Source organism: Aquamicrobium sp. (assembly GCF_023954335.1).
In the GTDB taxonomy this organism is placed as follows: domain Bacteria; phylum Pseudomonadota; class Alphaproteobacteria; order Rhizobiales; family Rhizobiaceae; genus Aerobium.
Genome location: NZ_JAMLIE010000007.1, coordinates 1 through 57523, shown reverse-complemented (window position 1 = coordinate 57523; position 57523 = coordinate 1). Strand labels below are relative to the sequence as shown.

50 protein-coding genes, 1 tRNA gene and 1 pseudogene (1 of these 52 cut by a window edge) are annotated in these 57523 nt (G+C 66.0%); 39 read left to right on the top strand and 13 right to left on the bottom strand.

Annotated elements, in window-relative coordinates; all coding sequences use genetic code 11:
• The 12 genes and pseudogenes from M9945_RS22230 to M9945_RS22175 form a co-directional block, all read left to right on the top strand.
• A protein-coding gene (locus tag M9945_RS22230; RefSeq protein ID WP_367946280.1) for an NADH-quinone oxidoreductase subunit J crosses the window boundary here: on the top strand, positions 1-37 show its final stretch. It extends 584 nt beyond the left edge of the window; 37 of the gene's 621 nt are visible here — the last part of the coding sequence; its start codon lies beyond the left edge, outside the window; the stop codon is at positions 35-37.
• 2 nt (positions 38-39) lie between these two features.
• The gene (gene nuoK / locus M9945_RS22225; protein ID WP_367946279.1) at positions 40-348 is read left to right on the top strand and encodes an NADH-quinone oxidoreductase subunit NuoK; all 309 of its coding nucleotides are present in this window, start codon (positions 40-42) and stop codon (positions 346-348) included.
• 7 nt (positions 349-355) lie between these two features.
• Positions 356-2338, top strand: a complete 1983-nt coding sequence (nuoL, locus tag M9945_RS22220) for an NADH-quinone oxidoreductase subunit L (RefSeq protein ID WP_367946278.1) — start codon at positions 356-358, stop codon at positions 2336-2338.
• 3 nt (positions 2339-2341) lie between these two features.
• A complete protein-coding gene (locus M9945_RS22215; protein WP_367946277.1) occupies positions 2342-3850 on the top strand; it encodes an NADH-quinone oxidoreductase subunit M in 1509 nt (502 codons plus the stop codon).
• 10 nt (positions 3851-3860) lie between these two features.
• Positions 3861-5297, top strand: a pseudogene (gene nuoN, locus M9945_RS22210) (NADH-quinone oxidoreductase subunit NuoN).
• 153 nt (positions 5298-5450) lie between these two features.
• Positions 5451-6272 (top strand): biotin--[acetyl-CoA-carboxylase] ligase, encoded by an 822-nt coding sequence (locus M9945_RS22205; protein WP_367946276.1) that lies wholly within the window; start codon positions 5451-5453, stop codon positions 6270-6272.
• Positions 6273-6304: 32 nt separating this feature from the next.
• Positions 6305-7972: a ribonuclease J gene (locus M9945_RS22200; protein WP_367946275.1), complete on the top strand. Its 1668-nt coding sequence runs from the start codon at positions 6305-6307 to the stop codon at positions 7970-7972.
• A gap of 153 nt (positions 7973-8125) precedes the next feature.
• Positions 8126-8530 carry a methylmalonyl-CoA epimerase gene (gene mce, locus M9945_RS22195; RefSeq protein WP_367946274.1) on the top strand — a complete coding sequence of 135 codons (405 nt, stop codon included), beginning with the start codon at positions 8126-8128 and terminating at the stop codon, positions 8528-8530.
• A 6-nt stretch (positions 8531-8536) separates the two neighbouring features.
• Positions 8537-8806 (top strand): DUF1467 family protein, encoded by a 270-nt coding sequence (locus M9945_RS22190; protein ID WP_367946273.1) that lies wholly within the window; start codon positions 8537-8539, stop codon positions 8804-8806.
• Between the two features lie 512 nt (positions 8807-9318).
• Positions 9319-10662 (top strand): proline--tRNA ligase, encoded by a 1344-nt coding sequence (proS, locus tag M9945_RS22185; protein WP_367946272.1) that lies wholly within the window; start codon positions 9319-9321, stop codon positions 10660-10662.
• Complete coding sequence (locus M9945_RS22180; protein ID WP_367946271.1) at positions 10659-11969, top strand: lipoprotein-releasing ABC transporter permease subunit; 1311 nt, start codon at positions 10659-10661, stop codon at positions 11967-11969. The genes proS and M9945_RS22180 overlap by 4 nt, the downstream gene beginning before the upstream one ends.
• Positions 11969-12652, top strand: coding sequence for an ABC transporter ATP-binding protein (locus tag M9945_RS22175; RefSeq protein WP_367931723.1), 684 nt, complete (start codon positions 11969-11971; stop codon positions 12650-12652). The genes M9945_RS22180 and M9945_RS22175 overlap by 1 nt, the downstream gene beginning before the upstream one ends.
• Before the next feature lie 174 nt (positions 12653-12826).
• On the opposite strand, the gene M9945_RS22170 is transcribed toward M9945_RS22175, so the two are convergent.
• The 4 genes from M9945_RS22170 to M9945_RS22155 form a co-directional block, all read right to left on the bottom strand.
• Positions 12827-13372, bottom strand: a complete 546-nt coding sequence (locus tag M9945_RS22170; RefSeq protein ID WP_367946324.1) for a transglutaminase-like cysteine peptidase — start codon at positions 13370-13372, stop codon at positions 12827-12829.
• A gap of 373 nt (positions 13373-13745) precedes the next feature.
• Positions 13746-14357, bottom strand: a complete 612-nt coding sequence (locus tag M9945_RS22165) for a PilZ domain-containing protein (protein ID WP_367946270.1) — start codon at positions 14355-14357, stop codon at positions 13746-13748.
• A gap of 173 nt (positions 14358-14530) precedes the next feature.
• Positions 14531-15940, bottom strand: a complete 1410-nt coding sequence (gene glnA / locus M9945_RS22160; RefSeq protein WP_367946269.1) for a type I glutamate--ammonia ligase — start codon at positions 15938-15940, stop codon at positions 14531-14533.
• A gap of 62 nt (positions 15941-16002) precedes the next feature.
• Positions 16003-16341 carry a P-II family nitrogen regulator gene (locus M9945_RS22155; protein ID WP_367931718.1) on the bottom strand — a complete coding sequence of 113 codons (339 nt, stop codon included), beginning with the start codon at positions 16339-16341 and terminating at the stop codon, positions 16003-16005.
• Between the two features lie 189 nt (positions 16342-16530).
• On the opposite strand from M9945_RS22155, the gene M9945_RS22150 reads away from it, so the two are divergent.
• Positions 16531-18045, top strand: a complete 1515-nt coding sequence (locus tag M9945_RS22150; RefSeq protein WP_367946268.1) for an NAD(P)H-hydrate dehydratase — start codon at positions 16531-16533, stop codon at positions 18043-18045.
• On the opposite strand, the gene M9945_RS22145 is transcribed toward M9945_RS22150, so the two are convergent.
• The 5 genes from M9945_RS22145 to M9945_RS22125 form a co-directional block, all read right to left on the bottom strand.
• Entirely contained in the window at positions 18040-18846 is an 807-nt protein-coding gene (locus M9945_RS22145) for a DUF72 domain-containing protein (RefSeq protein ID WP_367946267.1), read from the bottom strand. The genes M9945_RS22150 and M9945_RS22145 overlap by 6 nt on opposite strands.
• A 64-nt stretch (positions 18847-18910) precedes the next feature.
• Positions 18911-19537: a glutathione S-transferase family protein gene (locus M9945_RS22140; RefSeq protein WP_367946266.1), complete on the bottom strand. Its 627-nt coding sequence runs from the start codon at positions 19535-19537 to the stop codon at positions 18911-18913.
• Between the two features lie 44 nt (positions 19538-19581).
• Positions 19582-22506, bottom strand: coding sequence for an excinuclease ABC subunit UvrA (uvrA, locus tag M9945_RS22135; protein ID WP_367946265.1), 2925 nt, complete (start codon positions 22504-22506; stop codon positions 19582-19584).
• A 265-nt stretch (positions 22507-22771) separates the two neighbouring features.
• Entirely contained in the window at positions 22772-23254 is a 483-nt protein-coding gene (locus M9945_RS22130; RefSeq protein WP_367946264.1) for a hypothetical protein, read from the bottom strand.
• Entirely contained in the window at positions 23251-23913 is a 663-nt protein-coding gene (locus tag M9945_RS22125) for an outer membrane protein (protein ID WP_367946263.1), read from the bottom strand. The genes M9945_RS22130 and M9945_RS22125 overlap by 4 nt, the downstream gene beginning before the upstream one ends.
• Positions 23914-24213: 300 nt before the next feature.
• Between M9945_RS22125 and ssb the strand changes: the two genes are divergently transcribed.
• On the top strand, positions 24214-24750 hold the full coding sequence (ssb, locus tag M9945_RS22120) for a single-stranded DNA-binding protein (RefSeq protein WP_367946262.1): 537 nt from the start codon (positions 24214-24216) through the stop codon (positions 24748-24750).
• A gap of 110 nt (positions 24751-24860) precedes the next feature.
• Here ssb and M9945_RS22115 read toward each other — a convergent pair whose 3' ends face one another.
• The gene (locus M9945_RS22115) at positions 24861-25490 is read right to left on the bottom strand and encodes a MarC family protein (RefSeq protein ID WP_367931454.1); all 630 of its coding nucleotides are present in this window, start codon (positions 25488-25490) and stop codon (positions 24861-24863) included.
• 426 nt (positions 25491-25916) lie between these two features.
• Between M9945_RS22115 and gyrA the strand changes: the two genes are divergently transcribed.
• The gene (gyrA, locus tag M9945_RS22110; protein ID WP_367931461.1) at positions 25917-28670 is read left to right on the top strand and encodes a DNA gyrase subunit A; all 2754 of its coding nucleotides are present in this window, start codon (positions 25917-25919) and stop codon (positions 28668-28670) included.
• On the opposite strand, the gene M9945_RS22105 is transcribed toward gyrA, so the two are convergent.
• Entirely contained in the window at positions 28671-28805 is a 135-nt protein-coding gene (locus tag M9945_RS22105; protein WP_367931453.1) for a hypothetical protein, read from the bottom strand. It lies immediately after the preceding gene.
• 312 nt (positions 28806-29117) lie between these two features.
• Between M9945_RS22105 and coaD the strand changes: the two genes are divergently transcribed.
• The 6 genes from coaD to tgt are packed head-to-tail and all read left to right on the top strand — an operon-like array spanning position 29118 to position 33395.
• Positions 29118-29618, top strand: a complete 501-nt coding sequence (gene coaD / locus M9945_RS22100) for a pantetheine-phosphate adenylyltransferase (RefSeq protein WP_367931452.1) — start codon at positions 29118-29120, stop codon at positions 29616-29618.
• A 17-nt stretch (positions 29619-29635) separates the two neighbouring features.
• Positions 29636-30229: a peptidylprolyl isomerase gene (locus M9945_RS22095; protein ID WP_367946261.1), complete on the top strand. Its 594-nt coding sequence runs from the start codon at positions 29636-29638 to the stop codon at positions 30227-30229.
• 17 nt (positions 30230-30246) lie between these two features.
• A complete protein-coding gene (locus tag M9945_RS22090; RefSeq protein ID WP_367946260.1) occupies positions 30247-30720 on the top strand; it encodes a peptidylprolyl isomerase in 474 nt (157 codons plus the stop codon).
• Between the two features lie 22 nt (positions 30721-30742).
• On the top strand, positions 30743-31192 hold the full coding sequence (locus tag M9945_RS22085; RefSeq protein ID WP_367946259.1) for a DMT family transporter: 450 nt from the start codon (positions 30743-30745) through the stop codon (positions 31190-31192).
• The gene (gene queA / locus M9945_RS22080) at positions 31192-32268 is read left to right on the top strand and encodes a tRNA preQ1(34) S-adenosylmethionine ribosyltransferase-isomerase QueA (protein ID WP_367946258.1); all 1077 of its coding nucleotides are present in this window, start codon (positions 31192-31194) and stop codon (positions 32266-32268) included. Before M9945_RS22085 ends, queA begins: the two co-directional genes overlap by 1 nt.
• Positions 32265-33395 (top strand): tRNA guanosine(34) transglycosylase Tgt, encoded by a 1131-nt coding sequence (tgt, locus tag M9945_RS22075; protein ID WP_367946257.1) that lies wholly within the window; start codon positions 32265-32267, stop codon positions 33393-33395. Before queA ends, tgt begins: the two co-directional genes overlap by 4 nt.
• 55 nt (positions 33396-33450) lie before the next feature.
• Here the strand turns inward: tgt and M9945_RS22070 are convergent, their stop codons facing one another.
• Entirely contained in the window at positions 33451-33768 is a 318-nt protein-coding gene (locus tag M9945_RS22070) for an antibiotic biosynthesis monooxygenase (protein WP_367931446.1), read from the bottom strand.
• 45 nt (positions 33769-33813) lie between these two features.
• Complete coding sequence (locus tag M9945_RS22065) at positions 33814-34260, bottom strand: hypothetical protein (protein ID WP_367946256.1); 447 nt, start codon at positions 34258-34260, stop codon at positions 33814-33816.
• Positions 34261-34684: 424 nt separating this feature from the next.
• Between M9945_RS22065 and hemP the strand changes: the two genes are divergently transcribed.
• The 18 genes from hemP (at position 34685) to alaS (ending at position 57422) form a co-directional block, all read left to right on the top strand.
• Positions 34685-34840, top strand: coding sequence for a hemin uptake protein HemP (gene hemP, locus M9945_RS22060; protein ID WP_367931460.1), 156 nt, complete (start codon positions 34685-34687; stop codon positions 34838-34840).
• Positions 34841-34866: 26 nt separating this feature from the next.
• Positions 34867-35763, top strand: a complete 897-nt coding sequence (locus M9945_RS22055) for a hemin ABC transporter substrate-binding protein (protein WP_367946255.1) — start codon at positions 34867-34869, stop codon at positions 35761-35763.
• 14 nt (positions 35764-35777) lie between these two features.
• Positions 35778-36869, top strand: coding sequence for a FecCD family ABC transporter permease (locus M9945_RS22050; protein WP_367946323.1), 1092 nt, complete (start codon positions 35778-35780; stop codon positions 36867-36869).
• 12 nt (positions 36870-36881) lie between these two features.
• Complete coding sequence (locus M9945_RS22045; protein ID WP_367946254.1) at positions 36882-37670, top strand: heme ABC transporter ATP-binding protein; 789 nt, start codon at positions 36882-36884, stop codon at positions 37668-37670.
• A gap of 111 nt (positions 37671-37781) precedes the next feature.
• The gene (gene tuf / locus M9945_RS22040) at positions 37782-38957 is read left to right on the top strand and encodes an elongation factor Tu (protein ID WP_367946253.1); all 1176 of its coding nucleotides are present in this window, start codon (positions 37782-37784) and stop codon (positions 38955-38957) included.
• Positions 38958-39061: 104 nt separating this feature from the next.
• The gene (locus tag M9945_RS22035) at positions 39062-39352 is read left to right on the top strand and encodes a hypothetical protein (protein WP_367946252.1); all 291 of its coding nucleotides are present in this window, start codon (positions 39062-39064) and stop codon (positions 39350-39352) included.
• 22 nt (positions 39353-39374) lie between these two features.
• A tRNA-Trp gene (locus M9945_RS22030) sits at positions 39375-39450 on the top strand.
• A 277-nt stretch (positions 39451-39727) separates the two neighbouring features.
• A complete protein-coding gene (secE, locus tag M9945_RS22025) occupies positions 39728-39931 on the top strand; it encodes a preprotein translocase subunit SecE (RefSeq protein WP_367931379.1) in 204 nt (67 codons plus the stop codon).
• A 26-nt stretch (positions 39932-39957) separates the two neighbouring features.
• Entirely contained in the window at positions 39958-40497 is a 540-nt protein-coding gene (gene nusG / locus M9945_RS22020; protein ID WP_367946251.1) for a transcription termination/antitermination protein NusG, read from the top strand.
• Positions 40498-40684: 187 nt separating this feature from the next.
• Positions 40685-41113: a 50S ribosomal protein L11 gene (gene rplK / locus M9945_RS22015; protein ID WP_367931381.1), complete on the top strand. Its 429-nt coding sequence runs from the start codon at positions 40685-40687 to the stop codon at positions 41111-41113.
• A gap of 5 nt (positions 41114-41118) precedes the next feature.
• A complete protein-coding gene (gene rplA, locus M9945_RS22010; protein ID WP_367931382.1) occupies positions 41119-41820 on the top strand; it encodes a 50S ribosomal protein L1 in 702 nt (233 codons plus the stop codon).
• 351 nt (positions 41821-42171) lie between these two features.
• Positions 42172-42690: a 50S ribosomal protein L10 gene (gene rplJ, locus M9945_RS22005; RefSeq protein WP_367931383.1), complete on the top strand. Its 519-nt coding sequence runs from the start codon at positions 42172-42174 to the stop codon at positions 42688-42690.
• A gap of 66 nt (positions 42691-42756) precedes the next feature.
• Positions 42757-43137, top strand: coding sequence for a 50S ribosomal protein L7/L12 (rplL, locus tag M9945_RS22000; protein ID WP_367931384.1), 381 nt, complete (start codon positions 42757-42759; stop codon positions 43135-43137).
• Positions 43138-43424: 287 nt separating this feature from the next.
• Entirely contained in the window at positions 43425-47561 is a 4137-nt protein-coding gene (rpoB, locus tag M9945_RS21995) for a DNA-directed RNA polymerase subunit beta (protein ID WP_367946250.1), read from the top strand.
• A 203-nt stretch (positions 47562-47764) separates the two neighbouring features.
• Positions 47765-51967: a DNA-directed RNA polymerase subunit beta' gene (gene rpoC, locus M9945_RS21990; protein ID WP_367946249.1), complete on the top strand. Its 4203-nt coding sequence runs from the start codon at positions 47765-47767 to the stop codon at positions 51965-51967.
• A gap of 271 nt (positions 51968-52238) precedes the next feature.
• A complete protein-coding gene (locus M9945_RS21985) occupies positions 52239-53231 on the top strand; it encodes a helix-turn-helix transcriptional regulator (protein ID WP_367946248.1) in 993 nt (330 codons plus the stop codon).
• 188 nt (positions 53232-53419) lie between these two features.
• Positions 53420-54517: a recombinase RecA gene (recA, locus tag M9945_RS21980; RefSeq protein ID WP_367931388.1), complete on the top strand. Its 1098-nt coding sequence runs from the start codon at positions 53420-53422 to the stop codon at positions 54515-54517.
• 232 nt (positions 54518-54749) lie between these two features.
• Positions 54750-57422 (top strand): alanine--tRNA ligase, encoded by a 2673-nt coding sequence (gene alaS, locus M9945_RS21975; protein ID WP_367946247.1) that lies wholly within the window; start codon positions 54750-54752, stop codon positions 57420-57422.
• Positions 57423-57523 lie beyond the last annotated feature (101 nt).

Genomic DNA, 57523 nt, shown 5'->3' with positions numbered 1-57523 from the left:
CGAGGTCCGCAAGGTCGAGACGGGCAAGGGGCTTTGATCATGGAAGTCGGTATCGGACACTACCTGACCGTTTCTGCGGTTCTGTTCACGCTCGGCGTGTTCGGCATCTTCCTGAACAGGAAGAACATCATCGTCATCCTGATGTCGGTCGAACTGATCCTGCTCGCGGTCAACATCAATTTCGTGGCCTTCTCGGCCGCTCTGGGCGATCTCGTCGGCCAGGTCTTCGCGCTGTTCGTGCTGACGGTCGCGGCGGCCGAGGCCGCCATCGGGCTCGCCATCCTCGTCGTGTTCTTCCGCAACCGCGGCTCGATCGACGTGGAAGACGTCAACATGATGAAGGGTTGATCCGGCCATGTATCACGCGATCGTCTTCCTTCCGCTGCTCGGTTTCCTGATCGCCGGCCTGTTCGGCCGCTCGATCGGCGCCAAGGCGTCGGAATACGTCACAACCGGCTTCCTCATCGTCGCGGCGGCGCTGTCGTGGGTCGCCTTCTTCACCGTCGCCTTCGGCGAAGGCGAGGCGTTCACCGTGCCGGTGCTGACCTTCATCCAGGCCGGCGGGCTCGACGTGTCGTGGGCGCTCAGGATCGACACGCTGACCGTCGTCATGCTCATCGTCGTCAACACCGTCTCGGCGCTCGTGCATGTCTACTCCATCGGCTACATGCACCACGACCCGCACCGGCCGCGCTTCTTCGCGTACCTGTCGCTGTTCACCTTCGCCATGCTGATGCTGGTGACCTCCGACAACCTCGTGCAGATGTTCTTCGGCTGGGAGGGCGTCGGCCTCGCCTCCTATCTCCTGATCGGCTTCTGGTACCAGAAGCCGTCGGCGAGCGCGGCCGCCATCAAGGCCTTCGTCGTCAACCGCGTCGGCGATTTCGGCTTCCTGCTCGGCCTGTTCGGCGTCTTCGTCCTGTTCGGCTCGGTCAATTTCGACACCATCTTCGCCAATGCCGCGACCATCGCCGAAAGCCCCGACCAGGCGGGCGAGGCGGTGTTCACCTTCCTCAACTGGTCGCTGACCCAGTCCGGCGCGCTGACCGCGATCTGCCTGCTGCTGTTCATGGGCGCGATGGGCAAGTCGGCGCAGGTGCCGCTGCACACCTGGCTGCCCGACGCCATGGAAGGCCCGACGCCCGTCTCGGCGCTGATCCACGCCGCCACCATGGTCACGGCCGGCGTGTTCATGCTGGCGCGCCTGTCGCCGATCTTCGAACTGTCGCATGTCGCGCTGATGGTGGTCGTCTTCATCGGCGCGATCACCGCCTTCTTCGCCGCCACCGTCGGCCTGGTGCAGAACGACATCAAGCGCGTCATCGCCTATTCGACCTGCTCGCAGCTCGGCTACATGTTCGTCGCGCTCGGCATGGGCTTCTATTCGGCGGCGATCTTCCACCTGTTCACGCACGCCTTCTTCAAGGCGCTGCTGTTCCTCGGCTCGGGCTCGGTCATCCATGCCGTCTCCGACGAGCAGGACATGCGCAAGATGGGCGGCCTCTACAAGCTGATCCCCGTCACCTACTGGATGATGATCATCGGCACCATCGCGCTGACCGGCGTCGGCATCCCGACGACGATCATCGGCACCGCCGGCTTCTTCTCCAAGGACGCGATCATCGAAGGCGCGTTCGCCGGCCACAGCCCGCTCGCCGGCTTCGCCTTCACGCTGCTCGTCGTCGCAGCCGCCTTCACCAGCTTCTATTCCTGGCGTCTGATCTTCATGACCTTCCACGGCAAGCCGCGCGCCAGCCACGAGGTCATGCACCACGTCCATGAATCGCCGCCGGTGATGCTGGTTCCGCTGTTCATCCTCGCCACGGGCGCGCTGTTCGCCGGCGTCATCTTCCACGACTTCTTCATCGGCCACGGCTATGACGGCTTCTGGAAGGGCGCGCTGTTCACGCTGCCGGACAACCACATCCTGCACGATTTCCACGGCGTGCCGCTGTGGGTGAAGCTGGCGCCGCTGGTGTCGATGGTGCTCGGCTTCGTCGTCGCCTGGCATTTCTACATCCGCTCGCCGCAGACGCCGGTCCAGCTCGCCGCGCAGCACAGGGGGCTCTACCTCTTCCTGCTCAACAAGTGGTATTTCGACGAGCTCTACGACTTCCTGTTCGTCCGTCCCGCCAAGCGCATCGGCCACTTCCTGTGGAAGACCGGCGACGGCAAGGTGATCGACGGCTTCGGGCCGGACGGCATCTCCGCCCGCGTCACGGACGTCACCCAGCGGGTGGTCAAGCTCCAGACCGGCTATCTCTACCACTACGCATTCGCAATGCTCATCGGCGTGGCGGCTCTCGTCACCTGGATGATGCTCGGGGGCTCGTTCTAGACCATGACCGACTGGCCAATTCTCTCCACGGTCACGTTCCTGCCGCTGGTCGGCGCGTTCCTGATCCTGCTGATCCGGGACGAGGGGACGGCCGCGCGCCGCAACATCCGCAACGTCGCGCTGCTGACCACGGTGTTCACCTTCGTCCTGTCGCTGTTCATCTGGGCGGGGTTCGACACCGGCTATCCCGGCTTCCAGATGGTCGAGAAGGCGGAGTGGCTGGGCGCGGGCATCTCCTACCACATGGGTGTCGACGGCATCTCGATGCTGTTCGTCATCCTGACGACCTTCCTGATGCCGTTGTGCATCCTCGCTTCGTGGGAGTCGGTGGAGAACCGGGTCAAGGAATACATGATCGCGTTCCTGATCCTGGAAACGCTGATGATCGGCGTGTTCTGCGCCCTCGACCTCGTGCTGTTCTACGTCTTCTTCGAGGCGGGCCTGATCCCGATGTTCATCATCATCGGCGTCTGGGGCGGCAAGAGGCGCGTCTACGCCTCGTTCAAGTTCTTCCTCTATACGCTCCTCGGCTCGGTGCTGATGCTGCTCGCCATCATGGCGATGTACTGGCAGGCCGGAACCACCGACATCCCGACGCTGCTGGCGCACGATTTCCCGGCCTCGATGCAGACATGGCTATGGCTCGCCTTCTTCGCCTCCTTCGCGGTGAAGATGCCGATGTGGCCGGTCCACACCTGGCTGCCCGACGCCCACGTCGAGGCGCCGACGGCCGGATCGGTCATCCTGGCCGGCATTCTGCTCAAGATGGGCGGCTACGGCTTCCTGCGCTTCTCGCTGCCGATGTTCCCGGACGCCTCGCTCTACTTCCAGCCCTTCGTCTTCACCCTGTCGGTGGTCGCCATCGTCTACACCTCGCTGGTGGCGCTGATGCAGGAGGACATGAAGAAGCTGATCGCCTATTCCTCGGTCGCCCACATGGGCTACGTGACGATGGGCATCTTCGCGCTCAACGTCGAGGGCGTTCAGGGCGCGATCTTCCAGATGCTCAGCCACGGCCTCGTCTCGGGCGCGCTGTTCCTGTGCGTCGGCGTCGTCTACGACCGCATGCACACCCGCGAGATCGACGCCTATGGCGGCCTCGTCAACAACATGCCGAAATACGCCGTCGTCTTCCTGATCTTCACCATGGCCAATGTCGGCCTGCCGGGCACCTCCGGCTTCGTCGGCGAGTTCCTGACGCTGCTCGGCGTGTTCAGGGTCAACACCTGGGTCGCGCTGTTCGCGGCGACCGGCGTCATCCTCTCGGCCGCCTACGCGCTCTGGCTCTACCGGCGCGTCGTCTTCGGCGCGCTGACGAAGGAAAGCCTCAAGGGCCTGCTCGACCTGTCGGCGCGCGAGAAGGCGATCATCTATCCGCTGGTGTTCTTCGTCATCCTCTTCGGCGTCTACCCCATGCCGATCTTCGACGTGACGACGGCCTCGGTCGACGCCCTCGTCAACAACATCACGCTTTCCATCGAGGCCTCCGAGGCCGCCATGGCGATCCAATAAGGCCAGCACAATGACGGCAGACTTTTCCCAGAGCCTGATCCTTGCCGCTCCCGAGCTGATCCTCGCCGTCGGCGCGCTGGCGCTGCTGATGATCGGCGCCTTCTCCGGCGAGCGGGCGAACACGACCGTCACCGGCCTCGCCATCGCGCTGCTCCTCGGCGCGGGCGGCTGGATGATCGTCTTCGTCGGCGACGGCGCGGCCTTCGGCAACGCCTTCATCAACGATCCGTTCGCGCGGCTGATGAAGCTGCTCACCCTCGGCGGCTCGGTGGTGACGCTGATCATGTCGGTCGGCTTCGCGCGGCAGGAGAAGTTCGACAAGTTCGAATATCCCGGTGCTCGTCGTCCTCTCGACGCTGGGCATGCTGCTGATGGTCTCGGCCAACGACATGCTGGCGCTCTATCTCGGCCTCGAGCTCCAGTCGCTGGCGCTCTACGTCATCGCCGCGATCAACCGCGATTCCGTGCGCTCGACCGAGGCGGGCCTGAAATATTTCGTCCTCGGCGCGCTGTCCTCGGGCATGCTGCTCTACGGCATGTCGCTGGTCTACGGCTACACCGGCTCGACCGGCTTCGAGGCCATCGCCACGGCCCTGACCGCCGAGGGCAGATCGGCCTCGTCTTCGGCCTGGTGTTCATCCTTGCCGGCCTCGCATTCAAGATTTCGGCCGTGCCGTTCCATATGTGGACGCCGGACGTCTATGAAGGTGCGCCGACCCCAGTCACGGCCTTCTTCGCCGCTGCGCCGAAAGTCGCCGCTATGGCCATGCTCGTGCGCATCGTCATCGAAGCCTTCGAGCCCGTCGTTGCCGACTGGCAGCAGGTCATCGTCTTCATTTCGATCGCCTCCATGCTGCTCGGTGCCTTCGCGGCCATCGGCCAGCGCAACATCAAGCGCCTGATGGCCTATTCCTCGATCGGCCACATGGGCTATGCGCTGGTTGGCCTTGCCGCCGGCTCCATGGCGGGCGTGCGCGGCGTTGCGCTCTATATGCTGATCTACATGGTCATGACGCTCGGCACCTTCGCGATCATCCTCGCCATGCGCCGCAAGGAAGGCGGCAATGTCGAGGACATCAACGACCTGGCGGGCCTTGCCTCGACCAACCCGTTCATGGCGACCGTTCTGACGATCCTGATGTTCTCGCTCGCCGGCATCCCGCCGATGGCAGGCTTCTTCGCCAAGTACTTCGTCTTCATGGCGGCCATCGAGGCGCATCTCTATGCGCTCGCCATCATCGGCGTGCTCGCCTCGGTCGTCGGCGCCTACTACTACCTGCGCATCATCAAGGTGATGTGGTTCGACGAGTCGGCCGGCGGCTTCGAGCCGATGGCGACCGAGCTGAAGCTCGTGCTCGGCGTCTCCACCGCCTTCGTCTTCCTCTATCCGCTGATCGGCGGCGTGGTCGGGCGCATGGCGGAAGCCGCCGCCAAGACTTTCTTCTGATGGGCGCGCCCTTTCTTCCTTCTCCCCGTTCACGGGGAGAAGGTGGCCCGAAGGGCCGGATGAGGGGCAGCAGCCATCCTGCGCGGTTTGCGCAGCCCCTCATCTGCCTGCCGGCATCTTCTCCCCGTGAACGGGGAGAAGAAAGCTAGTCGCATGGGCTTCTCGCTTGCTTCAACGGCCATCGCCGCCGGATACCGTCTGGAAGCGTTCGATGCGGTCGGCTCCACCAACGCGCTGGCGCTGGAGCGCGGGCAGGCGGGCGACGCCGGCCGGCTCTGGCTGGTGACCAAGCGCCAGGAAGCGGGCAGGGGGCGGCGCGGCCGCGCCTGGGCGACGCAGGAGGGCAACCTTGCCGCGACGCTCCTTCTCGTACCCGATGTCGACCTGAAGCACGCGGCCACGCTCGGCTTCGTCGCCGGGCTTTCCCTTGCCGACGCGCTCGCCGCCGCCGCGCCCGACATCCGGTTCGGGATCGGCGTCGACGGCGGCGACCTTGCCGGCGGGCGCGGGCGCTTCGAGCTGAAATGGCCCAACGACGTTCTGGCCGGCGGCGCCAAGCTGTCGGGCATCCTGCTCGAATCGGCGATGCTGGACGATGGCCGCTTCGCCCTCGCCATCGGCATCGGCGTCAACGTCGTCGCGCATCCCGACGACACGCCCTATCCGGCAACGTCGCTGGCCGAGCTCGGCAGCCGGTGCGACGCCGAGCGGCTGTTCCTTGCCTTGTCCGACGCCTGGGTGGAAAATGAACGCCTGTGGGCCGGCGGCGCCGGGCTTGCCGCCGTCCGCTCCCGCTGGCTGGCCAGCGCGGCGGGGCTGGGCAGCGCGGTCGCTGTGCGCATCGACGGCGAGGTGGTGCGGGGCGTGTTCGACACCATCGACGACGAGTGCCGGTTCGTCATCCGCAGGGATGACGGATCACAGGTGACGGTCGCCGCCGGCGACGTGCATTTCGGGGCGGTCGCTTCAGCCTGAATCGGCCGGCCACGACCTTGAAAGGAAGAAAGATGACGAGGACGGAAGCAGACCAGCTTGTCTTCTGCCCGCTCGGCGGCGTCGGCGAGATCGGCATGAACTTCGCGCTCTACGGCTTCGGCCCGGCGCGGGCGCGCAAGTGGCTGGTGGTCGATGTCGGCGTCTCCTTTCCCGACGCGCACCTGCCCGGCGTCGATCTCGTCCTGCCCGACACCCGCTTCGTCGAGAGCGTGGTCAACGATATCGTCGGCATCGTCATCACCCACGCCCATGAGGACCATTACGGCGCGCTGCTCGACCTGTGGCCGCGGCTGCGCAAGACCGTCTGGATGACGCCGTTCACCGCCGGCCTGCTCGAGGCCAAGCGCGGCTTCGACGGCGGCGCGGAGATCCCGATCGAGATCTACCGCCCCGGCGAGCGCTTCACCGTCGGCCCGTTCGACATCGAGACCATTGCCGTCACCCACTCGATCCCAGAGCCGGTCTCGCTCGCCATCCGCACGCCGCTCGGCATGGTCGTCCACACCGGCGACTGGAAGATCGACACCGCGCCCGCCATCGGCCCGCTGACCGACGAGGCGAGTTTCCGCGAACTCGGCGACGAGGGCGTGCTGGCGCTGGTCTGCGATTCGACCAATGCCTTGCGCGAGGGCGATTCACCGTCCGAGAAGGACGTCGCCGTCGGCCTGCGCCAAGTGATCGAGGAAGCGCGCGGCCGCGTCGCCGTCACTACCTTTTCCTCGAATGTCGGCCGCATCCGCTCCATCGCCGAGGCCGCGCGCGACGCCGGGCGGCAGGTGCTGGTCCTCGGCTCCTCGCTGAAGCGCGTCATCGACGTGGCGAGCGAGCTCGGCTATCTCGACGGCCTGCCGGAGTTCGTCTCCGAGGAGGGCTACGCCTTCATCCCGCGCGAAAACCTCGTCATCCTGTGCACTGGCAGCCAGGGCGAGCCGCGCGCCGCGCTCGCCAAGCTCGCCCGCGACGAGATGAAGAACGTCGCGCTCTCGGCCGGCGACACGGTGGTCTATTCCTCGCGCGTCATCCCCGGCAACGAGAAGGCGATCCTCGAGACCAAGAACCTCCTGATCGAGCAGGGCATCCGGATCATCGAGGACGGCGACGCGCTGGTCCACGTCTCCGGCCATCCGCGCCGCAACGAACTGAGGCAGATGTACAAATGGGTGCGCCCGCGCATCCTCGTGCCCGTCCATGGCGAGGCCGCGCATCTGGTGGCGCAGGGGCTGCTGGGACAGGCGGAAGGCATCCCCGAGATCGGCCATGTCCGCAACGGCGACGTGCTGCGCCTTGCGCCGGGCGCGGCCGAGATCGTCGACCAGGTGCCGTTCGGCCGCATCTGCAAGGACGGCAAGCTGGTCGGCAGCGACGAGGCCATGGGCGTGCGCGACCGGCGCAAGCTCAGCTATGTCGGCCATGTCGCGGTCAATGTCGTGCTCGACGAGCGCCACGAGCTCGCCGGCGACCCGGACCTCGTCGCCATCGGCACGGCCAGGGCCGATGCGCGCGGCGCGCTGCTCGAAGACCTGATGCTCGACGCCGCCATCGGCGCGGTCGAGAGCATCCCCCGGGTGCGCCGCCGCGACCTCGACCTCGTCGCCGAAGCCGTGCGCCGCGCCGTGCGCGCCGCCGCCAACGAAGCCTGGGGCAAGAAGCCGCTCGTCACCGTGTTCGTGACGCGATAGATGGAGTGAGTAGTGAGTAGTGAGTAGTGAGTAGTGAGTAGTGAGTAGTGAAAACGGAAAGTGATGGAGAGTCATGGCGTCAACCGTCATGACAGGTGCCATCCACTATTCACTACTCACTATTCCCTACTCACTTCCAAAAAGGATATCCCCATGCTCGGACGTCTCAACCATGTCGCGCTCGCCGTGCCGGACCTCGCCGCGGCCAGCGCGCTCTATCGCGGCACGCTCGGGGCGCGGGTGTCGGAGCCGCAGGCGCTGCCCGAGCACGGCGTCACCATCGTCTTCATCGATGTCGGCAACACCAAGATCGAGCTGCTGGAGCCGCTGGGCGAGAACTCGACGATCCGACCTTTCCTCGACAAGAACCCGTCGGGCGGCATGCACCATGTCTGCTACGAGGTCGACGACATCATCGCCGCGCGCGACCGGCTGAAGGCCGAGGGCGCGCGCGTGCTCGGCGACGGCGAGCCGAAGATCGGCGCCCACGGCAAGCCGGTGCTGTTCCTGCACCCGAAGGACTTTTTCGGCACGCTCGTCGAGCTGGAACAGGCCTGAGCCGCGATGAGCTGGATTTCGATCGCCGCGATCTACTTCATCCTGTGGTGGGTGGTGCTGTTCGCCATGCTGCCCTTCGGGGTCAGGACGCAGGACGACGAGGGCGACGTGACGCTCGGCACCGTGGCAAGCGCGCCGCACGGGCCGCACATGCTGCGCGCGGTCATCCGCACCACCATCGTCGCCAGCGTCATCTTCGCGGGGTTCTACATCGCCACCGTCTATTACGGCTTTTCCTTCGACGACATTCCCCGCATCGGGCCTTCGGCACGCTGACCGTTCTGCCGCCGGGCGAACCGTCCGGCATTGGCAAATGCAGCCAAGAAACGGGATGGAGCGGTGCGCTCCTGCGCGCCGGAAAAGCGTTTGCAGGTCCGAAAGGCAGGGGCTCGGCCCAAAGGCAGTGTGCACAAAAAAAAAGCAAGGCCGAAGCCTTGCAATTTGAACGCGTCCGATCTGTGTTCCGTCATAGCGGCGGCTGCGGATAATCGCGCCTAGATCGCATCCTCCCAAGACTTTTGACCGCGCAGGAGAGCGGATTTTTTCTCCACTCTCTCGGTTATGTGACGAACACTAGACCAGATAAGATGGAATTGTCACGAAAAATTTCGCTTGAAGACCTGACGAGATGTGCTGCATTGCACAATACAAGGGCAGCACTGCCCACTCCGGCGGCAGTCCGAAGCTCTTGCGCGCTCGGGTTTCCAAGCCGCCACGAAATCGCTATGAAGCGCCTGATATTGAACATCGGGCCTGTTGATTCCGCCCGTTTCTGATGGAAATCCCCCATGCGTCTGTCGCGTTACTTTCTGCCCATCCTCAAGGAGAATCCGCGCGAGGCCGAAATCGTCTCGCACCGGCTGATGCTGCGCGCCGGCATGATCCGCCAGCAGGCGCAGGGCTCATTCTCGTGGCTGCCGCTGGGCAAGCGCGTGCTCGACAAGGTCTGCCGCATCATCCGCGAGGAGCAGGACCGCGCCGGGGCGCAGGAAATCCTGATGCCGACCATCCAGTCGGCCGAGCTGTGGCGCGAAAGCGGCCGCTACGACGATTACGGCAAGGAGATGCTGCGCATCAAGGACCGCCACGAGCGCGACATGCTCTACGGCCCGACCAACGAGGAGATGGTCACGGACATCTTCCGTTCCTATGTCCGCTCCTATAAGGACCTGCCGCTGAACCTTTACCACATCCAGTGGAAGTATCGCGACGAGGTGCGCCCGCGCTTCGGCGTCATGCGCTCGAGGGAGTTCCTGATGAAGGACGCCTATTCCTTCGACATCGACTTTGAAGGGGCGAGGGCGGCCTACAACCGCATGTTCGTGTCCTACCTGCGCACCTTCGAGCGGGTCGGCATGAAGTCGATCCCGATGCGCGCCGACACCGGCCCGATCGGCGGCGACCTTTCCCACGAGTTCATCATCCTCGCCGACACCGGCGAGAGCGCGGTGTTCTGCCATCGCGACTTCCTCGGCCTCGCGGTGCCGGGCGCGGATGTCGACTATGCGAACGACGAGGCCATCGCCGGCATCGTCCGCGACTGGACGACCCCTTACGCCGCGACCGACGAGATGCACGACGAGGACGCGTGGGAGAAGGTGCCGGAAGGCGAACAGCTTGCGGCGCGCGGCATCGAGGTCGGCCACATCTTCCATTTCGGCGAGAAATACTCGAAGCCGATGGGCGCCAGCGTGACAGGGCCGGACGGCAAGGAGCATTTTGTCTCGATGGGCTCCTACGGCATCGGGCCCTCACGCCTGATCGCGGCGATCATCGAGGCGAGCCACGACGAGAACGGCATCATCTGGCCGGCCGCTGTCGCGCCGTTCGACGTCGCCCTGATCAACATGAAGGCGGGCGACGCCGCCTGCGAGGCCGCGGCCGGGACGCTGTACGAGGCGCTCGGCAAGGCCGGCCTCGACGTCCTTTATGACGACACCGACCAGCGCGCTGGCGCGAAATTCGCCACCGCCGACCTGATCGGCCTGCCTTGGCAGGTGATCGTCGGCCCGCGCGGCGTCGAGGCCGGCGAGGCCGAGCTCAAGAACCGCAAGAGCGGCGAGCGCGTGACCGTGCCGCTCGGCGAGGTCGTCGCGCGCCTCGTCGCGGCGAAGGACGGGAAGGCGGCATGAGCGAGACGACGGCGACGGGCGAGGCGACGACTGCGGCCGGCGGCCCGCGCGGGGCGGGTCCGTTCTCGCCGTTCGAGCGCATGGTCGCCTGGCGCTACCTGCGCTCGCGCCGCAAGGACACGGTGATCTCGGTCATCTCGATGATCTCCTTCACCGGCATCATGCTCGGCGTCGCGACGCTGATCATCGTCATGGCGGTGATGAACGGCTTCCGCGCCGAGCTGCTGTCGCGCATCCTCGGCGTCAACGGCCATCTGATCGTCCAGCCGGTCGATCGCTCCTTCGACGACTACGCCGAGGTGGCGGCGCGCATCAACGGCGTGCCGGGCGTGCGCTACGCCATCCCCCTGGTCGACGGCCAGGTACTGGCGACCGGCCATGCCATCAACGGCACCGGCGCGCTGGTTCGCGGCATCCGCGAGGACGACATCACCCGGCTCGATTTCGTCGCCCAGAACATCAGGCAGGGCTCGCTGGTCGGCTTCGCCACCGGCGAGGGCGTCGCCATCGGCAAGCGCATGGCCGACGCGCTGGCGCTTTCGGTCGGCGACGGCATCCAGCTCGTCGCGCCCGAGGGCGACGTCACGCCCTTCGGCGTCACGCCGCGGCAGAAGATCTATCCCGTCACCGCCATCTTCGAGATCGGCATGTCGGAGATCGACGGCGCGATCATCTACATGCCGCTGGAGGAGGCGCAGCTCTTCTTCAACTCGGAAGGCATCGTCCAGAAGCTCGAGGTGTTCGTCGACGATCCCGACGCCGTCGACACGCTGCGCGGGCCGGTCGAGGCGGCGGCGGCGCGGCAGGTCTATCTGACCGACTGGCGCCAGAGCAACCGCACCTTCTTCGCCACGCTCCAGGTCGAGCGCAACGTCATGTTCATGATCCTGACCATGATCGTGCTGGTGGCGGCGCTCAACATCATCTCCGGCCTCATCATGCTGGTGAAGGACAAGGGCCGCGACATCGCCATCCTGCGCACCATGGGCGCGACGAGCGGCGCGGTAATGCGCATCTTCATGATGACCGGGGCGGCGATCGGCATCACCGGCACCATCGCCGGCGTCGTCCTCGGCGTCGTCGTGTGCCTCAACGTCGAGAGCATCCGCCAGTTCTTCTCGTGGCTTTCGGGAACGACGCTGTTCGACCCCGAATTCTACTTCCTGAGCCAGCTTCCGGCCAAGATGGACGCGAGCGAGACGATCTCGGTCGTCCTGATGGCGCTGACGCTGTCCTTCCTCGCCACGCTGTTCCCGGCATGGCGGGCGGCGAGGCTCGATCCGGTCGAGGCGCTGCGCTACGAATGATGACGCAACCGGCAACACTCGAACTCAGGACCGTCGAGCGCGCCTATGGCGAGGGCGAGCACCGGCTCGTCATTCTCGACGGCGCGGATTTCCGGCTGGCGCGCGGCGAGATGGTGGCGCTGGTCGCCCCGTCCGGCGCCGGCAAGTCGACGCTCCTGCACACGGCGGGCCTGCTCGAGCATCCCGACGGCGGCGAGGTGCTGGTGGCGGGGCGGCAGTGCTCCGGCCTTTCCGACGACGAGCGCACCGCCATCCGGCGCAACGAGATCGGCTTCGTCTACCAGTTCCATCACCTCCTGCCGGAGTTCAGCGCGCTGGAGAACGTGATGATGCCGCAGCTGGTGCGGGGCCTCGGCGACGCCGAGGCGCGCGTGCGCGCCATGCAGCTTCTCGACTATATGAAGATCGGCGCGCGCGCCGAGCACAGGCCGGCCGAGCTCTCCGGCGGCGAGCAGCAGCGCGTGGCCATCGCCCGCGCCGTCGCCAACGCGCCGCTGATCCTGCTCGCCGACGAGCCGACCGGCAATCTCGACCCGGCCACGGCCGGCTACGTGTTCGACGCGCTGGAGGCGCTGGTGCGCCAGTCCGGCCTGTCGGCGCTGATCGCCACCCACAATCACGATCTCGCGGCGCGGATGGACCGCCGCGTCACGCTCGAAAAGGGCAGGATCGTCGATTTCTGAGGCTTCCCCGGTTCGCATAAAAGCGGAGCCGACCCTTTGGGGAAAGGGCCGGCTCCTGAACCCGGTCGCTTGGGGACGGGGAGGGTGGGGACTCGACCGGGTTGTCCCTGAATTCCCGTATTCTCTCGATCGCCGGTCCGTCCGAAGGCGGCTTTCCGGCGACCTTTGGTGCGGTTAGCGGCTGCCCGAGACCGAACCGACCAGAACGTTGCGGCCGTCCTCGATGCCGACCCACATGCCAGCATGCTTGGCCGACTGCCGCTTGAGATAGGTGTACTCGGTCTCGGCCCAGGTCAGGATCCGCGGCTCGAGATTGTCGAGGACGAAATCGCCCATGCTGGTGTTGACGGTCAGCACCGCGTGGCCGTCGCCGTTGGGCTGGCGCACGACGGTGATCAGCAGGTTGGAAGCGGGCACGCCCGCCTTCAACAGCCGCTTGCGCTTTTCCAGCACGTAGTCCTCGCAGTCGCCATAGCCGTTGACCGGATAGGACCAGCGCTCCTCGACGCCCCACATCTCCATGTCGGTCCGCGGCGTGACCATGGTGTTGACGACGTTGTTGACGTCGACCATCGCCGCCCAGAGCTTGCGCGTCAGCTCGACCGGGCGGTGGGCGACGGTCTTGGCGCATTCGTCGGGCTTCTGCTGGCAGAATTCGTAGTGGCCGACCGGCTGCGTCGACAGCCCCGCGGTCGGCATGAAAGCCTGCGCCTGCGCCATGGTTGCAGTCGCGCCGAGCACGGCGGCGGCCAGAACCGCAGGCAGGATCTTCTTCGTGGTCCCCATTGTGTCGTCTCCCCTTTGACGAGGGCACAATGGCAGATACGAATTTATGTCACGCAAAGTTGCGTAGTATAACTTTTAGAAAAACAAGCTCATTTTCTCATATACTATGATTAGAATAAATATAGAACAGTATTAAAACAGTAGTCTAATTTGCATAAAATTGTATCGATCGGCCAGCGCAAAGCTTCCGGCCGCACAGCGCCCCGCGCTAACGAAAAAGGCCGGCGACGGGCCGGCCTTGCTGACGTTCCGAAGAGATTGAGGCGGCGATGCGTCCCGCAGACGCCCGCCGCCCTGACGGCTCAGGTCAATTGCCGCTGAACGCGGCCGCGAGCGTATCCTCGCGCTGGAGCATGGCAAACTCGATCGCCACGCCGTCCTCGAAGTGGCGGACCACGCGGCCGCGCATGGCGCCGAGCGTCACCGCCGCGCCGAGCGGCGGCTTGACCTCGATCTCGATCGCCGCGCCGGACAGCGACAGGTCGATGATCCGGCAGCGATATTCCTGGCCATCGTCGAGGCGCAGGGTGCTGAGCGGGTTGCGCGGCGTGATGCGTTCGTGGCGGCGATCCTCGGGCAGGTCGAGCTCGTGCCGGTTGGCGAGCCATGTCAGCTGCGCGGCGAGCTTGTCGCGCTTGCGCTCCGAGGCGAGGATCGTCATCGCAAAGCCGTCGCGGAGCAGGCGGGTGACCACCCCCTCGATGCGGCCGATATGATCGAGATAGACGATGACCTTCTCGCCCAGCTCGCCGGGCCGGTTGGCGCGCAGCGCCACGTCGCCGGGCGACATGTCGATGACCTGGCACGGATGTTCGGTGCGATCCTCAAGCATGTAGCGGCCATAGACCTTCACGCGAACGCGTTGAAAGTTACGCCTCTCCGCCTGTGACGGCGCTACCTTGATCGCCGCTAGTGCCATTTCTATCGCCTGCCCTGACGCCGGAATCCCTCCGCTTCATGCGAAGACTGCCAAAGGTTAATCGTGGACGGTTAACATCCCGTATCGCGCGCAGCGGCGAAAAAGCGCCGGCGCGCCATGAAAAAGGGCCGGGGCGTCGCCGCCCCGGCCCGCTATTCGCCTGTCCCGCAGTATCAGATCGAGTAGTACATGTCGAACTCGACCGGGTGCGGCGTCATCTCGAAGCGCATCACCTCCACCATCTTCAGCTCGATGAACGCGTCGATCTGGTCGTCGTCGAACACGCCGCCGGCCTTGAGGAAGGCGCGGTCCTTGTCGAGGTTGACCAGCGCCTCGCGCAGCGAGCCCGAGACGGTCGGGATCTGCTTCAGCTCCTTCGGCGGCAGGTCGTAGAGGTCCTTGTCCATCGGCTGGCCGGGGTGGAGCTTGTTCTTGATGCCGTCGAGGCCGGCCATCAGCAGCGCGGCGAAGGCGAGATAGGGGTTCGCGCCCGGATCGGGGAAGCGGACCTCGACGCGCTTCGACTTCGGCGACGAGCCGAACGGGATGCGGCAGGAAGCCGAGCGGTTGCGCGCCGAATAGGCGAGCAGCACCGGCGCCTCATAGCCCGGGACCAGACGCTTGTAGGAGTTGGTCAGCGGGTTGGTGAAGGCGTTGATCGCCTTGGCGTGCTTGATGACGCCGCCGATGAAGTAGAGGCAGCTCTCCGACAGGCCGGCATATTCGTTGCCGGCGAAGGTCGGCTTGCCTTCCTTCCAGATCGACAGGTGGACGTGCATGCCCGAGCCGTTGTCGCCGAAGATCGGCTTCGGCATGAAGGTCGCGGTCTTGCCGTAGGCGGCGGCGACCTGGTGCACGACATACTTGTAGAGCTGCATCTTGTCGGCATTGCGCAGCAGCGTGTCGAACTTGACGCCCAGCTCGTGCTGTGCGGCAGCGACCTCATGGTGATGCTTCTCGACGACGACGCCCATCTCGGTCAGCACCGTCAGCATCTCGGAGCGCATGTCCTGCAGCGAGTCGAGCGGCGGGACCGGGAAGTAGCCGCCCTTGACGCGCGGCCGGTGGCCGAGATTGCCGGTCTCGTATTCGGTGTCGTCGTTCGACGGCAGCTCGCTCGAATCGACCCGGAACCCGGTGTTGTACGGGTCGGCCTTGAAGCGGACGTCGTCGAAGACGAAGAACTCGGCTTCCGGCCCGACATAGACCGTGTCGCCGAAGCCTTCGGCCTTGAGATAGGCCTCGGCTTTGCGGGCGATGCCGCGCGGGTCGCGGCCATAGGGCTCGCCCGAGACCGGATCGAGGATGTCGCAGATCAGGACCAGCGTCGACTGCGCGAAGAACGGGTCCATATGCGCGGTCTCGAGGTCCGGCATCAGCACCATGTCGGACTCGTTGATCGCCTTCCAGCCGGCGATGGAGGAGCCGTCGAACATCACGCCGTCGGCGAACATGTCTTCGTCCACGACGCCGACATCCATGGTGACGTGCTGCAGCTTGCCCTTGGGGTCGGTGAAACGCAGGTCGAGGAACTTGATGTCGTTGTCCCTGATGCGCTTCATGATGTCGTCTGCTGTGGTCATTTCTCGCTTTCCTTCAATGGTGACGGAGTGGAGCCGGCCGCGCGGGCCGGCGGATGGGTGGTTCAGATGGCGTCGTTTCCGGTCTCGCCGGTGCGGATGCGCACGACTTCCTCGACATTGGTGACGAAGATCTTGCCGTCGCCGATGCGGCCCGTCTGCGCCGCCTTGCGGATCGCCTCGATGGCGGCCTCGACCGCGTCGTCCGGCAGGACGACCTCGATCTTCACCTTGGGCAGGAAGTCGACGACATATTCGGCGCCGCGATAGAGCTCCGTATGTCCCTTCTGGCGTCCGAAGCCCTTCGCCTCGGTGACGGTGATGCCCTGGAGCCCGACTTCCTGCAGGGCTTCCTTGACCTCGTCGAGCTTGAACGGCTTGATGATCGCCTCGATCTTTTTCATGTGGTGGCGGCCTCCGATTGGGTGAGACATGCGGGACGAACCCGTCTCGCACTATTGAAAGCAGGAACCGTGCCAAACTGGCCGACACGGAACCGTGGAAGGAAAAGCGTTGTTTGCCGCGCTCCTTTGCCGGGAGCGGAAGGTTCTGGCAGGGTTGCGCACGCATCGCACAGTAGAGGCAGGTCAATTATGATGCAATCTGCACAAAAATCAGGCACAGGGCTGGAGGTGCTGACGCCGGCGGAAATGGCCGAGGCCGACAGGCTGGCCGCCGAGATCGGTCCGAACGACGGTTACGGCCTGATGCGCAACGCCGGCGCCGCCATCCTGCGCGCGGTGCTGACGCGCTATCCGCAGGCGCAGGGCTTCGACGTGCTGTGCGGGCCGGGCAACAATGGCGGCGACGGTTACGAGGTGGCACGGCTGCTTCACGAGGCCGGCATGCCCGTCGCGGTCTGGCGCGAAGGCCGGCCCCGGCCCGGCAGCGACGCGGAGCGGGCCGCCGGCCGTTGCCCCGTCGCGCCGCGGCCGCTCGACGATTTCGCGCCGCAGCCGGGCGGGGTGGTGATCGACGCGCTCTACGGGGCCGGGCTCGCCCGCGCCCTCGACGGCGCGGCGGCGCTGGCGGCGGAACGCTGCCGCGCGGCCGGCGCGGCGGTCATCGCCGTCGACCTGCCGTCAGGCCTGTCGGGCGAGAGCGGCAGGGCTGTGGGCGCGGTGTTCGCGGCGGACCTCACCGTCACCTTCTTCCGCCTTAAGCCGGCGCATCTGATCGAGCCGGGCAGGGCGCTGTGCGGCGAGGTGGCGCTGGCCGACATCGGCATTCCCGACGCCGTGCTTGAGACAATCGCGCCGAAAACCTTCCGCAACCTGCCGGCACTGTGGTCGGCGGCGCTGCCGCGCCCGCGGCGCGACCAGCACAAATATTCGCGCGGCCATGTCGCGGTCCTTTCGGGCGGTCCCTCCTCGACCGGCGCGGCGCGGCTCACGGCGCTCGCCGCCGCGCGCATCGGCGCCGGCGCGGTCAGCATCTGGTCTCCGGGCAACGCGCTCGCCGTCAACGCCGCGCACCTGACCTCGATCATGGTCCGCAAGGTGGACGCGCCGGACGGCCTCGCCGCCGCGTTCGAGGCGCGGCGGCCCGACGCCATGGTGATCGGCCCTGGCTTCGGCCTCGACCGGCCGCTGCGCGAAACGGTGATCGAGGCACTGAGGCTAACGGGGAAAAGGGCGCTCGTCCTCGACGCCGACGCGCTGACCGCCTTCCGCGACGCGCCGGACGCGCTCTTTGCCGCCATCGCGGCCTCGGAAGCCAATGCGGTGCTGACTCCGCATGAGGGCGAATTCGCGCGGCTTTATCCCGATCTCGCCGCCGACGAAGGCCTGTCGAAGCTCACCCGCGCACGGGCAGCAGCGGCGCGCGCCGGCGCGGTCGTGATCCTGAAAGGCCCGGACACCGTCATCGCCGCGCCGGACGGCCGCGCCGCGATCAACGAGAACGGCTCGCCATGGCTGGCGACCGCCGGCTCGGGCGACGTTCTCGCCGGCATGGTCGCCGGGCTGTGCGCGCAGAAGATGCCGGCCTTCGAGGCCGCTTGCGCTGCTGTCCGGCTACACGCCGAGGCGGCATCGCGCTTCGGGCCGGGGCTGATCGCCGAGGACCTGCCCGGCCTCCTGCCCGCCCTGCTGCGCGAGCTGTTATGAATCGACGCGCTTTTGCAGCGCCATCGCGCCGAAGGGCGCGCGCGATTTGCCCTCGGTGATGAAGTAGACGAACACGTCACGCTTCTTCTTCGCCGCCGTGACGGAAGCGTCGGCATAGGGCAGGTCGCCCGGCTGGCCGCCGGCCGCCCATTCCTTCGCCCGCAGGGCCCAGCCGTCGAGCTCGCGTTCCGGGTAGCAGTTCGCGTTGTCGTCGCTGCCGCGCTGCAACCGCGCATAGACGAAATCGCCGGTCACGTCGGCGATCTCGGGATAGGCCGCATGATGGGCGTAGACGATCGCTGCGCCATGTTTGCGCGCCAGCGCGACGAACTCGGGCACGTTGAAGCTGTCGTGGCGCACTTCCAGCGCATGGCGCAGCGACACGCCGGCCTGCTTCGCCGGCAGCACCTTCAGGAATCCCTCGAAATCGGCGGCGTCGAACTTCTTGGTCGGCGCGAACTGCCACAGGATCGGGCCGAGCTTGTCACCCAGCTCCGCCACGCCGGAATCGAGAAACCGCTGCACGGACTCGCCGGCTTCCGCCAGCACCCGGCGGTTGGTGGAAAAGCGGATCGCCTTCAGCGAGAAGACGAAGCCGTCCGGCGCGTCCGCCGCCCATTTGGCGAAGGTTTCCGGCTTGAAGGTCGAGTAATAGGTGCCGTTGACCTCGATGGTCTTCACCTGGCCGGCGGCATGGCGAAGCTGCTTCGCCTTGGCCAGCTTGTCGGGATAGAAGGTTCCCTCCCACGGCTCGAAGGTCCAGCCGCCCATGCCGGCGCGGATTTCTCCTGCTGCGCTCATGTGAACCTCCTCCTTGCATCCTTGCCGGTCATCGACGCCTTGGCGGGTCCCGGCGCAACCCGTTTCATGCCGGCGGCACGAAGGGCTGCGAGATCTCGCGGAACACCGGCATCGCCTCCAGCGCCTCGCAATGGGCGGCGAGCGCCGGATACGCGGCAAGGTCGGCGAGATCGGGGTGGGAATCGCGCATGTGGCGCAGCGAGGCGGCCGCCGCGATGTCGGCATGGCCGATCCGCGCGCCGAACCAGTACGGCCCGGCACGGCCGGCGCGGTCGGCCTCAAGCGCGGCGAGTGTGCCGCGAATCTGCGCGAGGCACCGGCTCTCCCAGCTTGCCGAGGCGGTCTCGTGCGGCCGGCGCTCGTAGAACAGGCTGACCGTCTTGTCGGCGATGCCGCTTGCCAGCGCCGCCACCTTAAGCGACTCGCGGCGGGCCGGACCGGCGCGCGGGTGCAGGGCACGGTCCGCGCCGGCCAGCTCGTCGAGATGGTCGAGAATGGTCGCGCTGTCGACCAGCACCTCGCCGTCGTCGAGCACCAGTGTCGGAACCCGCGTCAGCGGGTTCAGCGCCGCGATCTTCTCCGCATCGCCGAACACCGACCACGGCCGATGCTCGAACGGCATGTCGTAGAGCCGGAGCGCGATGCCGACACGCCGGACGAAGGATGAATCGTACTGGCCGATCAGGATCACGCCGAACTCCCTTTTTCCATTCGCCGGCGGGCTGGACGCAGCCTCTACTCCGCCGCTTCCCGCTTCCGTGCGCCCGGCCGCCGCTCCAGAAGCTCCTTCAGGAACTGCCCGGTATGGCTGCGCGGCTCGGCGACGATCTCCTCCGGCGTGCCGGAGGCCACCAGCTCGCCGCCGCCGTCGCCGCCGTCGGGACCCAAGTCGAGCAGCCAGTCGGCTGTCTTGATGACCTCGAGATTGTGCTCGATCACCACCACCGTGTTGCCTTGATCGACCAGCTCGTGCAGCACTTCGAGCAGCTTGGCGACGTCGTGGAAGTGAAGTCCGGTGGTCGGCTCGTCGAGGATGTAGAGCGTCTTGCCGGTGGCCTTGCGCGACAACTCCTTGGCGAGCTTGATGCGCTGGGCCTCGCCGCCCGACAGCGTCGTCGCCTGCTGGCCGACCTTGATGTAGCCGAGGCCGACCTTGTGCAGCGTCTCCAGCTTGTCGCGCACGCCGGGCACGGCGGCGAAGAACTCGACGCCTTCCTCCACCGTCATGTCGAGCACGTCGGCGATCGACTTGCCCTTGAACAGCACCTCCAGCGTCTCGCGGTTGTAGCGCTTGCCGTGGCAGACGTCGCAGGTGACGTAGACGTCGGGCAGGAAGTGCATCTCGATCTTGATGACGCCGTCGCCCTGGCAGGCCTCGCAGCGCCCGCCCTTGACGTTGAACGAGAACCGCCCCGGCTGGTAGCCGCGCGCCTTGGCTTCGGGCAGGCCCGCGAACCAGTCGCGGATCGGCGTGAACGCGCCGGTATAGGTCGCGGGGTTCGACCGCGGCGTGCGGCCGATGGGCGACTGGTCGATGTCGATCACCTTGTCGAGGAACTCCAGCCCCTCGATGCGCTCGTGCGGGGCGGGCTGCTCGCGCGAGCCCATGATGCGGCGGGAAGCCGCCTTGTAGAGCGTCTCGATCAGGAAGGTGGACTTGCCGCCACCGGACACGCCGGTGACGCAGGTGAAGGTGCCAAGCGGAATCTCCGCCGTCACGTCCTTCAGATTGTTGCCGCGCGCGCCGACGACCTTGATGCGCTTGCCCTTCTTGCCCTTGCGCCGCTCGGCCGGCACGGGCACGGCGAGCGCGCCGGACAGGTATTGCCCGGTCAGCGAGGCGGGATTGGCCATGACCTCCGCCGGCGTTCCTTTCGCGATCACCTGCCCGCCATGGATGCCGGCGGCCGGGCCGATGTCGACGACATAGTCGGCCGTCAGCACCGCGTCCTCGTCATGCTCGACGACGATGACGGTGTTGCCGAGGTCGCGCAGGTGCTTCAGCGTGTCGAGCAGGCGCGCATTGTCGCGCTGGTGCAGGCCGATGGACGGCTCGTCGAGCACGTAGAGCACGCCGGTGAGGCCGGAGCCGATCTGCGAGGCGAGGCGGATGCGCTGGCTTTCGCCGCCCGACAGCGTGCCCGAATTGCGCGACAGCGTCAGGTAATCGAGGCCGACATCGTTGAGGAAGCGCAGCCGCTCGCGGATTTCCTTCAGGATGCGCGTCGCGATCTCGTTCTGCTTGTCGGAAAGCTTCTCCGGCAGCTCGGTGAACCACCGATCCGCCTTGCGGATCGACATTTCCGTGACCTCGCCGATATGCAGGCCGCCGACCTTGACCGCCAGCGCCTCGGGCTTGAGGCGATAGCCGTTGCAGGCCGGGCAGGGCGTCGACGACATGAACCGCTCGATCTCCTCGCGCATCCACGCCGATTCCGTCTCCTTCCAGCGCCGCTCGAGGTTCGGGATCACGCCCTCGAAGGTCTTCGAGGTCTTGTAGGCGCGCACGCCGTCATCATAGGCGAACTCGATCCGGCGCTCGCCGGTGCCGTGGAGGATCGCGTTCTTCGCCTCGTCGGAAAGCTCGCGCCAGCGGTCGCCGACCTTGAAGCCGTAGACCTTGCCCAGCGCCTCCAGCGTCTGGAGGTAATAGGGCGAGGTCGACTTCGCCCACGGCGCCACCGCGCCTTCGCGCAAGCTGACATGCTCCTCCGGCACGACGAGGTCGGCGTCGATGGCGCGCTGGGTGCCGAGGCCGTCGCAGGCCGAGCAGGCGCCGAACGGGTTGTTGAACGAGAACAGCCGCGGCTCGATCTCGGGAATAGTGAAGCCCGAGACGGGACAGGCGAATTTCTCAGAGAAAAGAATGCGTTCGTGGGTTTCGTTCTTGGACTTGTTGACCGCGTCCTCGCCGGTCTGGCCTTCGGGCAGCGGCTTGTCGGCGAACTCGGCGACCGCGATGCCCTCGGCGAGCTTCAGCGCCGTTTCGAGCGAATCCGCCAGCCGCGAGGCGATGTCGCCGCGCACGACGAGGCGGTCGACCACCACGTCGATGTCGTGCTTGTACTTCTTGTCGAGCGCCGGCACGTCGGCGATCTCGTAGAAGACGCCGTCGACCTTGACGCGCTGAAAGCCCTTCTTCTGGAGCTCGGCGAGCTCCTTGCGGTATTCGCCCTTGCGCCCGCGCACGATCGGCGCGGTGATGTAGAGCCGCGTGCCTTCCTCCAGCGCCAGCACGCGGTCGACCATCTGGCTGACCGTCTGGCTCTCGATCGGCAGGCCGGTCGCCGGCGAATAGGGCACGCCCGCCCGCGCGAACAGCAGGCGCATATAGTCGTAGATTTCCGTCACCGTGCCGACGGTGGAGCGCGGGTTCTTCGAGGTCGTCTTCTGCTCGATGGAGATCGCCGGCGACAGCCCGTCGATCTGGTCGACGTCGGGCTTCTGCATCATTTCGAGAAACTGGCGCGCATAGGCCGACAGGCTCTCGACATAGCGGCGCTGGCCCTCGGCATAGATGGTGTCGAAGGCGAGCGACGACTTGCCGGAGCCGGACAGGCCGGTCATCACGATCAGCCGGTCGCGGGGCAGGTCGAGGTCGATGTTCTTGAGGTTGTGCTCGCGCGCGCCGCGAATGGAGATGAATTTGTGGTCCGCCATGACCTCTGTGCCGCCTTGGGATCGGGAAGCCGGGGCGAGAGCGCGCCAGGCAGGCTCCATATGGCGATTGCGCCTTGCCCCGTCCAGACGCCGCCGCGAAACCTTGCTCGCTTTTCGCGCTTTGCGCCGAAGATGGCAAGCGAAAAGAACAGAAAGCGAACATATTTTTGCCGCCAGCGGCGGCCGGCATCGGCCCTTGGGAGGCAGAAGGCATCACGATTTGTTGCAGCCGCCGGTCCGGCGGTTGACCCCGCGGCCCGCTGCGCTAGACTTCTTTGCGTGCCGGATGCAGCTCGCCGCCGCCGTTGTCCTCGATGCCGAACGGCGTCGGAAACGGCAGGCCGCTCGAGCGCGACGGCGCGATGGCGAAACCGGAAAGAGGAGGGAGCCATGACTCCACCGGACCAGTCGAAGAGGTTCCACCAGGACGTGGAACCGCGGCGATAGAAGCGGCATCGACGCGTCCCCGACGCGCGATGAGGCCTTCGCCGTTTCCCCTTACAATCTGACGATCGGTCGGATCATCGGGCGGCGACCCGAGACGCATCCGAAAATGAAGCCGGCTTCGTTCCGGCGCAAGGCAAGGCCGGGTGACGACCGGCAGGACGCCGAAAAAAGAAAGCCCCGTGCGCCGGAACGGCCACGGGGCATTTTCGTCGATGCGGCCGTCTTCGCTTCTTATGGGAAGCCGTGCCGCATGAAAGGGCGGAAGCGGAGATTTCTCGCCGCTCGCCGCCCGCCGCATCACCAGTGGAAGTTGACGCCAACCTTGAACGTGTGGACCCGGGTCCGCGCGCTGACCTCAAGGCCGCTATCGACCGTATAGGTACTGCGGCCGAGATCGTAATAGAGATATTCCCCCTTCGCGGACCACGCGTCGGAAAAGGCCATTTCCGCGCCCGCGCCGGCTGTCCAGCCCACCCGGGTCTTGCGCTCGCCGGCTGTTACGCCGCCCAACTCCGTCTCGATCCGCACGCTGCCAAGCCCGAGGCCTGCGGTGCCGTACAGCAGCACATTGTCGAACGCGTAGCCCGCGCGGCCACGCACCGAACCGAGCCAGCCTATGTCCGAGTTGCAGGAGTAAGTGGGAGACGGGCAAGGCGTATCGCCGTCGATATCGGCGTAGGAGAGATCGGCCTCGCCGCCGAAGACCCAGGCGCCGTTCTGGACGTTATAACCGGCCTGGACGCCACCGAAAGCGCCGCTGCCGCTATGGCTGGCGGCGCCGCCAACCACGTACTGCCAGCCGATCCGGCTGCCGGCGCCGCCGCCATGAAGGCCGACATAGAAGCCGGTCCAGTCGAAAACCGTCGGCGCGGTGGTATCCACGAACTGATCCGCGGCGCTGGCAGGGGTGGCGATCATCAGTGCCGCCGCTGCGGCACTTGCAAGAAAGTAGCTGCGCATTTTGGGGGCTCCCGCTCACTGTATTGGCGCAGCATCATCCCGCGCGCCGCCGGCGACAACGGATTCTTGAGTGTCGCGCCGTCCTCCTTCTCCGATCTGCGACAAACTGTCACATAGGCGCAACAACTGTTACCCCGATGCAACATTCCAAGCCGCCCGCTCCCTCCTCGGAAGAAGGCGGAAACGGCGATCGTGCCTGGGGGAAACGGCCGGAAAGCGCGTTCGTGCGTGGCAACGCGGCCGATTCGGGCGTATAGAGGGCGTTTCACGTAAGCGTTCGAGCTCGCGCAGGAGAGTGTGATGGCAGGCAGCGTCAACAAGGTCATTCTGGTCGGCAATCTCGGAGCCGACCCCGAGATCAGGCGCCTCAACTCCGGCGATCCGGTCGTCAATATCCGCATCGCGACCTCGGAGTCGTGGCGCGACAAGATGAGCGGCGAACGCAAGGAAAAGACCGAGTGGCACAATGTCGTGATCTTCAACGACAACCTCGCCAAGGTCGCCGAGCAGTACCTGAAGAAGGGCATGAAGGTCTATGTCGAGGGCCAGTTGCAGACCCGCAAATGGCAGGACCAGCAGGGGCAGGACCGCTACACGACCGAAATCGTGCTGCAGAAGTTCCGCGGCGAGTTGCAGATGCTCGACGCGCGCGGCGAGGGCGGCGGCGGCCAGGTCGGCTATGAGCGCGGCGGCAGCAGCGGCGGCTATCAGGGCGGTGGCGGTGGCCGCGGGTCGGATTTCGGCCAGCAGTCCGGCGGCGGCGAGCGTGGACGCGGCAGCGGCGGTGGCAGCGGTGGCGGCTATTCGCAGGACCTCGACGACGAAATCCCGTTCTGAGCCGGCAACAGCCGTGGCGCCTGCCTGACCGGCTTTCCGGTTGTGGCGCACGAAACTGAAGACGCGTCGCAAGTCTCCGGCTTGCGGCGCGTTCTCGTTTCAGGCGCCCGTCACGCCGCCGCCAGCGCCTTGATGCCGTCGGCGACGAACTGCACGGCCAGCGCGGCGAGGATGACGCCGAGCAGGCGCGTCAGGATCGAGCGGCCGGTCTCGCCGAGGAAGCGGTCGATGCGCTCCGACAGCACCAGCACGACAAAGGTGATGAGGATGCAGGCGGCGAGGATGGCGAGCAGCATCAGCGTGCCGGCGACGCCGCCGAAAGCGCTCGACAGCAGCACCGTCGCCGAGATCGCGCCGGGGCCGGCGATCAGCGGGATCGCCAGCGGAAAGGCGGCGATGTTGCGGATGTGGTCGATGGTGACCGCCTTGTCGGCGCTGCGGTTCTTGCGCTCCTGCCGCCGCTCGAAGATCATCTCGAAGGCGATCCAGAACAGGAGCAGCCCGCCGGCCACGCGGAAGGCGGGCAGAGTGATGCCGAACAGCGACAGGATCGCCGCGCCGGCGACCGCGAACACGGCCATGACGATGAAGCCGATGATCGAGGCGCGCAGACTGACCTGGAACCGCTCGGCGCGGTTCATCCCGCCGGTGAGCGCGAGGAAGAGCGGCGCGAGGCCGGGCGGGTCGATCGTCACCAGAAGCGTGACGAAGGCGTTAAGCAGCGTGTCGTAGCCGGGCATCGGTCCTCCCTGGTCCAGCCTCGATGAGGGCGACCCCGACAGGACCTTCCCGGCGAAAAGCCGTCGCCGCCCGTGCCCTGTCCGTTGGTTCGCGCGCCATCGCGGCGGCCCGAATGTCCTAGCCGAAGAAGCCCGGTTTTTCCAGCGAGGCGGCGCGCGCGAAGGCCGGGCAGGGCCCGCGGATGCCGGGCCGATTCGCGATTTTTCCCCTCCGCCGCGCTCCGAATCGCCCTCCGGCATCGCATGTGCCGCGCCGGGTCGTTACTTCCCCGTATAACACATTGAAAGAACGAAGGAAAATGGCACTGGATAATGAGGTTGCCGATTTGGAAAACCGGGCCCGGTTCCTATATAAGGGGTGAATGATTCCCAGCAGAAACGTGATCACCATTGACTGACCAGACCACGCCGCGCGGGCCGCAGGACATGCCCGAAGGTATCGAACCCATCTCCATAGTCGAGGAGATGCAGCGATCCTATCTCGATTACGCCATGAGCGTGATCGTGGCCCGCGCGCTGCCCGACGTGCGCGACGGCCTGAAGCCGGTCCACCGCCGCATCCTCTACGCCTCGCACGAGAGCGGCTATCACTGGAACCGCAAATATGTGAAGGCGGCGCGTCCGGTCTCGGACGTGATGGGTAAGTACCATCCCCATGGCGACGCCTCGATCTACGACGCCCTGGTGCGCATGGCGCAGGACTGGTCGATGCGGGTGCCGCTGATCGACGGGCAGGGCAATTTCGGCTCCATCGACGGCGATCCCCCGGCGGCGATGCGCTACACCGAGGCGCGGCTGACCAAGGTCGCCCACGAGATCCTCGAGGACATCGACAAGGACACGGTCGATTTCCAGGAGAACTACGACGGCTCGGACAGCGAGCCGAAGGTGCTGCCGGCGCGCTTCCCGAACCTTCTCGTCAACGGCTCGGGCGGCATCGCCGTCGGCATGGCGACCAACATCCCGCCGCACAATCTCGGCGAGGTCATCGACGGCGCGATCGCGCTGATCGACAACCCGGCCATCGACCTGCCCGAGCTGATGGAGATCATCCCGGGCCCCGATTTCCCGACCGGCGGCATCGTGCTCGGCCGCTCAGGCATCTATTCGGCCTATTCGACCGGACGCGGCTCGATCCTCATGCGCGGGCGCGTGCATTTCGAGGAAATCCGCAACGACCGCGAGGCCATCGTCGTCACCGAGGTTCCCTATCAGGTGAACAAGGCGTCGATGATCGAGAAGATGGCCGAGCTGGTGCGCGACAAGCGCATCGAGGGCATCTCCGACATCCGCGACGAGAGCGACCGGCAGGGCTATCGCGTCGTCGTCGAGCTGAAGCGCGACGCCAATGCCGAGGTGATCCTCAACCAGCTCTACCGCTACACGCCGCTGCAGACCTCGTTCGGCGCCAACATGGTGGCGCTGAACGGCGGCAAGCCCGAATTGATGACGCTGCTCGACATGCTGCGCGCCTTCGTCGCCTTCCGCGAGGAGGTGATCAGCCGCCGCACGAAATACCTGCTGCGCAAGGCGCGCGAGCGCGCCCACGTGCTGGTCGGCCTCGCCATCGCCGTCGCCAACATCGACGAGGTGATCCGCCTGATCCGCCGGGCGCCCGACCCGCAGACGGCGCGCGAGCAGCTGATGGAGCGGCGCTGGCCGGCCTCGGACGTCGAGGCGCTGATCCGCCTGATCGACGATCCGCGCCACCGCATCAACGAGGACGGCACCTACAACCTGTCCGAGGAGCAGGCCCGCGCCATCCTCGAATTGCGCCTCCAGCGCCTGACCGCGCTCGGCCGCGACGAGATCGCCGACGAATTGAACAAGATCGGGCTGGAGATCTCCGACTATCTCGACATCCTGTCCTCGCGTGCCCGCATCCAGGGCATCGTCAAGGACGAGCTGGTCGCCGTGCGCGACGAGTTCGGCACGCCGCGCCGCACGGAGCTCGCCGACGGCGGCGCCGACATGGACGACGAGGACCTGATCCAGCGCGAGGACATGGTCGTCACCGTCACCCACGAGGGCTACATCAAGCGCGTGCCGCTCTCGATCTACCGGGCGCAGGCCCGCGGCGGCAAGGGCCGCTCCGGCATGTCGACCAAGGACGACGATTTCGTCACCCGCCTGTTCGTCGCCAACACGCACACGCCGATCCTGTTCTTCTCCTCGCGCGGCATCGTCTACAAGGAGAAGGTCTGGCGGCTTCCGGTCGGCACGCCCCAGTCGCGCGGAAAGTTCCTGCGCAACATGCTGCCGCTGGAGGAGGGCGACCGCATCACCGCCATCCTGCCGCTGCCGGACGAGTCGGAATGGGACCGTCTCGACGTCATGTTCGCCACCACGCGCGGCACGGTTCGGCGCAACAAGCTTTCCGACTTTGCCGATGTAAAGCGCAATGGCAAAATCGCGATGAAGTTCGACGAGGAAGGCGATGCCATCCTTGCCGTCGAGACCTGCACCGACAATGACGATGTTCTGCTCACCGCATCGAGCGGCCAGTGCATCCGCTTCCCCGTTTCGGATGTCCGCGTCTTCGCCGGTCGCTCGTCTCAGGGCGTTCGCGGCATTTCGCTGGGCGAGGGCGATCGCGCTATCTCCATGACCATTCTCGGCCATGTCGAGGCTTCGCCGGGCGAGCGTTCCACTTATCTCAAGCGGTCGATCGCGGAACGTCGCACCGCGCTGAGCGAAGCTGGAGACGGCGAGGACGAGGTCACGCTGACCAACGAGGAGGTCGGCGAGGACATGGAACTGAGCGAGGAACGCTATGCCTTCCTGAAGGAACGCGAGCAGTTCGTGCTGACCGTGACTGAATACGGCTATGGCAAGCGCTCATCGTCGTATGATTTCCGAGTGATCGGCCGCGGCGGCAAGGGCATTCGCGCCACCGATGTCTCAAAAGCAACGGAGATCGGAAGCCTCGTCGCGGCGTTCCCGGTGGAGGACGGCGACCAGATCATGCTGGTTTCTGATGGCGGGCAGGTGATCCGCGTTCCGGTGCACAATATTCGCTTCGCCAGCCGCACCGCCAAGGGTGTCACCGTCTTCAATACGGCTGAAGGCGAAAAGGTCGTTTCCGTCGAGCGAATTTCCGAGCCGAATGACGAGGAAGAAGAAAACGGCGCGGACGACGTGCAGGGTGCGCCGTCCGCGCCGCCGGAGGTAGAGGGTTAATCAGCCGAAACGGTTGCCGCCGGCCGCTTGCCGCCTGGCTTCCAGGCGTGCGGCTTGCGCCTCGCTGTGAAGAGCGAAGGCGGTGGCGATCAGCATTGCCAGCGTCATGACTGCGGCGAGCATGTAGATCATCATCGTCGAGCCTCCTTCGTTTTCCAGAAACGGGCGAAACGCCGTTTCGTTTCATCTTGGCTTCAGTTATACACGCCAGCTATTAACCGTTGCTGATGGCCCCGTTCATCTGGCGTTCACCATAAGCGGCCTCCATCGCTGCAATTTCAATGGCTTAGGCGGGATCATCCGGAGCCGGGCCGCCGCCGTCCCGTTCATGTTCAGGATGTGGAAATTTTTCGCCGGACGCCGCGCATCGGGCAGTTTGGCCCGTTTGTTCGGCCCTGCCGCCGAAAACGGTTCCCACTTTCGGGCGACATGCTATAGAGCCCAACCATGACAAAGCGCATCGCCTTCTATGCGGGGTCGTTCGACCCGCTCACCAACGGCCATCTCGACGTGCTGAAGGGCTCGCTCGCCATCGCCGACGAGATCGTCATCGGTATCGGCGTTCAGGCCTCGAAGCAGCCGCTGTTCTCGTTCGAGGAGCGCGTCGCGCTGATCGAGGGCGCCGCGCGCGAGGAGATGGGCGACGACTCCGGCCGCTTGCGCATCGTCTCGTTCAGCGGCCTCCTGGTCGACATCGCGCCGCAGCACGGCGCCTCGATCCTGATCCGCGGCCTGCGCGACGGCACCGATCTCGACTACGAGATGCAGATGGCCGGCATGAACGAGACCATGGCCCCGCAGCTCCAGACCGTGTTCCTGCCGGCCAGCCCCTCCGTGCGCACGATTACCGCCACACTCGTGCGCCAGATTGCGGCGATGGGCGGCAATGTGCGGCCCTTCGTGCCGGCCAACGTCGCGGTTGCGCTGGAAGCGAAGTTCAAGTCCTGAAACCGGGAGAATTCCTTATGCGTCTTGTGAGGCTCGCCTCGTCAATTATTCCCGCTGCCATCCTTGCCGCCGGCGTGCTGGCAGGCTCCGCCGCGCTCGCTGCCGAGCCGGAGAACACGCTGATCCTCAAGCTCAAGGACGGCGACGTCGTCATCGCGCTGAAGCCGGAGGTGGCGCCTAAGCATGTCGAGCAGATCAAGGCGCTGGTGCGCGGCGGCGAATACGACAACGTCGCCTTCCACCGCGTCATCGACGGCTTCATGGCCCAGACCGGCGACGTCCAGTACGGCGACCTCGAGGACGGCTTCGACGCGCGGCGCGTCGGCACCGGCGGCTCCTCGCTCGGCGACCTGCCGGCCGAGTTCTCGAGGGAGAAGTTCGTGCGCGGCGCGGTCGGCATGGCGCGCTCGCAGAGCCCCGACTCGGCCAACTCGCAGTTCTTCATCATGTTCTCCCCCGCGCCGCATCTGGAAGGCCAGTACACCGTCGTCGGCGTCGTCGAGAGCGGCATGGACGCGGTCGACCGGATCAAGCGCGGCGACCAGCGCCAGAACGGCGTCGTCGCCGAGCCCGACCGCATCGTCTCGGCGCGCATCGCCGCCGACAATTGAGACAAAAGGAAACAGACATGGCCGAGATCAAGGACCCCGAGAACACCGTCATCATGGAGACCACCAAGGGCAGGGTGGTGATCGAGCTTCTGCCCGATCTCGCCCCCGGCCATGTCGCGCGCATCAAGGAACTGGCGCGCGAGAACTTCTATGACGGCATCGTCTTCCACCGTGTCATCGACGGCTTCATGGCCCAGACCGGCGACCCGACGGGCACCGGCATGGGCGGCTCCGACAAGCCGGACCTGAAGGCCGAGTTCTCCAACATGAGCCATGTGCGCGGCACCTGCTCGATGGCGCGCTCGCAGAACCCGAACTCCGCCAACTCGCAGTTCTTCATCTGCTTCGAGGACTCGCCGTGGCTGAACCGGCAGTATTCGGTCTGGGGCCAGGTCGTCGAGGGCATGGAGAACATCGACAAGATCAAGCGCGGCGAGCCGGTGCGCGATCCCGACTCGATCGTCACCATGCGCGTCGCCGCCGACGTCTGACGGGCCGGGGCGAGGGGCGACGATGGCGGGGCTGTTCTGGCCGTTGCTCGGCATTCTCGCCGGCGCGTGCGTCGCCACGCAGGCCCCGATCAATGCCGAGCTGAGCAGGGGGCTCGGCCTGCCGGTGGCCGCCGCGGCGGCCTCCTTCCTTTCCGGCGCGATCATCCTCGCCGTCGTCACAGCCACCGTCACGCAGTTCCAGGGCGTTTCCCTCAACTGGCGCGCGCCCGCGCCGTGGCTGTTCGTCGTCGGAGGCGCGTTGGGCGCCGCGTTCGTCACCAGCAACATCATCCTGATCCCGCGCGTCGGCGCGGCCGCGACCATGGCCTTCGTCGTCGCAGGCCAGCTCATGGCCGGCATGCTGCTCGACAGGATCGGCTTCCTGGGGATGGCGGTGCGCGAGATCACGCTCGGCCGCGTCACCGGCGCGGTCCTGCTGCTCGTCGGCGCGTTGCTGATCCGGTTTTCCTGATGCGCGTCGACCTGTTCGATTTCGACCTGCCGGAGGACCGGATCGCGCTGCGCCCGGCCGAACCGCGCGACGCGGCAAGGCTGCTTCTCGTCAGGCCGGGAGAAGCGCTTGAGGACCGCGTGGTGCGCGATCTTCCCGGCCTGCTCAACCCCGGCGACGCGCTCGTCTTCAACGACACCAGGGTCATTCCCGCCCAGCTGACCGGCCTGCGCCAGCGCGGCGACGCTGTGGCGCAGGTCGACGCCACGCTGCACATGCGGATCGGTGCCGACCGCTGGAAGGCGTTCGTGCGCCCGGCCAAGCGCCTTGCCGAAGGCGACCGCGTCCAGTTCGGCGGTGCCGGCAATGCCTGCCTCGCCGGCTCGCTCGACGCCACCGTGGTCGAGAAGGGCGAGGCGGGCGAGGTGACGTTCGCCTTCGACCTCGCCGGGCCAGCGCTCGACGAGGCGCTGCATGCGGTCGGCCATGTGCCGCTGCCGCCCTATATCGCCGCAAAGCGCGCGGAGGACGCGCGCGACCTGACCGACTACCAGACGATCTATGCCCGCGACGAGGGCGCGGTCGCCGCGCCCACCGCAGGCCTCCACTTCACGCCGGAGCTGTTCGCCGCGCTCGACGCCGCCGGCATCGAGCGCCATTTCGTGACGCTGCATGTCGGCGCCGGCACCTTCCTGCCGGTCAAGGCCGACGACACGGACGATCACCGCATGCATGCCGAGATCGGCCATGTGCCGGCCGCGACCGCCGCCGCGCTCAACGCGGTCAAGGCGCGGGGCGGGCGCATCGTCTCTGTCGGTACCACCTCGCTTCGATTGATGGAAAGCGCCGCCGGCGAGGACGGGACGTTGCATGCATGGTCGGGCGCGACCGAGATCTTCATCACGCCGGGCTACCGCTTCCGCACCGCCGACATGCTGATGACCAATTTCCACCTGCCGCGCTCGACGCTGTTCATGCTGGTGTCGGCCTTTTGCGGGCTGGAGACGATGCGCGCGGCCTATGCCCATGCGATTGCCGGCGGCTACCGCTTCTATTCCTACGGCGACGCCAGCCTGCTTTACCGGAGCGAGGCATGAGCGAGACGTTCTCCTTCCGCATCCTCGCCACCGATGGCGATGCAAGGCGTGGCGAGGTCTCGATGCCGCGCGGCACGATCCGCACGCCGGCCTTCATGCCGGTCGGCACCGGCGGCACGGTCAAGGCCATGTATATGGACCAGGTGCGCGAGGCCGGCGCCGACATCATCCTCGGCAACACCTACCACCTGATGCTGCGCCCCGGGGCGGAGCGCGTGGCGCGGCTCGGGGGCCTGCACGACTTCGCCCGCTGGCCGTGGCCGATCCTCACCGATTCCGGCGGCTTCCAAGTGATGTCGCTGGCGCAGCTGCGCAAGCTGAACGAGAGCGGCGTCACCTTCCGCTCGCATATCGACGGCGCGAAATACGAGATGACGCCGGAACGCTCGATCGAGATCCAGGGTCTGCTTAATTCCGACATCCAGATGCAGCTCGACGAATGCGTGGCGCTGCCGGCGAAGCCGAAGGAGATCGAGCGGGCGATGGAGCTGTCGCTGCGCTGGGCCGAGCGCTGCAAGGCCGCCTTCGGCGACCAGCCGGGCAAGGCGATGTTCGGCATCGTCCAGGGCGGCGACGATGCCGCCTTGCGCCGACGCTCGGCCGAGGCGCTGACGGCGATGGATTTGAAGGGCTACGCCGTCGGCGGGCTGGCCGTCGGCGAGCCGCAGGCGGTGATGCTCGCCATGCTGGAGGCGACGTGCCCCGTACTGCCCGAGGACAAGCCACGCTACCTGATGGGCGTCGGCACGCCCGACGACATCCTGAAGTCGGTCGCGCGCGGCATCGACATGTTCGACTGCGTGATGCCGACGCGCGCCGGCCGCCACGGCCTCGCCTTCACCCGGCGCGGCAAGGTCAATCTGCGCAACGCCCGCCACGCCGACGACCCGCGCCCGCTCGACGCTGAAAGCGACTGCCCGGCAGCCCGTGATTATTCGCGCGCCTATCTCCACCACCTCGTCCGCTCCGGCGAGGCGCTGGGCGCGATGCTGCTGACCTGGAACAACCTCGCCTATTACCAGAGCCTGATGGCCGACATCCGCGCCGCCATCGAGGCCGGCCGCTTCACTGAGCGCGCCGCCGCGATAACGGAAGGCTGGGCGAGGGGAGACATTCCCGCACTCTGAAAAAGCAAAGGCCCGGCGGATGCCGGGCCTCGACGCGGGAAGATGGCGGAAAGGCTTACGCCCCCTGCACCACCGAAAAGCCCTCGAACTGGGGATGGCCCATATAGGTGACCGCGCGGCCGCCGCCGGCGTTCCTGTGCGCATCGCGAAAATTCTGCGACTTCGTCCACGCCTCGAAATCGTCCTTGGTCTCCCAGACGGTGTGCGAGGCGAAGAGGGTGTAGCCCTCGTCCTCGTTGACCGGGCCGCGCAGGAGCTGGAACTCGCGGAACCCCTTCATTTCGGGCAGCTTCGAATCGCGCCCCTTCCAGATGGCCTCGAATTCCTCTTCCGAGCCGTTTTTCACCTTGAAGCGGTTCATGGCTATGAACATGGCGGTCTTCCTTTCATGCGTTCGATAGGGAGTGTTGACGGTGATCTAGACGCCGAACACGACCTGCGTGCGGGTCTGCGGCTTCAGTTGCTCGATGCAGGCCTTCGGCTCGATGGCGGGCCCGGCACATTCGGTGCTGTCGTTGATGAGGACGCGGCCGACCTTGGTGCAGTCGATGCCGGAGAAGTCGAACTGGCGCACCTTGGTCTTGCCCTGCGGCAGGTCCTTGAAATCGACCACGGTCAGCCGGCTGACCTTGCCTTCGGTGTCGAACAGGACGAGCTCGAACGCGGCCTTGGTCAACTCGCTGCCGAGCCCGTTGGTGGCGATGAAGGTGAAGCGGCAGCCGCGGTCGCTCGGCTGGAGCGCGTTCAGCTCGACTGTGAGGACGGCGTCCTGCGCCGCCTCCTGCGCATGCACGCCGAAGGGCGCGATGGCCGCGGCCGCGATGCCGGTGCCGAGAAGAAGCTGGCGGGAGAATGTCTGAAGCATGGTCCTTGCCTCCGGTCCGTCGATTTTGCGCCGCCGCGGGCGACACCCTGTCCGGCCCTCTGCCGGCCGGGTCGAATAGTAGAGTATTTCTCACAGGTTTATCGAAAGCTCTCTTATGTCCGGCCGCGCGCTTTGTAAACGATAACCGTGGCCCGCATCGCGCGCCCGGATGATGGCCGTTCCGGCGCGCGGGCAGGGGCGCCGCCATTGTCGCATCCGTCGAAAACAAATGTTGTCCGATCGACTCCGGTATTGCGCTTCCGCTTAAACCTGATAATTAGTGTCAAGAAATTGGACGGGCCTCCAGCCAGCCATTCTAGCACCACCAAGGCATGCACGACCGGACAACGAAAGGAACGGTACTGTGAACAGCTACACTCCCTTCTCCCATGCGTCCTTCCGCCGCTCCTCGCCCACCGATGCGGTGCGCGAGTACACGCCGCGCCCCCAGGAGCGCACCGTGCGGGTGGTGACGAGCGAATCGCTCTTCCGCGGCACCCACGAGATTGGTATTGAGCATTCGGGATCGATGTACCGGCTCAAGATCACGCGTCAGGGCAAGCTGATCCTGAACAAGTAGAAGTGCCAGAGACGTCGGGAAAGACCATGACTTCCAGCAAATGGCTGCGCGCGGCCGCATCGGGTCTGGCGGCGGCCGGGTTCGCGGGCCTTTCGCTTCTCGGCGCCGCATGGGCCGGGGACGAGGGCTACGACACCTCGCGCGTGGTCTCGGTCGGCGGCTCGCTGACGGAAATCGTCTATGCGCTGGGCGAGGAGGAGCATCTGGTCGCCCGCGACTCGACGAGCGTTTTCCCGGCGGAAGCCAACGAATTGCCCGACATCGGCTATATGCGGGCGCTGTCGCCCGAAGGCGTGCTGTCGATCAACCCGAGCGTGATCATCCTGCTCGAGGGGAGCGGCCCGCCTGAAACGCTCGAGGTTCTCGGCAAGGCCTCCGTTCCGCTCGTTACCGTGCCGGACCGCTTCGACCGCGAGGGCATCGTCCAGAAGATCGGGATCGTCGGCGACGTGCTCGGCGTCGCGGACAGGGCGGAAAAGCTGGCGGCTGAAGTCTCGGCCGACATCGACGCCGCCCGGGCGCTGACCGCCGACGTCAAGGACCGCAAGAAGGTGCTGTTCGTGCTGTCGCTGCAAGGCGGGCGCGTGCTCGCCTCCGGCACCGGCACGGCCGCCGACGGCATCATCGGCATGGCCGGCGGCGTCAACGCCGTCACCGGCTATTCCGGCTACAAGCAGCTTTCCGACGAGGCCCTGATCGAGGCCGCGCCCGACGTGATCCTCGTCATGGATCGCGGCGGCGACCACCAGACGCAGGCCGGCGAGCTTCTCGCCCATCCGGCGATCGCGGCGACGCCCGCCGCCGCCAACAAGAAGGTCGTGCGCATGGACGGCGCGTTCCTGCTCGGCTTCGGTCCCCGCACCGCAGCGGCCGCGCGCGAACTCGCCGGCGCGCTCTATGGCGACGCCATCGGCGCGCACTGAGTGCGGCGATGCAGATGCTGCTGCGGATGATCGGCGCGCAACGCATGGACGGTCCCGTCCTCGACGGTGACCGTTCGGCACGCGCACGCACGGCTATCGGCGTCCTCGCGCTCGCCCTGGTCGTCGTTTCGCTGTTCAGCCTGACCACCGGTGCGTCGGATGCCTCGGCGTGGGACGTTCTCGCCGGCTGGTTCTCGCCCGACGAGTCCGCGCTTTCCGCCCGCGACCGCATCATCGTCTATGACATCCGCCTGCCGCGCGTCGTCCTCGGCATCCTGATCGGGGCGGCGCTCGCCGTCTCGGGCGCGGTCATGCAGGGCCTGTTCCGCAATCCGCTCGCCGACCCGGGCATCGTCGGCGTCTCCGCCGGCGCGGGGCTGGGCGCCATCATCGTCATCGTGCTCGGATCGACCGTACTCGCGCCCCTGATGGCGCTTCTCGGCATCTATGCCCTGCCGTTCGCTGCCTTTCTCGGCGGCCTCGGCACGACGCTGGTGCTCTATCGCGTCGCCACCCGGCACGGCCGCACCTCCATCGCCACCATGCTGCTCGCCGGCATCGCACTCGGCGCGATGGCCGGGGCGTTCTCCGGCGTCCTCGTCTACATCGCCGACGACCGCCAGCTTCGCGACCTGACCTTCTGGGGGCTGGGCTCGCTGGCCGGCGCGACATGGTCGAAGATCGCCGCCGCCGGGCCGATCATCCTCGCGGCGCTGGTCGCGGCCCCGTTCATGGCGCGCTCGCTCAACGCCATGGCGCTGGGAGAAGCGACGGCCCACCATCTCGGCATCCCGGTCCAGCGGTTCAAGAACGTCGCCATCGTCTCGGTCGCCGCCGCCACCGGCGCGTCGGTCGCGGTCTCGGGCGGCATCGGCTTCGTCGGCATCGTCGTGCCGCACCTCCTGCGCCTGCTGATCGGGCCGGACCACCGCTATCTTCTGCCCGCCTCGGCGCTCCTCGGCGCATCGCTGCTTCTTCTCGCCGACGCGGTCAGCCGCACCATCGTCGCCCCGGCGGAACTCCCCATCGGCATCGTCACCGCCGCCGTCGGCGCGCCCTTCTTCCTGTGGATATTGCTGCGCCGGCGCGGCATCCTAGATCTGTAAGGGGAGCGGACGATGATCGAGGCGGAGAAGGTTTCGGTATCGCTCGGTGCCAAGCGCATCCTGCACGACATCGATTTCGTCGCGGAGCCGGGCGAGGTGACGGCCATCGTCGGCCCCAACGGTTCCGGCAAGACCACCTTCCTGAAAGCACTCTCGGGCGACCTCAAGTCGACCGGCACCATCCGGCTGAACAGCCGCGACATGCGCGAGTTGAAGCCGTGGCAGGCGGCTGCCTTGCGCGCCGTCCTGCCGCAGGCGACCTCGCTGTCCTTTCCCTTCACCGTGCGCGAGATCGTGCGACTCGGCATCGTCGGCGGCCGCTCCGGCGCGCTGGCCGGGGAGGCTGAGCGGCTGCCGGAGCGCGCGCTGGCGCGGGTCGACCTCGAAGGCTTCGCCGGCCGCTTCTATCAGGAGCTTTCCGGCGGCGAGCAGCAGCGCGTCCAGCTCGCGCGCGTGCTGTGCCAGGTCTGGGCGCCGGTGCTCGACGGCGAGCCGCGCTGGCTGTTCCTCGACGAGCCGGTGTCGAGCCTCGACATCAAGCACCAGCTCGTCATCATGAAGATCGCGCAGGATTTCGCCGCGCGCGGCGGCGGCGTGGTGGCGATCCTGCACGACCTCAACCTGACGTCGATGTTCGCCGACAAGGTGACGGTGATGAGCCGGGGCAGGGTGGCCGCCACGGGCACTCCCGTGGACGTTTTCACGGACGACCTCTTCCACCGCGTGTTCGAATGCCGCCTGAAAGTCGGCGTGCTGCCGGCGACGGACGTGCCTTTCATCCTGCCGCAATCGGCCTCCTGAGCCCGCCGCCTTTCCGCCCCCGGGGCGACAAAAGGCTTGTCTTTTACGGCGCCAGTCGCTAAGCGCGCGCCATCCGCATGCAAAGCATCCAACGCGCCAAAGGGAATTCAGATGGCCAAGGGTAAGTTTGAGCGTAACAAGCCGCACGTTAACATTGGCACGATTGGTCACGTTGACCATGGGAAGACGTCGCTGACGGCGGCGATCACGAAGTATTTCGGTGATTTCCGTGCGTATGACCAGATCGACAACGCGCCTGAGGAGAAGGCGCGCGGCATCACGATCTCGACGTCGCATGTCGAGTACGAGACGGAAGCGCGGCACTACGCGCATGTCGACTGCCCGGGCCACGCGGACTATGTGAAGAACATGATCACGGGTGCGGCGCAGATGGACGGCGCGATCCTGGTGGTTTCGGCGGCCGACGGCCCGATGCCGCAGACGCGCGAGCACATTCTTCTGGCGCGCCAGGTCGGCGTTCCGGCGATCGTGGTGTTCCTGAACAAGGTCGACCAGGTCGACGACGCGGAGCTTCTGGAGCTGGTCGAGCTCGAGGTTCGCGAGCTTCTGTCGTCCTACGAGTTCCCGGGCGACGACATTCCGATCGTCAAGGGTTCGGCGCTGGCCGCGCTCGAGGATTCGAACAAGGAGATCGGCGAGGACGCGGTTCGCGAGCTGATGGCCGAGGTCGACCGCTACATCCCGACGCCGGAGCGTCCGATCGACCAGCCGTTCCTGATGCCGATCGAGGACGTGTTCTCGATCTCGGGCCGCGGCACGGTGGTGACGGGTCGCGTCGAGCGCGGCATCGTCAAGGTCGGCGAGGAAGTCGAGATCGTCGGCATCCGCCCGACGACGAAGACGACCTGCACGGGCGTCGAGATGTTCCGCAAGCTGCTCGACCAGGGCCAGGCGGGCGACAACATCGGCGCGCTGCTGCGCGGCGTCGACCGCGAGGGCGTGGAGCGCGGCCAGGTTCTGGCCAAGCCCGGCTCGGTCAAGCCGCACACCAAGTTCAAGGCCGAGGCCTACATCCTGACGAAGGAGGAGGGTGGCCGTCACACGCCGTTCTTCACCAACTACCGTCCGCAGTTCTACTTCCGCACGACGGACGTGACGGGCATCGTGACGCTGCCGGAAGGCACGGAGATGGTGATGCCGGGCGACAACGTGACGGTCGACGTCACCCTGATCGTGCCGATCGCCATGGAGGAGAAGCTCCGCTTCGCCATCCGTGAAGGCGGACGTACCGTCGGCGCCGGCATCGTCGCATCCATCACGGAATAAAAAGAGCAAGGCTCTTTCGAACGGAACGGGCGGCCCATCGGCCGCCCGTTTTGCATTTGCCCGCTTATCGGCCATGATGGGGAATGGGCAGGCTTTGGGGGCGAATGCTGGTTGCCGCGATGCTCGCTGTGCCGCTGCCGGGAACGGCGGCGGCACAGGTGCGGGCGACGGACGATTCGTCCGTCGGCGCGTCCTGTCCCGAGCGCCCCGCCTGCCGGGGCTGCGGCTGCCGCGGCGGGCCGGGCTATCGCGGTCCCGACGGGCGCTGCGTCGGCTTTCGCGAGCTGGCGCGCATTTGCGGCACGCCGCCGGAGCGGCGCTGCGTGTTCGAAAATGCGCCCGGCACCGGGCTGAACCGCGAATGCGCTCTTGCGCCGCGCCAAAAGAAGAAATAGGAAGGCCCCACGCCAACGGTGCAGGGGTATAGCTCAGTTGGTAGAGCGGCGGTCTCCAAAACCGCAGGTCGCGGGTTCGAGCCCTGCTGCCCCTGCCACTCCTCTTTCCGACGCCACTTCTCTTCCCGACGATTGCAGCCGGCGTCTTCTTCCATCAACGCTCTTGCATAAGCCGCCGTTCGGCTCTATGTAGGGTTCGGACGCGAGGCGCGTGGGGCCGGGATTCGGCTTTACGCGCCTGAATTGCATGGCTGTAGATAACTCGAAACCCATGATGATTCGCGTGTCTGCGTGGAATGCGCGGCAATCGTGAAGCCGTTTCATGCATAAATTTCAAGGCTCCGGGCAACACGGGGCAATCCAGAAGAGCGGCAGATGGCGTCCAAGACATCCAATCCCTTCGTCTTCCTACAGCAGGTGCGCAGCGAGACGGCGAAGGTGACGTGGCCCACGCGGCGCGAAACCATGATTTCGACGATGATGGTGATGGCGTTCGCCTGCCTCGCTGCGATCTTCTTCTTTGCGTCCGACCAGGTGATGGCCTTCGCCATCGAACTGATTCTCGGCATCGGCCGCTAACGCCGCGACTACGGGGAATGCTGCACATGACTGCGCGGTGGTACATCGTCCACGCCTACTCGAATTTCGAGAAGAAGGTTGCCGAGGACATCGAGAACAAGGCCCGCCAGAAGGGGCTTTCCGACCAGATCGAGCAGATCGTGGTCCCGACCGAGAAGGTCGTCGAGATCCGCCGCGGCAAGAAGGTCGACGCCGAGCGCAAGTTCTTCCCGGGCTACGTTCTGCTCAAGGCCAAACTGACCGACCAGGTCATCAGCCTCGTCAAGAACACCCCGCGCGTCACCGGCTTTCTCGGCGAGGACCCGCGCACGGCCAAGCCCGTGCCGATCTCCGAGAAGGAGGCGCAGCAGATCCTGCAGCAGGTCCAGGAAGGCGTCGAGCGGCCGAAGCCGTCCGTGACCTTCGAGATCGGTGAGGCGGTGCGCGTGTCCGACGGCCCGTTCGCCTCGTTCAACGGCACGGTGCAGGAAGTCGACGACGAGCGCTCGCGCCTCAAGGTCGAAGTGTCGATCTTCGGCCGCGCCGTGCCGGTCGATCTGGAATTCGGTCAGGTCGAGAAGGGCTGACTCCAAGTTTCCCGCCTCGCCGTTCGGCCGGGCGGGAAGGGCGTGTGTGGCGGCTTGCCGTCCATCCGCGTCGAATGGTGGGAGGACAGGCGGCTCAGCCGGCCGCGACGATCCGCACCACCGACTGCAACCGCCGGCCGCTTCCCGCGAAGGGATGGCCGGCTAGAGACAAGAGGCAGAAGAGCAAATGGCTAAGAAGATTGCAGGCCAGCTCAAGCTCCAGGTGCCCGCGGGCTCGGCGACGCCGTCGCCCCCGATCGGCCCGGCGCTTGGTCAGCGCGGCATCAACATCATGGAATTCTGCAAGGCGTTCAACGCCGCCACGCAGGAAACGGAGAAGGGCCAGCCGACCCCGGTCGTCATCACCTACTATCAGGACAAGTCGTTCACCTTCGTCATGAAGACGCCGCCGGTGACCTACTTCCTGAAGAAGGCGGCCAACCTGAAGTCAGGCTCGAAGGAGCCAGGCAAGACGAAGGCCGGCACGATCCAGCGCGACAAGCTGCGCGAGATCGCCGAAGCGAAGATGAAGGACCTGAACGCCAACGACGTTGAGGCCGCCATCCGCATGGTTGAAGGCTCTGCCCGTTCGATGGGCCTGGAAGTGGTGGGCTGAAGACGATGGCCAAGAAGATCGCAAAGCGCGTTGCTAAGTCGCGCGAGGGGCTCGACCCCAACAAGCAGTACAGCCTCGCCGAGGCCATCGCCTTCCTGAAGGATCGCGCGTCGGCCAAGTTCGACGAGACGATCGAGGTCGCGATGAATCTCGGCGTCGATCCGCGCCACGCCGACCAGATGGTCCGCGGCGTCGTCAACCTGCCGAACGGCACCGGCCGCACCGTGCGCGTCGCCGTGTTCGCGCGCGGCGACAAGGCTGAGGAAGCCAAGGCCGCCGGTGCCGACATCGTCGGCGCGGAGGACCTGCTCGAGGTCGTGCAGAAGGGCGAGATCAACTTCGACCGCTGCATCGCCACGCCCGACCTGATGCCGCTGGTCGGCCGTCTGGGCAAGGTGCTCGGCCCGCGCGGCATGATGCCGAACCCGAAGGTCGGCACCGTGACCGCCGACGTCGCCGCCGCCGTCAAGGCTTCGAAGGGCGGCGCGGTCGAGTTCCGCGTCGAGAAGGCCGGCATCGTCCATGCCGGCGTCGGCAAGGTCTCGTTCGACGCCTCGGCGCTGGAAGAGAACGTGCGCGCCTTCACGGACGCCGTCATCAAGGCCAAGCCCTCGGGCGCCAAGGGCAACTACGTCAAGAAGGTGGCGATCACCTCGACCATGGGCCCCGGCCTCAAGGTCGACCTCGCCAGCGTCACGGCCGCCTGAGGCGCGTGATCCAAGAATTCCGGTTCCCGCCGTGGCGGGGGCCGGATGCCGAAAGCCGTGAGGCTTCCGGCAATCCTGTCCGAGATTGCAGGCGGCCTTCGGCCTTAATCCGTTCCGGGTCTGCATGAGACGGGTGCGAACCGACAATACGGATGCTCACGGGCATACGGCTTGGAAGTTCGAACCGTGTTGGCCTTTTGTCAGCGCGCTCAAGGGATGACGATCCCGACGGCGTGGCGGAAGGGGACAGGATCCTCGAGCGTCGTTCGGGCGATTCCCATGGAACTGTCCCGCGCGGCAAAAGGCAACCGATGGCCGTTCGCATGAGCGGCCGTCAACTGGAGATAGGCAGTGGATAGAGCGGAAAAGCGCGAATTCGTCACGGGCCTGAACGACGTGTTCAACAGCACGGGTTCGGTGGTCGTGGCCCACTATGCCGGTCTTACCGTCGCGAACATGAACGACCTTCGGTCGAAGATGCGCGCCGCCGGTGGCACCGTCAAGGTCGCGAAGAACCGCCTCGCCGTTATCGCTCTTCAGGGTACGGAATCCGAAGGCATGAAGGATCTGTTCAAAGGACAGACCCTGATCGCCTATGCGGAAGATCCGGTCGCGGCTCCCAAGGTCGCAGCCGATTTCGCCAAGGCGAATGACAAGCTCGTCATTCTCGGTGGCGCGATGGGCTCGACGGTGCTCGACGCGGACGGTGTGAAGGCGCTTGCCACCATGCCGTCGCTGGACGAGCTCAGGGCCAAGATCGTCGGCATGATCCAGACGCCGGCAACCCGGATCGCTGCGGTCGTCAACGCCCCGGCAGGAAATCTTGCCCGCGTTTTCGGCGCCTATGCCCGGAAGGACGAGGCGGCATGAGGTTGTTCCTCGGCTGACCTTACCAATCGACACAACACAGTTTGAACTTCTTGAAGGAATAGAAAAATGGCTGATCTTGCCAAGATCGTTGAAGACCTGTCGGCCCTGACCGTCCTCGAGGCGGCCGAGCTTTCGAAGCTGCTCGAAGAGAAGTGGGGCGTCTCCGCCGCCGCTCCGGTCGCCGTCGCCGCCGCTGGCGGTGGTGCCGCCGCCCCGGCCGAGGCCGCCGAGGAGAAGACCGAGTTCGACGTCATCCTGACCGATGCCGGCGCCCAGAAGATCAACGTGATCAAGGAAGTGCGCGCGATCACCGGCCTCGGCCTCAAGGAGGCCAAGGACCTGGTCGAAGGCGCGCCGAAGCCGGTCAAGGAGGCCGTTTCCAAGGCCGACGCCGAGAAGATCAAGGCCCAGCTCGAGGGAGCCGGCGCCAAGGTCGACCTGAAGTAAGACCCGCGGGTTTCGGCGGGCAGGCTCGTCCTGCCCGCCGGTCCCGGTCCGGGACGCGAGAATGACAGGAAACCTCTTTCCTGTGGGCCGGAAACCGGCCTTCAGGAAACGGGTTTTCAACCGTTTTGACCAGGCCGCGAAAGCGGCTCGCAGGTTTGAGGCCGCGAAAGCGGCTCGAAGGTTTAAATGGCCGCGAAAGCGGCCGGCAGAATTGAATTGACCGCGCGGCGCGGTCGGCAGATCCGGCGGCAGCCGGCACGAAGCCAGGAAGGCAGCAAGGAGCGACGATGGCCCAGACCCACACGTTCAATGGTCGCAGGCGCGTACGCAAATTCTTCGGAAAGATTCCGGAAGTTGCGGAGATGCCGAACCTGATCGAGGTTCAGAAGGCATCCTACGACCAGTTCCTCATGGTGGACGAGCCCAAGGGCGGCCGTCCCGACGAGGGGCTGCAGGCGGTGTTCAAGTCGGTGTTCCCGATCTCGGACTTTTCCGGGGCCTCGATGCTCGAATTCGTCAAGTACGAGTTCGAGGCGCCGAAGTTCGACGTCGACGAGTGTCGCCAGCGCGACCTGACCTATGCCGCGCCGCTCAAGGTGACGCTGCGCCTGATCGTGTTCGATATCGACGAGGACACCGGCTCCAAGTCGATCAAGGACATCAAGGAGCAGGACGTCTACATGGGCGACATGCCGCTCATGACGTCGAACGGCACCTTCATCATCAACGGCACCGAGCGCGTCATCGTCTCGCAGATGCACCGCTCGCCGGGCGTCTTCTTCGACCATGACAAGGGCAAGTCGCATTCGTCGGGCAAGCTGCTGTTCGCCGCGCGCGTCATTCCCTACCGCGGCTCGTGGCTCGACATCGAGTTCGACTCGAAGGACGTCGTCCACGCCCGCATCGACCGCCGCCGCAAGATCCCCGTCACCAGCCTGCTGATGGCGCTGGGCATGGACGGCGAGGAGATCCTCTCCACCTTCTACGACATGCTCACCTACGAGCGCGCCGGCGATCACTGGCGCATTCCCTACAATGCCGAGCGCTTCCGCGGCCTCAAGGCCGTCAACGACCTGATCGACGCCGACACCGGCGAGGTCGTGGTCGAGGCCGGCCGCAAGATCACCGCGCGCCAGGCCAAGCAGCTCGCCGAGAAGGGCCTGAAGGCGATCCGCGCCACCGAGGACGATCTCTACGGCTCTTACCTCGCTGAGGACATCGTCAACTACGCCACAGGCGAGATCTATCTCGAGGCCGGCGACGAGATCGACGAGAAGACGCTGAAGGTCCTGCTCGAGGCCGGCCAGGACGAGATCAAGATCCTCGACATCGACCACGTCAATGTCGGCGGCTACATCCGCAACACGCTCGCCGTGGACAAGAACGAGAGCCGCCAGGACGCGCTGTTCGACATCTACCGCGTCATGCGCCCGGGCGAGCCGCCCACGATGGACACGGCCGAGGCCATGTTCAACTCGCTGTTCTTCGACGCCGAGCGCTACGACCTGTCGGCCGTCGGCCGCGTCAAGATGAACATGCGTCTCGAGCTCGACGCCGAGGACACCGTGCGGACCCTTCGCAAGGAGGACATCATCGCCGTCGTCAAGACGCTGGTGGAGCTGCGCGACGGCAAGGGCGAGATCGACGACATCGACAATCTCGGCAACCGCCGCGTCCGTTCCGTCGGCGAGCTGATGGAGAACCAGTACCGCGTCGGCCTGCTTCGCATGGAGCGCGCGATCAAGGAGCGCATGTCCTCGATCGAGATCGACACGGTCATGCCGCAGGACCTGATCAACGCGAAGCCCGCGGCCGCGGCCGTGCGCGAGTTCTTCGGCTCCTCGCAGCTCTCGCAGTTCATGGACCAGACCAACCCGCTCTCCGAGATCACCCACAAGCGCCGCCTGTCGGCGCTCGGGCCGGGCGGCCTGACCCGTGAGCGCGCCGGCTTCGAGGTGCGCGACGTCCACGTCACGCATTACGGCCGCATCTGCCCGATCGAGACGCCGGAAGGCCCGAATATCGGCCTGATCAACTCGCTCGCGACCTTCGCCCGCGTCAACAAGTACGGCTTCATCGAAAGCCCGTACCGCAAGATCGTCGGCGGCAGGATCACCGACGAGGTGGTCTATCTGTCGGCGATGGAGGAGGCCAAGCACTACGTCGCGCAGGCCAATGCCGAGCTCGACGGGGAAGGGTGCTTCACCGAGGAATTCGTGATCTGCCGCCATGCCGGCGAGGTCATGATGACTCCGCGCGAGAATGTCGACCTGATGGACGTGTCGCCGAAGCAGATGGTCTCGGTCGCCGCGGCGCTGATCCCGTTCCTCGAGAACGACGACGCCAACCGCGCGCTGATGGGCTCGAACATGCAGCGTCAGGCCGTGCCGCTGGTGCGCGCCGAGGCGCCGTTCGTCGGCACCGGCATGGAGCCGATCGTCGCCCGCGACTCCGGCGCCGCCATCGGCGCCCGCCGCGGCGGCATCGTCGACCAGGTGGACGCGACCCGTATCGTCATCCGCGCGACCGAGGACCTCGATCCCGGCAAGTCGGGCGTCGACATCTACCGCCTCCAGAAGTTCCAGCGCTCGAACCAGAACACCTGCATCAACCAGCGCCCGCTCGTGCGGATGGGCGACCGGGTCAACAAGGGCGACATCATCGCCGATGGCCCCTCGACCGATCTCGGCGATCTGGCGCTCGGCCGCAACGTGCTCGTCGCGTTCATGCCGTGGAACGGCTACAACTACGAGGACTCGATCCTCCTGTCCGAGCGCATCGTCGCCGATGACATCTTCACCTCGATCCACATCGAGGAGTTCGAGGTCATGGCCCGCGACACCAAGCTCGGGCCGGAAGAGATCACGCGCGACATCCCGAACGTGTCGGAAGAGGCGCTGAAGAACCTCGACGAGGCCGGCATCGTCTATATCGGCGCCGAGGTCCAGCCGGGCGACATCCTCGTCGGCAAGATCACGCCGAAGGGCGAGAGCCCGATGACGCCGGAGGAGAAGCTGCTCCGCGCCATCTTCGGCGAGAAGGCGTCGGACGTGCGCGACACCTCCATGCGCATGCCGCCCGGGACCTTCGGCACCGTGGTCGAGGTGCGCGTCTTCAACCGCCACGGCGTCGAGAAGGACGAGCGCGCCATGGCCATCGAGCGCGAGGAGATCGAGCGCCTGGCCAAGGACCGCGACGACGAGCAGGCGATCCTCGACAGGAACGTCTATTCGCGCCTCGCCGACATGCTGAACGGCCGCACCGCCATCGCCGGCCCCAAGGGCTGGAAGAAGGGCGGGGCGCTGTCGCCGGAGTCGATCGCCGACTATCCGCGCTCGCAATGGTGGCAGTTCGCCGTCGAGGACGAACAGGCCCAGAGCGAGCTCGAGGCCCTGCGCGGCCAGTACGACGAGTCCAAGAAGGCGCTCGAGCAACGCTTCATGGACAAGGTCGAGAAGGTGCAGCGCGGCGACGAGATGCCCCCCGGCGTCATGAAGATGGTCAAGGTCTTCGTCGCGGTGAAGCGCAAGATGCAGCCCGGCGACAAGATGGCTGGCCGCCACGGCAACAAGGGCGTGGTCAGCCGCATCATGCCGGCCGAGGACATGCCGTTCCTCGAGGACGGGACGCATGTCGACATCGTGCTGAACCCGCTCGGCGTGCCGAGCCGCATGAATGTCGGCCAGATCCTCGAGACGCATCTCGGCTGGGCATGCTCCGGCATGGGCAGGAAGATCGGCGAGCTGATCGAGGCCTACAAGGAAGGCGGAGACATCAAGCCGCTTCGGCAGACCATCGAGGCGATCATCCCTGAGAACGATCGCAACGAGCCGGTGCGCGACTATGACGACGAGTCGGTGATCCGTCTCGGCGAGCAGATGAAGCGCGGCGTCTCGATCGCGACGCCGGTCTTCGACGGCGCGCGCGAGAGCGACATCGACGCCATGCTCCAGCAGGCGGGAATGGCCACCAGCGGCCAGTCCACGCTCTATGACGGGCGCACGGGCGAGGCGTTCGACCGCCAGGTGACCGTCGGCTACATCTACATGCTCAAGCTGCACCACCTTGTGGACGACAAGATCCACGCGCGCTCGATCGGCCCGTACTCGCTCGTCACCCAGCAGCCGCTGGGCGGCAAGGCGCAGTTCGGCGGCCAGCGCTTCGGCGAGATGGAGGTCTGGGCGCTCGAAGCCTACGGCGCCGCCTACACGCTGCAGGAAATGCTGACCGTGAAGTCGGACGACGTGGCCGGCCGCACCAAGGTCTACGAGGCGATCGTGCGCGGCGACGACACGTTCGAGGCGGGCATTCCGGAGAGCTTCAACGTTCTCGTCAAGGAAATGCGCTCGCTCGGCCTCAACGTCGAGCTGGAGAACTCCAAGGTCGACGAGCAGCCGGCGCGTCTGCCGGACGCGGCGGAGTAATTGTCGCAATGGCATCGCGGGGCCTTTTACCCCGCGGTGCCGCGAGTTTTCCAGCGGCCGATTGGATGGGTCGCCGGACCTGAAGTGCAGCAGGGTTCGCGTGATGCTCGCACGGGTCGAGGCCCGCAAGCGGATCACGTCCAGGGTCGCAGGGCCCGCAAATTCGAAAGAGGGACGCATCCCGTCCCGAACAGGAGATAGGCATGAACCAAGAGGTCATGAACCTTTTCAACCCGCAGGTGCCTGCGCAGACGTTCGACTCCATCCGTATCTCGATCGCGTCGCCGGAAAAGATCCTGTCGTGGTCGTACGGCGAGATCAAGAAGCCGGAAACCATCAACTACCGCACGTTCAAGCCGGAACGCGACGGTCTCTTCTGCGCGCGCATCTTCGGGCCGATCAAGGATTACGAGTGCCTGTGCGGCAAGTACAAGCGCATGAAGTACAAGGGCATCATCTGCGAAAAGTGCGGCGTCGAAGTCACGCTGTCGCGCGTTCGCCGCGAGCGCATGGGCCATATTGAGCTCGCTGCGCCCGTTGCCCACATCTGGTTCCTGAAGTCGCTGCCGTCGCGCATCGCGACGCTCCTCGACATGACGCTGAAGGATGTCGAGCGCGTTCTCTATTTCGAGAACTACATCGTGACGGAGCCGGGCCTCACCGCGCTCAAGGAAAACCAGCTTCTTTCCGAAGAAGAATACATGATCGCCGTCGATGAATATGGTGAAGACCAGTTCACGGCGATGATCGGCGCCGAGGCCATCTACGAGATGCTCGCCTCGATGAACCTCGAAAAGATCGCCGGCGATCTGCGTCAGGATCTGGCCGACACCACGTCGGACCTGAAGCAGAAGAAGCTGATGAAGCGCCTGAAGATCGTCGAGAACTTCATGGAATCCGGCAACCGCCCGGAATGGATGATCATGAAGGTCGTTCCGGTGATCCCGCCGGACCTGCGCCCGCTCGTCCCGCTGGACGGCGGTCGTTTCGCGACGTCGGACCTCAACGATCTCTACCGCCGCGTCATCAACCGCAACAACCGTCTGAAGCGCCTCATCGAGCTGCGTGCACCGGGCATCATCATCCGTAACGAGAAGCGCATGCTTCAGGAATCGGTTGACGCCCTGTTCGACAACGGCCGCCGCGGCCGCGTCATCACCGGCGCCAACAAGCGTCCGCTGAAGTCGCTGTCCGACATGCTCAAGGGCAAGCAGGGCCGCTTCCGCCAGAACCTGCTCGGCAAGCGCGTCGACTATTCCGGCCGTTCGGTCATCGTGACGGGCCCGGAACTCAAGCTGCACCAGTGCGGCCTGCCGAAGAAGATGGCGCTCGAACTGTTCAAGCCGTTTATCTACGCCCGCCTCGACGCCAAGGGTTTCTCCTCGACCGTCAAGCAGGCCAAGAAGCTGGTTGAAAAGGAAAAGCCCGAGGTCTGGGATATCCTCGACGAGGTCATCCGCGAACATCCGGTTCTCCTGAACCGCGCACCGACGCTGCACCGCCTGGGCATCCAGGCCTTCGAACCGATCCTGGTCGAAGGCAAGGCCATCCAGCTGCACCCGCTCGTCTGCACGGCCTTCAACGCCGACTTCGACGGCGACCAGATGGCCGTTCACGTTCCGCTTTCGCTGGAAGCCCAGCTGGAAGCACGCGTGCTGATGATGTCGACGAACAACATCCTGCATCCGGCGAACGGCGCACCGATCATCGTTCCGTCGCAGGACATGGTTCTCGGCCTCTACTATCTGGCGATCATGAACCAGAACGAGCCGGGCGAAGGCATGGCCTTCTCCGACATGGGCGAACTGCACCATGCGCTCGAGAACAAGGTCGTCACCCTGCACGCCAAGATCCGTGGCCGCTTCAAGACCATGGATGCCGACGGCAAGCTGGTCTCGAAGATCTATGAGACGACGCCCGGCCGCATGATCATCGGCGAACTTCTTCCGAAGAACGTCAACGTGCCGTTCGAGACCTGCAACCAGGAAATGACCAAGAAGAACATCTCCAAGATGATCGACACGGTCTACCGTCACTGCGGTCAGAAGGACACGGTCATCTTCTGCGACCGCATCATGCAGCTCGGCTTTGCCCATGCCTGCCGCGCCGGCATTTCGTTCGGCAAGGACGACATGATCATTCCGGAAACCAAGGCGAAGATCGTCGGTGATACCGAAAACCTCGTCAAGGAATACGAGCAGCAGTACAATGACGGCCTGATCACCCAGGGCGAAAAGTACAACAAGGTCGTCGATGCCTGGGGCAAGGCCACCGAAAAGGTTGCCGAGGACATGATGGCCCGAATCAAGGCCGTCGAGTTCGACCCGGAAACCGGTCGCCAGAAGCCGATGAACGCGATCTACATGATGTCCCACTCGGGCGCCCGTGGTTCTCCGAACCAGATGCGCCAGCTGGGCGGCATGCGCGGCCTCATGGCCAAGCCGTCGGGCGAGATCATCGAAACGCCGATCATCTCGAACTTCAAGGAAGGCCTGACCGTGAACGAGTACTTCAACTCGACGCACGGCGCCCGCAAGGGTCTGGCAGACACCGCACTGAAGACCGCGAACTCCGGTTACCTGACCCGTCGTCTCGTCGACGTCGCGCAGGACTGCATCGTCACGCATGTCGATTGCGGCACCGAAACCGGCCTCACCATGACCGCCATCGTCGATGCCGGTCAGGTCGTGGCGTCGATCGGCACCCGCGTGCTCGGCCGTACCGCGCTCGACGATATCGACCATCCGGTCACCGGCGCGCGCATTGTCGATGCCGGCAAGATGATCCTCGAGCCCGACGTCGTCGAGATCGAGAAGGCCGGTATCCAGTCGATCCGCATCCGCTCGGCACTGACCTGCGAAATCCAGACCGGGGTCTGCGGCGTCTGCTACGGTCGCGACCTTGCACGCGGCACGCCCGTCAACATGGGCGAAGCCGTGGGCGTCATCGCGGCACAGTCGATCGGCGAGCCGGGCACCCAGCTCACCATGCGTACCTTCCACCTTGGCGGCACGGCGACCGTGGTCGACCAGTCGTTCCTGGAAGCATCGTATGAAGGCACGGTGCAGATGAAGAACCGCAACATGCTGCGCAACTCCGACGGTAACCTCGTCGCGATGGGCCGCAACATGGCGGTCACCATTCTCGACGAGCGCGGCGTGGAACGGTCCTCGCAGCGCGTCGCCTACGGTTCGAAGATCTTCGTCGATGATGGCGACAAGGTGAAGCGCGGCCAGCGTCTCGCCGAGTGGGACCCCTACACCCGTCCGATCCTCACCGAGGTCGGCGGCAAGGTGGCGTTCGAGGATCTGGTCGACGGCATCTCGGTGCAGGAGACGACCGACGAATCGACCGGCATCACCAAGCGCGAGGTCATCGACTGGCGCTCGACCCCGCGCGGGTCGGACCTGAAGCCGGCGATCACCGTCCTCGACGACAAGGGCAAGCCCTTCAAGCTCGCCAAGGGCAGCGACGCGCGCTTCATGCTCTCGGTCGACGCGATCCTCTCGGTCGAGCCGGGCCAGAAGGTCTCCCAGGGTGACGTTCTTGCCCGCTCGCCGCTGGAAAGCGCCAAGACCAAGGACATCACCGGTGGTCTGCCGCGCGTTGCCGAACTGTTCGAAGCCCGCCGTCCGAAGGACCACGCCGTCATCGCAGAGATCGATGGCACGGTTCGCTTTGGCCGCGACTACAAGAACAAGCGTCGCGTGATGATCGAGCCGGCGGAAGACGGTGTCGAGCCGGTCGAGTACCTGATCCCGAAGGGCAAGCCCTTCCACCTTCAGGACGGCGACTACATCGAAAAGGGTGACTACATCCTCGACGGCAACCCGGCGCCGCACGACATCCTGGCGATCAAGGGCGTGGAAGCACTCGCTTCCTACCTCGTGAACGAAATCCAGGAAGTCTACCGACTGCAGGGCGTTGTGATCAACGACAAGCACATCGAGGTGATCGTTCGCCAGATGCTGCAGAAGGTCGAGATCACGGATGCCGGCGACTCGACCTACATCGTCGGCGACAATGTCGACCGTATCGAGCTGGAAGACGTCAACGACAGCCTGATCGAGGAAGGCAAGAAGCCGGCATACGGCGATCCGGTCCTCCTCGGCATCACCAAGGCATCGCTGCAGACCCCGTCGTTCATCTCGGCCGCGTCCTTCCAGGAGACCACCAAGGTTCTCACGGAGGCTGCGATCGCCGGCAAGACTGACGGCCTGCAGGGTCTCAAGGAAAACGTCATCGTCGGCCGCCTCATCCCGGCCGGCACGGGCGGCACCATGACCCAGATCCGCCGCATCGCGACGGCCCGCGACGAGATGATCCTCGACGAGCGCCGCAAGTCGACCGGCGCGGAGATGGCCGCGCCCGTGCTCGCCGACATGACGGCCGACCCCGCCGAATAGGCGCGGGCCGCAAACCGAACGGGAAAGGCCGCCGGCTGGTCGCCGGCGGCCTTTCGCTTTTCCGCTGGCCGCGACGAGCCCTCATCTGCTAGCCTCGAAGCGGATAGCAGAGGGGGAGCGTGTCATTCTGGGACGGAATGCGGCGAACGCGGCCTACGATATCCGCCATCTTCTCGACGAGATCGGATGGGGGCGCAGTTCCTGGGACGAGGTCTGCCTTCGTCTTCACGAGGCACTGCCGGGATCGGCCCCGATCATCATCAATGTCGACATGACCCGTCACGCCGCGGTGAACGCCGCTTTCGGGGAGGGGATAGACCCGTCCCACGCCGCCTCCTACATCGACTATTACGCCGCCATCAATCCATGGATGGCCTATTGGGAGACCGTCCCCGCCGGGCGGATCAGCCTCTCGGAACGGGACTGCCCGTCCTCCTCGTTCCGCGACAGCGAATTCTACGCCGACTGGCTGGACGAGCAGGAGCACCTGAAGGCGGCCTGCGGCCTGCGCCTCGATGTCGACCGCAAAAACACCATCCTCGTCGGCTGGCACTACGCGCTCGATCAGGCCCACTACGCCGACCGCTTCACCGAGGACATCCTGCGGCGCATAAAGGACGGCCTTGCCGGCGCCGTGCGCAACGCGGCGCTGCTGCGCCACGGGCTGGAGCGCAGCAAGCGCCTCGGCCCTCTCATCGAGCGGATCGATGCTCCGGCCCTGCTCGTCGACGCCGGGCGGCGCATCGGCGAGGCGAACTCCGCCGCCGCGATCGCCATGGTCCGCGGCGATCTCATCACCGGCCTCGGCGACGTCCTCGCCCTGCGCGACCCGGCGGCGCAGCGCTGGCTGGAGGAAACCGTCGCCCGCCTGCTTTCCGGCTCGCACAAATCGTACGACAGGGCGACCTTCGCCCCGGGCGGGCACGTCGTGCGCATCAGCGTTACCCGCGCGCCCGAATTCGGCGGACCCAGCCTTCCTCTCCTGGTGCGCCCGCGCCCGCAGGCGCTCGTCGTGATCGAGCCTCTGGTCGGTCCCGCGCTTCGCCTCGACCCCGGCAGCCTCAAGCTCGCATTCGGCCTCAGCGCCGCCGAGACCCGCCTGTGCGAGATCCTCGCCAACGGGCGATCGCTGGCGGAAGCGGCCGAGATCCTGCGCCTTTCGGAGGGAACGGTGCGCCAGCGCGCCAAGATCGTATTCCAGAAGACCGGCACCCACCGGCAGGGCCAGCTGATCGCGCTCGTCTCGCGACTCGCCGCGGATTAGCCGCGTTTCCTCCTGCGTGCTTTCGGCGCTTCAGGCGTGAAAAGCCGCAATACAAAAAGAGAACAAAATGATATTGTAAAGATATATCAGTAGGTTAGCTCTCTTGCAAAAACAGAACAAAAAAGGTACAAAAAAGACAGGGACACCGGAAAGACCCGGCTTCGCTGACGATCAAGGGGTAAGCTATCATGTCACAGAATACGTTGCGGCTTGTTGAGGGCAGTTCGGTGGACAAATCAAAGGCTCTGGATGCGGCGCTGGCCCAGATCGAGCGCTCTTTCGGCAAGGGCTCGATCATGCGGCTGGGCGCCAACGAGCAGGTCGTCGAGATCGAGACGGTTTCGACCGGCTCTCTCGGCCTCGACATCGCGCTGGGCGTCGGCGGTCTCCCCAAGGGGCGCATCGTCGAGATTTACGGCCCCGAGAGCTCCGGCAAGACGACGCTCGCCCTGCACACCGTGGCCGAGGCGCAGAAGAAGGGCGGCATCTGCGCCTTCGTCGATGCCGAGCACGCGCTCGACCCCGTCTATGCCCGCAAGCTCGGCGTCGATCTGGAGAACCTCCTGATCTCGCAGCCCGACACCGGCGAGCAGGCGCTGGAGATCTGCGACACGCTGGTCCGCTCCGGCGCGATCGACGTCCTCGTCGTCGACTCCGTGGCGGCGCTGACCCCGCGCGCCGAGATCGAGGGCGAGATGGGTGACTCGCTGCCCGGCCTTCAGGCCCGGCTGATGAGCCAGGCGCTGCGCAAGCTTACCGCCTCGATCTCGCGCTCGAACTGCATGGTCATCTTCATCAACCAGATCCGCATGAAGATCGGCGTCATGTTCGGCTCGCCCGAGACCACCACCGGCGGCAACGCGCTGAAGTTCTACGCCTCGGTCCGGCTCGACATCCGCCGCATCGGCGCGGTCAAGGACCGCGACGAGGTCGTCGGCAACCAGACCCGCGTCAAGGTGGTCAAGAACAAGCTCGCGCCGCCCTTCAAGCAGGTCGAGTTCGACATCATGTATGGCGAGGGCGTCTCGAAGACCGGCGAGCTGGTCGATCTCGGCGTCAAGGCCGGCGTGGTCGAGAAGTCGGGCGCGTGGTTCTCCTACAATTCCCAGCGCCTCGGGCAGGGGCGCGAGAACGCCAAGCAGTTCCTGCGCGACAATCCCGACACCGCGGCCGAGATCGAGCTGGCGCTGCGCCAGAATGCCGGCCTGATCGCCGACCGCTTCCTCGAGAACGGCGGCCCCGGCGATCAGGACGGGTCCGACATCGACGAGGCGTCCGGCATGTAGGCCTGCCGGCGCCTGCGACCCTTTCCTTGATCGGGACGGCCCTCGGCCGGGCGCGATCGCCGTGAGCCGGCTGCCCGCCCGATCGCGGCAATCGCGTCCTTCCGCCGAAAGTGGAAAGCCGCACGCTTTCGCGCGCCACCTTTCTGGACAGCCGCATGGCTCGACGCTAAAAGCCGTGCTGGATTTCCCTGTCTTGCGGAGCCTTGCGGCTCCTTCTCAAAAGGCTTTTGGCATGAGTGGCGTCAACGAGATACGGTCGGCTTTCCTCGACTACTTTGCCCGGAGCGGGCACGAGATCGTTGCCTCCAGCCCGCTGGTGCCGCGCAACGACCCGACCCTGATGTTCACCAATGCCGGCATGGTGCAGTTCAAGAACGTCTTCACCGGGCTCGAGCAGCGCCCCTACAGCCGGGCCGTGACCGCGCAGAAATGCGTCCGCGCCGGCGGCAAGCACAACGACCTCGACAATGTCGGCTACACCGCGCGCCATCACACCTTCTTCGAGATGCTCGGCAACTTCTCGTTCGGCGACTATTTCAAGGACCGCGCCATCGAGCTCGCCTGGAACCTGATCACCAAGGAGTTCGGGCTGGCGAAGGACCGCCTCCTCGTCACCGTCTACCACACCGACGACGAGGCCGCCGGCTACTGGAAGTCGATCGCCGGCCTGCCCGACGAGCGCATCATCCGCATCCCGACCAGCGACAATTTCTGGGCGATGGGCGATACCGGCCCGTGCGGCCCTTGCTCCGAGATCTTCTACGACCACGGCGAAGGCATCGCCGGCGGCCCTCCCGGCAGCCCGGACGAGGACGGCGACCGCTTCATCGAGATCTGGAACCTCGTCTTCATGCAGTACGAGCAGCTGACGAAGGAGGAGCGCGTCGACCTGCCGCGCCCCTCCATCGACACCGGCATGGGGCTGGAGCGCATCGCCGCCGTCCTCCAGGGCGAGCACGACAATTACGACATCGACCTGTTCAAGGCTCTGATCCGCGCCTCGGTGGAGGCGACCGGCGTTCCCGCCGAGGGCAAGAACCGGGCGAGCCACCGCGTCATCGCCGACCATCTGCGCGCCTCCTCGTTCCTGATCGCCGACGGCGTCCTGCCGTCGAACGAGGGCAGGGGCTATGTCCTGCGCCGCATCATGCGCCGCGCCATGCGCCATGCCCAGTTGCTCGGCGCGGCCGAGCCGCTGATGTGGCGCCTGGTTCCCGCGCTGGTGCGCGAGATGGGCCGGGCCTATCCGGAGCTGGTGCGCGGCGAGGCGCTGATCACCGAGACGCTGAAGCTCGAGGAGACCCGTTTCCGCAAGACGCTCGCCCGCGGCCTCGGCCTGCTTTCCGACGCGACGGAAGGCATGGGCGAGGGCGCCCGCCTCGACGGCGAGACCGCCTTCAAGCTCTACGACACCTACGGCTTCCCGCTCGACCTGACGCAGGATGCGCTGCGCCAGCGCAGCATCTCGGTCGACATCGCCGGCTTCACCGACGCCATGGAGCGGCAGAAGGCCGAGGCCCGCGCCAGCTGGGCCGGCTCCGGCGAGGCGGCCACGGAAACCGTCTGGTACGAATTGCGCGACCGGCTCGGCGCCACCGAGTTCCTCGGCTACGCGACGGAAAAGGCGGAAGGCGTGATCACGGCAATGGTGCGCGACGGCAAGCCCGTCGATACGGCCGCCGAAGGGTCCGAGGTCGCGGTTGTGGTCAACCAGACGCCGTTCTACGGCGAATCGGGCGGCCAGGTCGGCGACACCGGCACGATCCGCGGCGACGGCTTCGAGATCGTGGTCACCGACACGCAGAAGAAGGCCGACGGGCTGTTCGTCCATCTCGGTAAGGTCGTTTACGGCGAGGCCGGGCTTCGCGCCGAGGTCGAGCTCGAGGTAGACCACCAGCGCCGCGGCAAGGTGCGCGCCAACCATTCGGCGACGCATCTTCTCCACGAGGCGCTGCGCGAGACACTTGGAACCCATGTCGCCCAGAAGGGCTCGCTGGTTGCGCCCGACCGGCTGCGGTTCGACTTCTCGCATCCCAAGCCTGTCTCGGCCGAGGAACTGGAGGCGATCGAGGACATCGCCAACGCGGTCGTCCTGCAGAACGCGCCGGTGACCACGCGGCTGATGGCGGTGGATGACGCGATTGCCGAGGGTGCGATGGCGCTGTTCGGTGAGAAATACGGTGACGAGGTCCGCGTCGTTTCGATGGGCACTGCGCAGTCGGGCCCGAAGGCGAACCGCGCCTATTCGGTCGAGCTGTGCGGCGGCACCCATGTCTCGGCGACCGGCGACATCGGGCTGATCCGCGTCGTCGGCGAAAGCGCGGTCGCCTCTGGCGTGCGCCGCCTCGAGGCGCTGACGGGCGAGGCGGCCCGGCACTATCTGGACGAACAGGAAAAGCGGCTGAAGCAGGTCGCGTCCGCGCTGAAGGTGTCGCCCGCCGAAGCCGCGGGCCGGCTCGAGGCGCTGCTCGACGAGCGGCGGCGGCTCGAACGTGAGCTCGCCGAAGCACGCAAGAAGCTGGCGCTCGGCGGCGGTGAGGGGGCCGGCGCTGCCGGGGGCGGCGAGGCCGAGACGGTCGCCGGTGTCGGCTTCATCGGGAAAAGCGTGTCGGGCGTCCAGCCCAAGGATCTGAAGCCGCTCGCCGATGCCGGCAAGCAGTCTGTCGGCTCGGGCGTGGTCGTCTTCATCGGTTCGGGCGACGACGGCAAGGCGAGCGTGGTCGTCGGCGTGACCGAGGATCTGACGGGCCGCTTCTCGGCCGTCGATCTGGTGCGGGTCGCGTCCGCGGCGCTCGGCGGCAAGGGCGGCGGCGGCCGTCCCGACATGGCCCAGGCGGGTGGTCCCGACGGCGCGAAAGCCGACGAGGCGATCCGCGCCGTGCGCGAGGCCATGGAAGCGGCCTGACGGCCGGTATGCGTCCTAGCGGGATCTGGCGACGAGGCGTTCCAGCGTCTTCGGCGCGGTAAGCTCCTTCGCCGCGTCGCGGCCGATCCACCGTTTCGCCC

Excerpts from the sequence above, each read along its gene's own strand:
- M9945_RS22090 (WP_367946260.1), top strand. The coding sequence starts at position 30,247 with ATGGCCGAGATCAAGGACCCCGAGAACACCGTCATCATGGAGACCACC.
- glnA (WP_367946269.1), bottom strand. The coding sequence starts at position 15,940 with ATGACCACAGCAGACGACATCATGAAGCGCATCAGGGACAACGACATC.
- M9945_RS22165 (WP_367946270.1), bottom strand. The coding sequence starts at position 14,357 with ATGGCACTAGCGGCGATCAAGGTAGCGCCGTCACAGGCGGAGAGGCGT.
- coaD (WP_367931452.1), top strand. The coding sequence starts at position 29,118 with ATGACAAAGCGCATCGCCTTCTATGCGGGGTCGTTCGACCCGCTCACC.
- M9945_RS22145 (WP_367946267.1), bottom strand. The coding sequence starts at position 18,846 with ATGAGCGCAGCAGGAGAAATCCGCGCCGGCATGGGCGGCTGGACCTTC.
- recA (WP_367931388.1), top strand. The coding sequence starts at position 53,420 with ATGTCACAGAATACGTTGCGGCTTGTTGAGGGCAGTTCGGTGGACAAA.
- M9945_RS22215 (WP_367946277.1), top strand. The coding sequence starts at position 2,342 with ATGACCGACTGGCCAATTCTCTCCACGGTCACGTTCCTGCCGCTGGTC.
- M9945_RS22045 (WP_367946254.1), top strand. The coding sequence starts at position 36,882 with ATGATCGAGGCGGAGAAGGTTTCGGTATCGCTCGGTGCCAAGCGCATC.
- rpoC (WP_367946249.1), top strand. The coding sequence starts at position 47,765 with ATGAACCAAGAGGTCATGAACCTTTTCAACCCGCAGGTGCCTGCGCAG.
- M9945_RS22055 (WP_367946255.1), top strand. The coding sequence starts at position 34,867 with ATGACTTCCAGCAAATGGCTGCGCGCGGCCGCATCGGGTCTGGCGGCG.
- M9945_RS22085 (WP_367946259.1), top strand. The coding sequence starts at position 30,743 with ATGGCGGGGCTGTTCTGGCCGTTGCTCGGCATTCTCGCCGGCGCGTGC.
- secE (WP_367931379.1), top strand. The coding sequence starts at position 39,728 with ATGGCGTCCAAGACATCCAATCCCTTCGTCTTCCTACAGCAGGTGCGC.
- M9945_RS22070 (WP_367931446.1), bottom strand. The coding sequence starts at position 33,768 with ATGTTCATAGCCATGAACCGCTTCAAGGTGAAAAACGGCTCGGAAGAG.
- M9945_RS22065 (WP_367946256.1), bottom strand. The coding sequence starts at position 34,260 with ATGCTTCAGACATTCTCCCGCCAGCTTCTTCTCGGCACCGGCATCGCG.
- rplA (WP_367931382.1), top strand. The coding sequence starts at position 41,119 with ATGGCCAAGAAGATCGCAAAGCGCGTTGCTAAGTCGCGCGAGGGGCTC.
- rpoB (WP_367946250.1), top strand. The coding sequence starts at position 43,425 with ATGGCCCAGACCCACACGTTCAATGGTCGCAGGCGCGTACGCAAATTC.
- mce (WP_367946274.1), top strand. The coding sequence starts at position 8,126 with ATGCTCGGACGTCTCAACCATGTCGCGCTCGCCGTGCCGGACCTCGCC.
- M9945_RS22115 (WP_367931454.1), bottom strand. The coding sequence starts at position 25,490 with ATGCCCGGCTACGACACGCTGCTTAACGCCTTCGTCACGCTTCTGGTG.
- uvrA (WP_367946265.1), bottom strand. The coding sequence starts at position 22,506 with ATGGCGGACCACAAATTCATCTCCATTCGCGGCGCGCGCGAGCACAAC.
- rplL (WP_367931384.1), top strand. The coding sequence starts at position 42,757 with ATGGCTGATCTTGCCAAGATCGTTGAAGACCTGTCGGCCCTGACCGTC.
- rplK (WP_367931381.1), top strand. The coding sequence starts at position 40,685 with ATGGCTAAGAAGATTGCAGGCCAGCTCAAGCTCCAGGTGCCCGCGGGC.
- nuoK (WP_367946279.1), top strand. The coding sequence starts at position 40 with ATGGAAGTCGGTATCGGACACTACCTGACCGTTTCTGCGGTTCTGTTC.
- M9945_RS22170 (WP_367946324.1), bottom strand. The coding sequence starts at position 13,372 with ATGGCGCAGGCGCAGGCTTTCATGCCGACCGCGGGGCTGTCGACGCAG.
- M9945_RS22125 (WP_367946263.1), bottom strand. The coding sequence starts at position 23,913 with ATGCGCAGCTACTTTCTTGCAAGTGCCGCAGCGGCGGCACTGATGATC.
- M9945_RS22200 (WP_367946275.1), top strand. The coding sequence starts at position 6,305 with ATGACGAGGACGGAAGCAGACCAGCTTGTCTTCTGCCCGCTCGGCGGC.
- M9945_RS22050 (WP_367946323.1), top strand. The coding sequence starts at position 35,778 with ATGCTGCTGCGGATGATCGGCGCGCAACGCATGGACGGTCCCGTCCTC.
- M9945_RS22190 (WP_367946273.1), top strand. The coding sequence starts at position 8,537 with ATGAGCTGGATTTCGATCGCCGCGATCTACTTCATCCTGTGGTGGGTG.
- proS (WP_367946272.1), top strand. The coding sequence starts at position 9,319 with ATGCGTCTGTCGCGTTACTTTCTGCCCATCCTCAAGGAGAATCCGCGC.
- gyrA (WP_367931461.1), top strand. The coding sequence starts at position 25,917 with ATGCCCGAAGGTATCGAACCCATCTCCATAGTCGAGGAGATGCAGCGA.
- M9945_RS22155 (WP_367931718.1), bottom strand. The coding sequence starts at position 16,341 with ATGAAAAAGATCGAGGCGATCATCAAGCCGTTCAAGCTCGACGAGGTC.
- M9945_RS22205 (WP_367946276.1), top strand. The coding sequence starts at position 5,451 with ATGGGCTTCTCGCTTGCTTCAACGGCCATCGCCGCCGGATACCGTCTG.
- nusG (WP_367946251.1), top strand. The coding sequence starts at position 39,958 with ATGACTGCGCGGTGGTACATCGTCCACGCCTACTCGAATTTCGAGAAG.
- nuoL (WP_367946278.1), top strand. The coding sequence starts at position 356 with ATGTATCACGCGATCGTCTTCCTTCCGCTGCTCGGTTTCCTGATCGCC.
- M9945_RS22150 (WP_367946268.1), top strand. The coding sequence starts at position 16,531 with ATGATGCAATCTGCACAAAAATCAGGCACAGGGCTGGAGGTGCTGACG.
- M9945_RS21985 (WP_367946248.1), top strand. The coding sequence starts at position 52,239 with ATGACCCGTCACGCCGCGGTGAACGCCGCTTTCGGGGAGGGGATAGAC.
- tgt (WP_367946257.1), top strand. The coding sequence starts at position 32,265 with ATGAGCGAGACGTTCTCCTTCCGCATCCTCGCCACCGATGGCGATGCA.
- M9945_RS22035 (WP_367946252.1), top strand. The coding sequence starts at position 39,062 with ATGCTGGTTGCCGCGATGCTCGCTGTGCCGCTGCCGGGAACGGCGGCG.
- M9945_RS22095 (WP_367946261.1), top strand. The coding sequence starts at position 29,636 with ATGCGTCTTGTGAGGCTCGCCTCGTCAATTATTCCCGCTGCCATCCTT.
- ssb (WP_367946262.1), top strand. The coding sequence starts at position 24,214 with ATGGCAGGCAGCGTCAACAAGGTCATTCTGGTCGGCAATCTCGGAGCC.
- queA (WP_367946258.1), top strand. The coding sequence starts at position 31,192 with ATGCGCGTCGACCTGTTCGATTTCGACCTGCCGGAGGACCGGATCGCG.
- tuf (WP_367946253.1), top strand. The coding sequence starts at position 37,782 with ATGGCCAAGGGTAAGTTTGAGCGTAACAAGCCGCACGTTAACATTGGC.
- M9945_RS22105 (WP_367931453.1), bottom strand. The coding sequence starts at position 28,805 with ATGATGATCTACATGCTCGCCGCAGTCATGACGCTGGCAATGCTGATC.
- M9945_RS22180 (WP_367946271.1), top strand. The coding sequence starts at position 10,659 with ATGAGCGAGACGACGGCGACGGGCGAGGCGACGACTGCGGCCGGCGGC.
- alaS (WP_367946247.1), top strand. The coding sequence starts at position 54,750 with ATGAGTGGCGTCAACGAGATACGGTCGGCTTTCCTCGACTACTTTGCC.
- M9945_RS22175 (WP_367931723.1), top strand. The coding sequence starts at position 11,969 with ATGACGCAACCGGCAACACTCGAACTCAGGACCGTCGAGCGCGCCTAT.